The sequence below is a fragment of the Ruegeria sp. CDSC085 genome, from assembly GCF_059610465.1.
In genome coordinates this window covers 54,983-99,698 of sequence record NZ_JBXWNR010000015.1, presented here as the reverse complement: position 1 = coordinate 99,698, position 44,716 = coordinate 54,983, and the positions used below count along the sequence as shown (strand labels likewise).

Sequence of the window (44,716 nt, the reverse complement as noted above, 5' to 3'; positions counted from 1 at the left end):
CGAGCCCTTCCGCCGCGACGCAATGAAAAAACCCGTCGCAGTCGCCGGAATCTCAGCCGACGAAATGAAAGATCAGGAAGCTTGATCAAAGGACGAGGCCAGAGCGTATGACAATGACACCCATTGAGCTGTTGCGTCAGAACGCCCCGGCCTCCCGCCCTGTGATTTCTTTATGCGAAGGCAGTGATCCCCGCGTTGTTGCGGGGGCGCTGGCCGCCCAGCAGACCGGGCTGGCTGATGTCATTCTGGTCGGCCCACAAGCCGAAGTCGAAGCCGCCCTCAAAAACCAGAATGCCGCTCCCTCTGAGAACGTCATGGTTCACGACCCGGCGACCTCGGACCTGACCGAGGAATTTGCCCGAACCTATTTTGAACTGCGCCAACACAAGGGCGTCGATCCAACCAAGGCCCGTGCCGCCGTTGAAACACCGCCTGTCTATGCCGCCATGCTGGTACGCAGCGGGCGGGCCACTGGAACCGTAGGTGGCGCCGTTCACACGACCGGAAACATTGTACGCGCGGCCATTCAGGTGATCGGCATGGCCCCTGATGCAGGAATGGTATCGTCCTTTTTCCTGATGTACCCGCCGGAAAACGCACAGCCCGGAGCGCGGGCAATGCTCTATTCGGACTGCGGTCTGGTCATCGATCCCAGCGCTGACGAGTTGAGCAAAATTGCCGTCGCCTCGGCCAAGTCGGCGCGGGCACTGCTGAGGGTTGACCCCAAAATCGCCATGCTCAGCTTCTCGACCAAGGGCAGCGCAAGCCATCCCGATGTAGACAAGGTGATCGAAGCCACCGAAACACTGCGCCAGATTTCCCCGGATCTCGAGGTCGATGGCGAGCTTCAGTTCGACGCGGCCTTCGTGCCCTCGGTCGGGGATCGCAAATCGCCCGGATCTTCGGTCGCCGGTCAGGCCAACGTGATGGTCTTTCCCAATCTCGACGCCGGCAATATCGGCTACAAGATCACTCAAAGGCTGGGTGGCTACGCCGCGATCGGCCCGGTTCTGCAGGGGCTGGCCCAGCCTGCCAACGACCTGTCCCGCGGATGCAGCGCCGAAGATGTGACCCAGATGATCGCCGTGACCGCACTGCAAGCTATCAGGGAATAATGCCCAGAACTCGCGTCGTTTCCAGAACGATGTTCTCAAACCGGAAGGAAAGTGACACAGTCCTCCCGACACAACCGACAGGACCCGCCAATGACCCATCAGCAGCCGATCCTTGAAACGTCTCCGAAAGTTTCGGACGAGGTCCGCAAAACCACCTGTTATATGTGCGCCTGCCGCTGCGGCATCAACGTTCACATGAAAGACGGCAAGGTTGCCTATATTGAAGGAAACCGAGACCACCCGGTCAACAAGGGTGTGCTGTGTGCCAAGGGCTCTGCCGGGATTATGCAGGTCAACGCCCCCTCTCGCCTACGCAAACCGCTCAAGCGTGTCGGCCCACGCGGCTCGGGTGAATTTCGCGAAATCGAGTGGGACGAGGCGCTCAGCACTGCTGTTGGCTGGCTGAACGAACTGCATGAAACCGCACCGCAAAAGCTGGCCTTCTTCACTGGCCGCGACCAGAGTCAGAGCTTCACCAGTTTCTGGGCCCAGAATTTCGGCACTCCGAACTATGCAGCCCATGGCGGCTTCTGCTCGGTCAACATGGCCGCCGGCGGTATTTACACGATGGGTGGCGCGTTTTGGGAGTTTGGTCAGCCCGACTGGGATCACACCAAACTGTTCATGCTCTTTGGCGTGGCCGAGGATCACGACAGCAACCCGATAAAAATGGGGATTGGCAAGATCAAGGCACGCGGCGCACGGATGATCGGTGTGAATCCTATCCGCTCGGGCTATAACGCTGTTGCCGATGACTGGGTCGGCATCACACCCGGAACAGATGGGCTGTTCATTTTGTCGCTGATCCACGTGCTGATGAAAGCCGGCAAGATCGATCTGGATTACCTGAGCCGCTATACCAATGCGCCGGTTCTGTTGAACGCTAGCGAGGGTGCGGAAAAGGGTCTGTTCCTGCGCGACGAGGACGGCAAGCCGCTGGTTATTGATCGCAAAACGGGCAAGCCAACCGCATTCGACAAGCCCGGCGTGCGCCCGGACCTGTCGGCGACCTATGACAAGGACGGTGTGACGCACCGTCCCGTTTTCCACCTGATGGCCGAGAAATACCTCAGCGACGAACACGCGCCCGAGGCGGTGGCCGATCGCTGTGGCATCCCCGCCCAACGTATCCGGGCTATTGCCGCCGAAATCGCCCGGGTCGCCTTTGACGAAGCGATCGAACTGGATCAGGAATGGGTTGATTTTCGGGGTGAAAAGCACACCAAGATGACTGGTCGTCCCGTCAGCTTCCACGCCATGCGGGGCATTTCGGCCCATGCCAACGGATTCCAGACCTGCCGCGCTCTGCACGTGCTTCAGATCCTGCTGGGAACAGTCGAGGTGCCAGGCGGTTTCCGCTTCAAGCCACCCTACCCCAAACCAGTTGAAGCGCACCCGACCCCCCATGGCGACAGGCGACCAGGGCGCCCGCTGAACGGCCCGCATCTGGGCTTTCCACGGGGTCCCGAAGACCTGCTGCTGGACGACTGCGGTACACCTCAGCGCATCGACAAGGCATTTACCTGGGAAAACCCGATGTCCGTGCACGGGTTGATGCATATGGTGATCTCGAACGCGGCTGCCGGTGATCCCTACAAGATCGACACGCTGTTCATGTATATGGCGAACATGTCGTGGAACTCATCCATGAACACCAAAGGTGTGATGGAGATGCTGACGGCCAAAACCGAAGACGGCAATTACGTCATCCCGCGCATCATTTACTCCGATGCCTATTCTTCGGAAATGGTGGCTTATGCCGACTTGATCCTGCCCGACGCCACCTATCTAGAGCGACACGACTGTATCTCTCTGCTGGACCGCCCGATCTGCGAGGCCGACGCCGCAGCAGATTCCATCCGCTGGCCGGTGGTCGAACCCGACCGCGACGTGCGTGGCTTCCAGTCGGTTCTGATCGAACTGGCCAACCGCATGAGCTTGCCGGGTTTCACGAATGAAGACGGCAGCCCAAAGTGGAAAGACTACGCAGATTACATCGTCAACCACGAACGACGCCCCGGCATCGGCCCGCTGGCCGGCTTCCGGGGTCCGGATGGCGACAAGGAAGGCCGCGGCGAAGTCAATCCGAACCAGCTGAACCAGTATATCGAAAACGGCGGGTTTTATCTGGCGCATATCCCGAAAGGCGCGGATTACTACAAGCCGTGGAACACCGCGTATCAGGACTGGGCCGTCGGGATGGGCATCTATGACAGCCCTCAGCCCTATCTGTTCCAGCTCTATTCCGAACCGATGCGCCGTTTCCAGCTGGCTGCCGAAGGTCACGGAGACCGCCAGCCGCCCGAGCACCTGCGCCAGCGCATCAAGGACACCATGGATCCGCTGCCGATCTGGTACGAAACCGACCAGCAGGGCAATGAAGGCTTCACCGTCAACGCCCTGACCCAACGCCCAATGGCCATGTATCACAGTTGGGGTACACAGAACGCTTGGCTGCGCCAATTGCACGGGCACAACCCGCTTTATGTCCCGACCAAACTAATGCGAGAACACAACCTGCAAGACGGAGACTGGGCAAAAGTCAGTTCCCCCCATGGTGAGATCACCGTGCCTGTGATGGAGATGGCCGCGCTGAACGACAACACGGTCTGGACGTGGAACGCAATCGGCAAACGCAAAGGTGCCTGGGCCTTGCAGAACGACGCGCCGGAGGCGACCAAAGGCTTCCTGCTCAACCACCTGATTCACGAATTGCTGCCGTCCAAAGAAGATGGAATGCGCTGGGCCAACTCGGACCCGATCACAGGTCAGGCGGCATGGTTCGACCTGAAGGTTAAAATCGAAAAAACCGACGCGCCCGCCGATGCGCAAAGCCAGCCGAGTTTCGACCCGATCCAATCTCCGGTCGGAACCGGCCCTAAGAACCTGGTCTGGAAGGTGGGTAAATGACCCGGATCCGCACTTCATCTGGCCAAAAATATCCCGGGGGTGAATTGAGCCGCAGGCTCAAGAGGGGGCTGACCCCCTCACCTGCCCCCCACAGCAGAGGTTCACTGACATGACCCAGCTACCAAACTCCACCGACCGCAAGATGGGTCTGGTCATCGACCTGGACACCTGTGTTGGCTGCCACGCCTGCGTTATTTCCTGTAAAGGCTGGAACACTGAAAACTACGGGGCCCCGCTTTCGGATCAGGACGCCTACGGTGCAAACCCTTCGGGCACCTTCCTCAACCGCGTGCATTCCTACGAAGTGCAACCTGCCGATGGGCACGCCCAGCTGATCCACTTCCCGAAATCCTGCCTGCATTGCGAAGACGCGCCCTGCGTTACCGTTTGCCCCACCGGAGCCAGCTACAAGCGGGTCGAGGATGGCATCGTGTTGGTCAATGAAATCGATTGTATCGGATGCGGCCTGTGCGCCTGGTCCTGCCCCTACGGTGCGCGGGAGCTGGATGTGGCCGAAGGCGTGATGAAGAAATGCACACTTTGTGTTGACCGCATCTACAACGAGAACCTCCCAGAAGTCGACCGTATCCCCTCCTGTGTTCGCACCTGCCCTGCGGGCGCAAGGCACTTTGGCGATCTGGGCGACCCTGACAGCGATGTCAGCCAGCTGGTTGCAGAACGAGGCGGCATAGATTTGATGCCGGAGATGGGCACCAAACCCGTCAACAAATACCTGCCCCCGCGCCCCAAGGACACAGTGGAAGACCAGATCGACATACTGGCCCCCCTGCTGGCACCCATCGCCGACGAGCCCAAAGGGTTCCTCGGCTGGCTCGACAAGACGTTGGAGAAACTCTGATGCATCCCGCACCCTCCGTCATCCTGTTCACCACCCTGTCAGGTCTGGGATTTGGACTGCTGTTCTTCCTTGGCCTGGGGTTTCCGGCTGTCTCGGGTTGGATAGCTTTTGTGTTCTTCGCCATTGCCTATGGTCTGGCCGTCGGCGGGCTTTTGGCCTCGACGTTCCACCTCGGCCATCCGGAACGGGCCTTGAAGGCCTTCACTCAATGGAAAACCAGCTGGCTCAGCCGTGAAGGTTGGTGTGCCGTACTCGCGCTGGTCATCATGGGACTCTATGCGATTGGCGTGGTGTTTCTTGACCAACGCTGGAGTTTTCTGGGTTGGATCGGCGCAGTGCTGTCGCTGGCCACAGTGTTCACGACCTCGATGATCTACACGCAGCTCAAGACCATCCCACGCTGGAATATGAACCTGACACCCGCCATGTTCCTCAGCTTCAGCCTGGCCGGCGGTGCATTGCTGGCTGGTCAGACAAGCGCAGCTCTACCTCTGCTGCTGATCGCGGCGCTGGTGCAGATCCTGTACTGGCGCAAGGGGGATCAGGCGTTTGCATCATCGGGAACGGATCTGGGAACAGCCACCGGGCTTGGCTCACGCGGCTCCGTCCGCGCCTTTGAGCCGCCGCATACCGGAACCAATTATCTACTGCGGGAGTTTGTTCACGTGGTGGGTCGCAAACACGCAGAGAAACTGCGGGTATTCTCGTTTGTTCTGGCCTTTGTACTGCCGGTTTTGCTTCTGCTATTGCCGTTCAATCACGTATTCGCCCTGTTGGCTGTGGCATCCCACCTGGCAGGCGTGGCAACGTCGCGCTGGTTGTTTTTTGCGCAGGCCGAACATGTCGTCGGGCTCTACTACGGGAAACGGTAGAGGGGCTCTGCCCCAAATCGCGGCAAGCCGCGACTTCCCCGGGATATTTTTAGCCAGATGAAGTCTGGATACATCGAAAAGAGGGCGGCGCTCAAGGTTCGAGGCCGCCCTTCGTCGTATTCTGAAATACCAGTCAGATCAGGCCAGCATGGGCCATTGCGGCCTCAATTGCATCCTTGGTGCTGTCTTCCAGTTCAGTCAGGGGGGAGCGGACTTCGGTGCTGCAAAGGCCCAGTTTGCTGAGCGCATATTTGGCACCGACAAGACCCGGCTCGATGAAGATCGCCTCATGCAGCGGCATCAGTTTGTCCTGATACTCCAACGCTTTTGCATAATCTCCAGCCAGCGTGGCCTGCTGGAATTCGGCGCAGAGCTTGGGTGCCACGTTTGCAGTCACCGAGATGCAGCCAACACCACCATGGGCATTGAACCCAAGGGCCGTGGCGTCTTCGCCGGACAGTTGGCAGAAATCTGCGCCACAGGCAGCGCGCTGCTGGCTGACACGGGCCAGGTCGCCCGTTGCATCCTTGACCCCGACGATACGGGGAAGCTTGGCCAGTTCACCCATTGTGGCAGGCGTCATATCAATGACTGAACGGCCCGGAATGTTGTAGATGATGATCGGGATATCCGCGGCCGCATGCAGAGCCTCGAAATGCGCGATCAGACCGCGCTGAGTCGGTTTGTTGTAATACGGTGTAACGACCAGCGCGGCATCCGCCCCGACTTTTTCAGCGAATTGAACGAAGCGGACAGCTTCGACCGTGTTGTTCGACCCGGCACCGGCAATGACCGGAACGCGGCCCGCGGCCGTTTTAACAACCTCTTCGATTACCGTTTCATGCTCTTCGTGGCTGAGCGTCGGGCTTTCGCCGGTGGTTCCGACAGGCACCAGCCCGGTCGAACCTTCGGATATCTGCCAATCCACAAAATGTTTGAGCGTCTTCAGGTCCAACTCGCCGTTGTTGAACGGGGTGACGAGGGCTGGCATCGAGCCTTTGAACATGACACGCTCCTTCAAGGTGCATTTTGCTGTTTTTGCGCCGCGGTCTCTCACGTTTCCAGCTTTGTGAGTTGATCCCGGCGACACACGGTTTATCCTCACAGGCTCTATCCTCGGTTGGTTGGGAAATGCAAGGGATGACACGCTTTCTGGCACTGTTGACTGCTGTGATTCTGTATTTGGTGACAGCACCGCACTCTGCGCAGGCAGACGCTTCGGCTGATTTACGCGCCGGGCTCAACGAGATGCGCAAAGGCGACTGGAACGCCGCATTGCGCGTATCCGGCCAGCGGGGTTCCGTATCGCGCGATATCATCGTCTGGCACTGGCTGCGCGAAGGCTTCGGCAGCTCTGGCGACGTACTGGTGTTTCTTGAACGTCGCCCGGACTGGCCCGGGCTGGCATGGCTGCGCCGCAAGAGCGAGCCTGTTTTCACCGGAGCCGATCCGGACAGGGTTTTGAAATTCTACGCCGACATGCCGCCTCAGACAGCAGAGGGCGCATTGAACTATGCCGTTGCCCTGAAAGCCAAGGGACGCACCGGAGAGGCGGAGGCTGACATTGTGACCGCCTGGCGCACCATGCCAATGGGCTCGGGCTTGCAAAGAAGCTATCTGGAGAACTTTGCCACATTGCTGAAACCGCATCACGCAGCGCGGTTGGACAGAATGTTGTGGGACGGTCATCTTGTGAGCGCCGGGCAGATGTTGCCTTTGGTCAGTTCGGACGAACGTAAACTGGCAGAAGCGCGCATAGCGTTGCAGAAACGCCAACCCGGCGTGGACACCAAGGTGTCGGCAGTTCCGAAGTCTCTGGCAGATGCGCCGGGGCTGGCATTCGACCGTTTTGTCTGGCGCGACAAGAAAGAGCTGGATGACAGCGCCGTCGATCTGATGCTGGCGCGTTCAACCGGGCCTGACGCCTTGGGTGAGCCCGACAAATGGGCCGAAGGACGACGCCGACTTGCCCGGCTGGAGATGCGATCAGGCCGTGCGGCGCGCGCATATGATGTGGCCGCCAATCATCACATGACCCCTGAGATGGGATACGGCTATGCCGATCTTGAGTGGCTGGCCGGGTTTCTGGCTCTTCGAAAGCTGAATGATCCAGCCACGGCCGTTCGCCATTTCCAGAATTTTTTGGACGCGGTCAAATCTCCGATTTCAAAAGGGCGTGGTGGCTATTGGCTTGGGCGCGCCTACGCGGAACTGGGTGACGCGGAAAAGGCGTATGACGCCTACGCGATAGGGGCTGATTACCAGACCTCATTCTACGGCCTGCTGGCTGCGGAACGGATCGGGCGGCCCTTTGATTCGGAACTTGCCAATCCGCGTCGCGCACCGCATTGGCGGCAGGCGGAGTTTGCCGATTCCAGCGTTTTAGAGGCCGGATTGCTACAGCTGAAAGCCGGAGAAGCAACCCTGTCCGAAAGGTTCCTGACCCATCTGGTCGAAGGCCTTGATCCAGTGCAGGCCAGTCAGCTGGGCGATCTGGTGATTGAACTGCAACAACCGCATCTGGCCGTAATGATCGCCAAACGGGCGGCGACCAACGGTACTGTCCTTCCTGCGGCCTATTACCCGGTTCACCCGGTGGCCGATATGCGATTGCCTATGGCAAAGGAAATGACACTGGCCATCGCGCGCCGCGAAAGCGAGTTCGACCCGGTTGTTGTCAGCGGTGCAGGAGCGCGCGGTCTGATGCAGGTAATGCCCGCCACGGCCAAGCTGGTTGCAGGTGAGTTGGGCATTCTCGGCGGCCATCAAACCGGGCGATTGACCACCGACTGGAAATACAACGCAAAGCTTGGGGCCAACTACCTTTCCGGTCTGGCGGCCGATTTCAACGGCAACGTGGTGATGATGGCCGCGGGGTATAACGCCGGGCCAAGACGACCGATCTCGTGGATGGAACGCTATGGTGATCCGCGCGCTGGCGAGGTTGATATCGTCGACTGGATCGAGACGATCCCGTTCAGCGAAACGCGGAACTACGTTATGCGCGTGACCGAAAGCCTGCCTGTCTACCGTGCCCGCCTGGGGCAGGCCGCCCTTCCGATTCCTTTTTCGCAGGAACTGATCGGTTCATCTCTGGCGGCGTTCGCGCCATAAGGTGAACAGGCCTGCGGCCACGACGATGGTTGCGCCCGCCACGACTTCGGGGCGCAACGTTTCACCAAAGATCGAAATTCCCAGGATCGCGCTCCAAACCAGGTGGAAATATGCAAAGGGTTGAACCGCACTGGCTTCGGCCATCTCATAACACTTGATCAGCAACCAGTGCCCGAATACCCCGCTGACGCAAAGCAGCGCCATCCAGAGCCAGTCGCCGCGCGCCATCGGCTCCCAGAACCACATGCCAAACACGGTCATCGCCACGGCACCGGCGACACCGGTCCAGAAAAAGCTGGTCGCCGCGCTGTCCTGACGGGCGACATATCGCGTCAAAAGACCATAGATCGCAAACAGAAACGCAGAGATCAAAGGTATGACAGCCCACGGGTTAAAGACCCCGGCACCCGGTTGCAGAATGATCAGAACTCCGATGCATCCTACGCCGATCGCGACCCACCGCCGCCATCCGACATTTTCACCCAGAACCGGCCCGCTCAGCGCGGCGACAAGCAAAGGATAGCAGATGAAGACAGCCATACTGTCGATCAGGCCAAGGACCGTAAACCCGAACACCGCGATGCATATTTCGGCAGCCAGCAACACGCCCCGCACAATCTGCAAACCCAACTGATTGGTCTTTGTGGCCGCCTTCAACCCACCTGGGGCCCGCGCAGCCAGAGCGATGACGAAAGCCGCAAAGAACCAATAGCGGATCATGACCACCATGTAGGTGTTGTAGGTTCCGGCCAGATGGCGCGAGATACCGTCCTGCAGGGCAAAGACAATCGTCGCGCCCACCATCAAGACGATGCCCGCGCCTACATTGTTCTTCTGGGTCATGCCTTGTGTGCCCGCGTCATGTGCCGCTTGCGGCCATAGCCGGGCGTGCGGGTAACGTTGAAACCGGCACCCTCAAGCGCCCGGCGCACAAAACCAGCGGCCGTATACGTGGCCGCCGTCCCCCCCGTGGCAGTGTGGTTTGCCACTTCCTGCATCAGGTCCGCACCCCACAATTCAGGGTTCTTGGCCGGTGAAAAGCCGTCGAGAAACCAGGCATCTGCCATACCCTCCCAGTTCGGCAATGCCTCGCGCCCGTCGCCGATCACCACCTCAAACTGAAGCGACTCCAATGTACATGTGCGCCCCGTCCAATGCGCCAGAAACCGGCTGCTCCACGGATGCAATTCAGGAAAGGACTCAAGCGCACGTTGCATGTCTTCCGCGGCCATGGGAAAGGCTTCGAAACTGGTAAAACGCAATGGCCCTTTCTGGCCGGATGCCTCCCATTCTGACCAGGCCGACAGCAGGTTCAGGCCGGTGCCAAAACCCAACTCGGCAATGTGAAACCCTGGCGTAAACCGCGCAGGCAAATCATTTCCCGCCAGAAACACATGGCGCGTCTCTTCCAGCCCGTTCTGCAACGAGTAATAAGGGTCGTCGAAGCGATCCGAGACCGGGATCTGATCTTCGGTCCACGTCAATTTGGCGCGCTGGTCTGCCATCGGGGAATCCTGTAGCTAAGCGGCGCGACACTGAACAACGTAAAGGAAATTGGCAATGGTCGATGTGACGGTTCGCGGCGCAGGAATTTTCGGCCTGTCCATCGCCTGGATTTGTGCGCGACGCGGCGCAAACGTGCGGGTTGTCGATCCGTTCGGACCGGGTGCGGGGTCCAGCGGAGGTCTGGTCGGCGCGTTGGCCCCGCATGTGCCGGAAAACTGGAACGCCAAGAAAGCTTTTCAGTTCGACAGCCTGATTATGGCTGAACCGTTCTGGCGACAGGTCGAATACACCGGCGGGGTTTCTCCCGGCTACGGCCGGCTGGGCCGTCTTCAACCAATCCCGGACGCACGTGGTCTGGAATTGGCCCGCCAACGCGCAGGCACCGCAGATGAGCTTTGGCAAGGCCGCGCGGAATGGCGTGTCGTCACCACGGCCCAAGCGGGTTCATGGTGCCCGCCCAGCCCCACAGGTTTTGTCATCCGGGATACGTTGACGGCACGGATACACCCAAGGCGGGCCTGCGCCGCTCTTGTCGCTGCTCTCGAAGTCATGGGCGTCCAGGTTGTCAGTGATGGCGATGACAAGGGACAAATTGTCCACGCTACCGGCATTGCAGGATTACAGGAACTGAACACAGCCTACGGCAAGACCATTGGGAACGGTGTCAAAGGACAAGCCGCCCTGTTGCGCTTCGACGCGGGAGAAGTGCCGCAACTATTCGCCGACACGGTTCACATTGTGCCTCATGCTGACGGAACACTTGCGATAGGATCAACCTCGGAACGGGACTACGATGACCCAACCAGCACGGACGAGTCGCTGGACGATGTGATCGACCGCGCCACTCGTGCACTGCCTCTGTTGCATGGGGCCGAGGTGATCGAACGCTGGGCCGGAGTGCGCCCACGCAGCAAAAGCCGTGCGCCGATGTTGGGGGCACATCCACTGCATCACGGTCAGTTCATCGCCAATGGCGGGTTCAAGATCGGGTTCGGCATGGCCCCCAAAATCGCCGAGGTCATGGCCGATCTTATGCTGGAAGACCGGGATACGATCCCTGATGAGTTCCAGCCCGAAGCCTCACTGTGACTGTACGACGGCCTGCATGCATTGCCGCCCGTCAGGGCCGCGCACCCACATGTTTTCATTTCTCCGGCACAACTGGGCGGTTTCGAAATGCATCAACGGTGAAGTCGCACGGAACGAAAACGATGCAAGCGGACCGCTCAGGTCGACCGCGAACAGCATCAGAAGTTGCGCCAATAGCGGCCCGTGCACGACCAGCCCGCCGTATCCTTCCACATCGCGCGCATAGTCCAGATCATAGTGAATACGGTGGCCATTGAAGGTCAGAGCCGAGTAGCGGAACAACAACGTTGAATCGAACCCGACTTCGCGGACATCAGTTTCATCGGTGCGCGCTCTGGGCGGTTGAGGCATTTCAGCATCCGGCGCAGGATCTTCGCGATAGACGAGATCCTGCCACTCTGTCAGGCGCAACTGACCGTTCTGCCAGATCTCGTGCCGTAAAGTGACAAAGCCCAACGGGCCGGACCGCCCCACCTTGGTGCCTTGACTTTCAAGAACCGATTTCTTTTCGGCGGTGATCCCCGCGACCAATGGTGCGTGAAAGGTCAACCGCCCCCCGGCCCACATTCTGCGCGGCAACCCCATATCCGGGATCAGGCCCCCAACCTTGGGATGCCCATCCCTGCCCAATGCGGCAGCCGGTTGCGCGGTCCAGAAATAAAGCTGATGGAAGAAGGGCGGCAAGTCCGAACCACTGGCGATCGTAGGCACAGCGCCCAGCGCTACCTGAAATGCGGCCGCTCGGGCCGGGTCCAAGAGATCGGTCTGTCGCTCTTGCGTCATTTGTCTGACCCGCGCTCAGAAACCGGCCTCGGCCCGAAGTTTCTGCATCAAATCATGCAAAGGCTTTTCGTATCGATTCGAACGCAGCTTCCCCTGATCGTCGAACTCACTCGAACTGTTCGCCAGATGGATTTCGGGCCCCTGCTGGATGCGCGGCTGAAAGGGAACCATACAGGCCCGCAGGATCATCTGCGCCCGTTCCCCGCCTGCACGACCAGCGGCCGCCGACATTACCGCAACCGGTTTGTCGGCCCATGGATTGCCTTGCGTACGGCTGACCCAATCCAGCGCGTTCTTCAGAACGCCTGATGGACCCTTGTTGTACTCAGGTGTCGAAATGATCACCGCATCGGCTTGCGCGATCTGTTTGGCCAGCGTCTGAACCGTCTCGGGAATCCCTTCTTCGTCTTCCAGATCACCATCGTAGAGGGGCAGGTTCAAATCCGCTTCGACAAAGCTCACCGGATCGAACAACCGTGCCGCCTCGCGCAGAAGCTTACGGTTGGTCGCGTTCTGGCGCAGGGACCCGGACAGGCCAAGAAGGGTCGGTTGGGACATCGGGAAAGCTCCGTTTCTGTGTTTGTCGCAAGTTAGACCGAGTTCACCCTGATCCAAACCCCATTTGACGCACAGTCAATGCGCGAACGGGGACGCCCAAAGGGCGACCCCGCTGTTCACAGTACGCAGTGGTTACGCGTTTCCGCTGGGCACCACGACAATCTCGACACGCCGGTTTTGCGATTTTCCTTCCGGCGTGAGGTTGGAGGCGACAGGGTTGTTTTCGCCCTGCCCGATCGTGCGAATACGGTTGTAGCTGACACCATTGGCCTGAAGAATATCGGCCACGGCATTTGCGCGACGCTCTGACAGGCCCTGATTGTAGGTTGCGTCTCCGTCGCTGTCGGTGTGACCGATGATCTGCACGTTCGAGTTCGGGTAGTTGACCAGGTTCTGGCCCACTTTCACCAGATCAGACCGCAGCGCCGGGCGCACGGTCGAACTGTCGGTGTCAAAGGTGATATCATTCGGGACCGTCACAATCAGGCGATCGCCTGCGTTGACGATTGTAATTCCGTCATTTGCCAGCTGTTGACGCAGCTCCGCGGCCTGCTTGTCCAGTTGATTGCCAATCACACCGCCCCCGGCAGCACCGATTGCAGCACCGGCCAGCGCACCAAGACCCGGGTTCGAGTTATTGGCAATCGCCCCGATACCAGCGCCAACCAGACCACCCAATACGGCGCCCTGTTTGGCGTTCTGGTTCGGATCGTTTTGTACTGTCAGCGTGGCCGGATCGGTACAGGCCGCCAACACAAGGGCTGAACACAAGCCTGTGGCCACGAAAAACTTGGAAATCGTCATGATATCACCTTCTGCTCCAGCACCCGTTATTCGGGCATGCTTCGTTTTCCTCAGTATATCACTGTGCAGGCTTGGTGGCTCAAGCAACAATGCGGTGAAGTAGGCGAATACCCGCCAAACACGTATTCACACCGATTCAACGAGCGTTTCTGCATTCTGCTGTTCCTGCCAGAGATCGCGCAAAGACCTGCTCTGTCCTGAAAAGCTTTCTTCCGTGCATTCGCTGGACCAGATACGGTCGGTGCGGAAATGGCGAAAGCCGTTGCGCAGTTCACACCAGCCTGCCAGCATCGTGCATTCGATGTGGTAGATCAGCGCCAGAGGGCGCACGACCCGGACCGTGCGTTCGCCTTCGCCATCTTCATAGGTGATACGAATTTTCCGTTCTGCCCGAATGGCCTCGCGGTAATGTGCGATCGATACACAACCCTTTTCCGGATCGTCCGCCGGGGCACCCCATGGCGCCACCTGTAGCCAGTCTGCAGGACAATGCAGCGCGTCTATCTTCTGGCATATCCGGTTGGCGGCCCTTTGCAGGTGGCTATCGCCGGTACGTGCAAGAAGGGACAGGCCAACCCACAAAGCCTCAACTTCTTCTGCATCGAAATTGAGCGGCGGCAAATCGTAGCCGCGTCGCATCACGTACCCAATACCGGCCTCTCCTTCGATGGGCGTCCGCTGCGCCTGTAACTCGGCAATGTCCCGATAGACCGTGCGCACGGACACCTCCAACCTTGCGGCCAGTGCCTCTGCCGTGACCGGAGCGCCCGCAGCCCGCAGGATCTGGATGATTTCAAACAATCGGGTCGAACGGCGCATGGCATCCTCCTGTCAACATGCTGACACCCTAGCACACCCCACTGACAAGAGGGTGTCAGGAGTGATGGGTCAGATTGGAATGGCATCGAAAAAAGGAGCACGAAAAATGCCTTACCTCGACACCCACGTCATGATGACACTAAGGCTGGGGCAATGGTCTCAGGACCACACCCTGCGCGCCTTCGAGATCGAGCGCGAAATCGCCATGGCCCGGCAGTGCAAGCAACCTGTTTCAAAGAAACGATCAAGACGTTTTTCGCTGGGAAATCTGAAGATGCTCTGGACCAGCACGGCCTGAAATCAGAACTCGGGCCGGGCCCGAAACTTCATCGAAACCCCACCTTCCGGGTGCTTCAGGCGCAGCTCTTCTGAATGCAGCATCAATCTGGGGAAGTCCAGCGCATCGCCTGTCGCATAGAATGGATCGCCCAGGATCGGGTGGCCCAGCGCCTGCATGTGAACGCGAAGCTGATGAGACCGGCCCGTTTTGGGAAACAGACGCACACGCGTCGTATCGCCTTCGGTCTTCACGACACGCCAGTCCGTCAAGGCAGGTTTGCCCGTCGCATGACAAACCATCTGTCTGGGCCGGTTGGGCCAGTCCACGATCAGAGGCAAGTCAACGGTGCCGGTCTTGGGTTCCAGCTGCCCCCAGACACGGGCGACATAGGTTTTGCGGGTCTGACGCTGCTCGAATTGCATGCTCAGGTTGCGCTGCGCGTGCGGCGTTTGGGCAAAGACCGTGACACCGGACGTATCACGGTCCAACCGGTGCACCAGCAGTGCTTGTGGAAATGCATCCTGCACACGGGTTAACAGACAATCTGACAGATGCGCGCCCCGTCCCGGAACCGAAAGCAAGCCCGAAGGCTTGTTCACCACGATCAGCTGCGCATCTTCATGCAACACATCCAGCGGGGTTTGAGGGGGATCATAGGTGTCGCTCATGCAGGGTGCCTATCCCAGCTCGTGACCTCCCGCAACGTCGTCCTTGCATGCCCGCCCATGTTCGGTGACCTTCACCCCAAAAGCGGAGGAGATGCCATGCACCCGACAATTGAACGCATGCAAGAGGTTGTCGCGAAAGGCGATGAGGCCTTGATCCACGAACTCTTGGCAGAAGATGTGCAGTTCCTGCCACCAACCTACTACAGCACCTGGACAGGGCGCGCTCCGGTCGCTGCCGTTCTGGGGCATGTCGGGCAGGTGTTTTCAGATTTTCGTTATCGGCGCGTCATGGGCGACGGGAAAGACTGGGCGTTGGAGTTCCAATGCAAAGTCGGTGATCTGGATGGTATCGGCGTGGATCTTGTTACGCTGAATGACAGCGGGTTGATTCAGACTTTCGAGGTCGTCATGCGCCCCTACAAAACGGTGGGTGCCTTGCGCGATGCTATGATGGCGCGGGTCATGACCGACGCTCGTTTTCTTGAATTCAAAAACGCGCTGAGCTGACAATGCCGCGTTCCTTAGCTGTCGATCAGATTTTGCGGGTGCCTTTGCTTCCGGTGCTTGCCGCGCAGGGCCTTTCGGTGCGACGGAACGCTCAGCTGCTGCCGGAACCGACCGGCGCGCGCGAGGGCCGCAGAGGTCGCGGGCCGCGTCTGCGGCTTCTGATCATCGGTGATAGCTCGGCAGCCGGAGTGGGCGCAGGCACGCAGGATCAGGCGTTATCCGGACATCTGGTCAACCGTCTGGCCAGGCACTACGCGGTCGAATGGCAGCTGGAAGCGGCAACCGGGCACACCACCCAGGATACGATTGACCGCCTGACGCAAATAGATGGCGAATTCGATGCTGTCGTTACGGCACTCGGAGTCAATGATGTCACCCGAGCCGTGACACGTGGGCAATTTACAAGCCGCCAGACACGTCTCATCCGCTTACTTTCCGAAGGTCTGGGCGTTCGTCGCATCGTCGTAACCGCTGTCCCGCAGATGAACAGGTTTCCGGCCTTGCCTCAGCCGCTGGCCTGGGTGCTTGGATGCCAAGCCGCACGCCTGGACCAGGGGCTGCAAGAGGTTGCGGCTGCTTTTCCGCATGTTCAACACCTGCCACTCGACCTGCCGGACGACCCGGCGCTGGCTGCACCGGATGGCTATCATCCCAGCCCCCGGGCGTATGCGCTTTGGGCAGATGCAGCCGCGCGTCTGTTGCTTCAGGCCTGAGTGCGCACCTGCCGGATCATAGGGATCGAGTAAACAACCAGAGCCGCCCAGATCAGTGGGAACGCAATCATCCGGCCTGTGTCTATCTTCTCACCGAACAAGGTTATTGCTGTAATGAAAATCATGGTCGGCGCAATGTATTGCAGGATGCCCATCGTGGACAGGCGCACCAGTTTGGCGCCATTTGCGTAAACCAGCAACGGCACGGCCGTCACAACCCCGGCGCAGGACAACAATAGAGTGTCCGACATCGCCACGCCGAAATGTCCTGTGCCCTGCACACCCAGAAAGGTGATATAAACCAGTGCCGGAATCAAAAGGATCAGGACCTCAAGCAGAAAACCCTGGTTCGGCCCAATCGGCAGCGAGCGTTTGAAAAACGCGTAGAACCCCCAGCTGACCATCAACCCAAGAGCGGCCCAAGGCAATCGACCGGCTTCTACCACAAGTACCACCACACCCATCACAGCCAACCCGACCGCGAACAGTTGTGTCCTTGTCAGGGGTTCCCTCAACAAGATCGCCCCCAGCGCAATACTGAACAGAGGGTTGATGTAATATCCCAGCGCTGCATCCAACGCGTTGCCCGTAGAAATGGCCCATACGTAAATCGCCCAGTTCACGGAAATTAGCGCAGCTGTCAAAGCGGCCATGCCTAACATCTTCGGATTGCCAAGCGCAGCCTTCAGATCCCGGGTTCGGCCCAGTACCACTAGCAACAACCCCGCCACGGGTACTGACCAGATAACACGATGCGCCACGACTTCGACCGGCCCCATATGATCCAACGCTTTCATATACAGAGGCAGGAACCCCCACAGGACATAAGCCGTGACTGCCAACGCAAGTCCTTTTGGTGTGTCCGTGTTCTGAGAAGGTAAGAGCGGGTCAGCCACATCGGGTCTCCGGTTGCTACCGGTTCGGTTTACGGCAGAACTGAACAGGTTGAAAACTCTGAAAACAGTGAAGTGTCACATAACGATGTTTGATGAGTTATCGGACCACGCTTTTCAGGTGACGTCTGAAATGCGAGGCTCTGCCTCGCGCTCCGGGATATTTGGGGCCAGATGAACAAGGGGAACCAATCTTCATCTGGCCGAAAATATCCCCCGGGGGAGTCGTCGAAGGCGGCGGGGGCAGAGCCCCCACCGAACACCATGGTCACACCTTCACCCGTTCGGATTTGGGATCATACATGGGTTTGAGTGACGCTTCGGCTTTGACCTTCACGCCACACACGTCGATCTCGTAGGTCGACGCCAGAACGTCGGCGGCTTTCTCTCCCTGGCATGGCACGTAGCCCAAACCGATGGCGCCGCCGAGAGTATGGCCATAGTTGCCGGAACTCAGGTAGCCCACGTACTCCCCATCCCGTACGATCGGTTCATTGTGGAACAGCAGTGGTTCGGAGTCTGTCAGGCGGAACTGGACCAGACGGTTCCGGGGACCGCTTTCCTTGCGCGCAATCACGGCCTCACGTCCAATGAAATCGCAGCCCTTGTCCAACTTGACTGCAAAGCCCAATCCCGCATCGACGACGTGATCTTCGCAGGTGATATCGTGCCCGAAATGGCGGAAGCCCTTTTCGATCCGGCAACTATCCATCATGTGCATGCCGCACAGCTTGAGCCCCATGTCCTGCCCCGCCTCGTGCAGCGTTTCAAAGACGTGGCCCGCCATGTCGGAGGATACATAGATCTCCCATCCAAGCTCGCCCACATAGGTGACGCGGTGGGCACGGGCGAGGCCCATGCCGATCTCGATTTCCTGCGCGGTGCCGAAGGGATTTGCCGCGTTCGAGAAGTCGTTGGGCGACACCTTTTCCAGCAAGGCCCGGGAGTTCGGGCCCATCACCGCCAAAACGCCTTCACCCGCCGTGACATCGGTGATGACCACGTTGAAATTGCCCGAATGGCGCATCATCCAGGTCTGATCCGCCAGACGGGTCGCTGCGGGAGTGACCACCAAATAGGAAGTCTCTGTAAGACGTGTCACGGTGACATCCGCCTCGATTCCGCCGGAACGGTTCAGAAACTGCGTGTAGACGATCTTGCCATTGGGCACTGCGTAATCGCCGCCACCGATATAGTTCATGAACTTTTCGGCATCGGGACCCTCTACGCGGATCTTGCCAAACGAAGACATGTCGTACATGCCCACATTTTCACGCACAGCTCTGTGCTCAGCCGCGGAATTCTCGAACCAGTTCTGGCGCTTCCAGCTGTAGTTGTATTCGCGCACTTGCCCTTCGTTGGCGAACCAGTTGGCGCGCTCCCACCCGGCCAGTTCACCCATCACGGCGCCCTGTTCCAGCAGGTGATGGTGGAACGGAGTCCGGCGAACACCGCGCGCGGTGGCTTTCTGGCGGAAGGGGTAGTGGTCGGCATAGAGCAGGCCCAGGGTCTCTTTCGAGCGCTCGAACAGGTACTGCTTGTTCCCTTGAAACGGTTGCATCCGACTGATGTCTACATCGCCCAGATCGAACGGTTTTTCGCCCGTATCCATCCATTCGGCCAACGCCATGCCTGCACCACCGGCCGATTGAATGCCAATCGAATTGAACCCGGCGGCAACCCAGACATTGTCCGTCTCGGGCGCCAGACCCAGATGATAGGCATCATCAGGCGTAAAGCTCTCGGGGCCGTTGAAGAAGGTGTGGATGCCCGCCTCGGCCAGCATCGGCATCCGTTCGCAGGCGGCTTCGAGGATCGGTTCGAAATGGTCGAAATCCTCGGGCAACTGGTCGAATTCGAACGTGTCCGGGATGCCATTCATCGCCCACGGTTTCGCGTTGGGTTCAAACGCACCCAGCAGGATTTTACCTGCATCTTCTTTGTAATAAGCACATTCGTCCGGCACACGCAGCACCGGCAGCTGGGTCAGACCATCGATGTTCTCGGTCACAATGTAGAAGTGTTCGCAGGCATGCAGCGGAACGTTCACACCGGCCATGCGGCCAACTTCGTGGCCCCACATGCCCGCGCAGTTTACCACCATGTCACATTCGATATGGCCCGAGGCGCTGCCGTCATCCGCGACCCAGTCCACACCAGTAACCGACCGGCCCTGCCTGACGATATCGGTGACCTTAACCCTCTCTTTCAACACGCCCCCGCGCTGGCGCGCGCCCTTGGCCAAAGCCAGCGCAATATTGGCCGGATCACCCTGCCCGTCGAGCGGCAGATAGACGGCACCTTTGACGCCCTCGAGATTGATGTGCGGATACAGCTCCTGCACGCGCTCATTCGAGATTTCTTCGACCTCGACACCAAACGCCCGTGCCATCGCAGCCTGACGATAGATTTCCTCTTTGCGTTCTTCGGTCAGGGCCACGGTGATCGACCCGCACCGCTTGAATCCCGTAGCGACGCCAGTTTCCTCTTCCAGCGCGCCATACAGCTCTTGGCTGTACTTCGCCAGCTTGGTCATGTTTGCCGTGGCGCGTAGCTGCGCAATCAGACCTGCCGCATGCCAGGTGGTGCCACTGGTCAGCTGCTTGCGTTCCAGCAGCACGACATCTTTCCAACCCTTCTTGGTCAAATGATATGCGACCGAGCATCCGATGACGCCACCGCCGATGATGACCACACGGGCCTTGCTGGGAAGATCAACCATCCTGAATTCTCCGCTGTGTCAGGTTTGGAATAAGTTGCCATGGAAGATCGTCAACAAATGCACCAAAAACGTCACGAAATCGGCAGTTTTCACCGATGTGTCGCCGCGCGCTTTTCCCGGCGCACGACAAAGGGCGTGACCCCAAAGAAGCTTTTGTAGACGGACGAAAAACCGTTCGGAAAACCACAAGCCAATCCAATTTCGCGAACGCTCATCGTGGTGTTCAGCAATAGGTTATTTGCCTTGGCCAGTCGCATTTCCCGGTAGAAACCGTTGGGAGTGGTTCCAAAAAAGGTTTTGAACTTACGCTCAAGGGACCGGTTCGACAGGTGCAGCGACTCGACAATCTGATTGATCGGCAGGGGGTCTTCGATATTGGCCTGCATGAGCTTTATGCACTGATCCAGCTTCGAATCTCCCGTCGCGGTCAACTTGGCGCCTGAGAATGGCTGCATCGAGGCGAAATCACGGATGTTCTCATGCAACATGATGTCGGCCACGGTCATCTTTGCAGGTCCCGAGATATGACGTCCGATCACTGCCAGGGCGATATCGGTTGTGGCCTCCATCCCGGCACATGTCACCACTGCGCCCTGTTGGGTTGCGATCGACAGTTTGGCTTCGAACCGGGCTCCGCGTTCCCGCAGGAACGATGCGTTCTCCCAATGGGTTGCCAAGTCGTCTGTACCCTGTTCGTCGATATAGCGGCTGGCGGCTTCGGCCAGCAGGAACACCTTGGCGTCCCGGAAGGTATAGTCCGACACCACCCGTCCCAACGACAAATCCGGGTGATCCGGATCTGAGTTGCCGATTACGAACAGGTAGTCCGCCTTAGGCAGTGACGACACCGCTTCTGTTTGAACCACAGCGTCACTGCTGCTGGCAATCGGGCCACCTTTGAGCGAGCGATAGGTGAAGGTGAACGGAGGGCTTGGGCATACACGGTTGGCCAGCCTCAACACCTCAACCAACGACGCCAGCTCCAACAACACGAAGCCCGGCGCAACAAGGATGTCGAAATGCCGGATGGCCTGATTTGGTGCTGCCGTAGTTGGTTTTGCCGCCATTTTCTTGTTCAGACGATGTTATGACCGGCGGCCCGCAACCGGTTCGCCAGTTCTTCGATATGATCCGGTCCGATTTCGCAGCACCCACCAACAATCGTTGCCCCCTTATCGATCCACCGCATCACTTGGTCCGCATAAGCCCTAGGGCCAAGGTCATGACGTTCTTGCAGGGCATCCACGGTCGGCGCATCCTGAAGGAAGCCATCCGATATATGCGTAAAGCCATTGGCGTAGGCCCCATAAGGCCGATTCATGCCGGACAGACTCTTCAGCGCCACCGGAATCGCTTCGGGGCGCGAACAGTTGATCAACACGGCATCGGGCGAAAACTCTTCCACCATCGGAGCAATGTCCGCCAGCGGTTCGCCGGACCTGAGAAGGCTGCCATCGTCATCATTGACCGACAGGGACAGCCAAACCGGTTTTCCACATCCGACCGTGCCCCGCAGTGCGCCCTCGGCTTCCTGTATCGAGGACACGGTCTCGATCAGGAAAAGATCGACCCGCGCGGCCATCATGGCCACAAGCTCGGCGAACTTTTCAGCCGCATCCGCCGGGTCCGGGTTGAGGTCGGGTCGATATGATGCAAGCAATGGCCCCAATGCACCCGCGATCCGCCCTCCGGTTTCCGCGCGGGCACATTCGGCCTGCGTCAGGGCAGTGTCGATCAGGGTGGGCATCTGATCTTCCATCCCTACCCGCACCAGACGAGAGCGATGCACGGCATAAGTATTGGTTGTCGCAACCGTCGCGCCCCGGCGGAAATAGTCGCGGTGCACTTCCGCGACCAAATCGGGGTGATCGATCATCACACGCGTCGACCACAGCGGTGTAGCCCGGTCGCCACTGCGTTTTACCAGTTCCTGCCCGATAGAGCCGTCCAAAAGGGTGATATCTGCCATGTCGCTACTCCTCAGGGCACCAATACCAGTTTTCCCGGAAGAGTCTTTGACTGAAAGTCAGCCTGTGCAATGCCAATATCCTTCAGCGGATAGGTCCGGGAAACCAGCGGCTTGATCCGTCCGGTATTCACCAGTTCCACAAGACGGGCAAAGACTTCGGGTGCCTGATGCGTACACCCATGTATGGTTATGTCGCGCAGGTAGATGTCGCGCAGATCAGCTTCGACAATCGGGCCAGCTATTGCCCCCGAAACGGCGTAGTGCCCGCTGGGTTTAAGGGAAAGGATCAGCGATGGCCATACTGGTCCACCCACAACGTCGATCACCACATCGAACTTATCTTGCGGCAGCGGGTCGTTCCGGTCAAACGTGTTCTCTGCCCCCTGAGACTTCACGATTTCTGCTTTGGCCTCACTTGTCACACCCCAAACCGACGCCCCGCGCAGTGCGGCGAGTTGCACCGCCGCCAGACCTACGCCTCCTGAAGCGCCGGTGATCAAAACCTTTTTTCCTGCGGTAACACCCGCACGGGTCAATAGATTTTCGGCCGTGCCAAAGGCGCAAGGAATGGCTGCGATTTCCACGTGTGTAAGGGGCGAAGCGCTGACATCGTAAAGATCATCCGCTTCAACAAGGCAGTATTGGGCAAAAGCCCCGTCGATCTCGGAACCCAGCGCAATGAAGCCCTGCGGGTTTCCAGGGCGCGGGCGCGGAATGTTTATCGGACATGTAACGCGCTGGCCTTGTTCGAAACCTGCTCCGTCACCAACCGCCTCAACAATGCCGCACAGGTCACCACCCTGAATGCGGGGAAAGTGCAATGCACCGCCCCAACCACCGGCTTCAACGTCCTGATCAACGGCATCCGTTGCACCGGTGACATCCGATGAGTACCAACCGATCCGCGTGTTGATATCCGTGTTGTTCACTCCCGCAGCGGCGACCCGGACAAGAATTTGCCCTGCCCCGGGTTCAGGAACCGGGATATCATCACGCCATTCCAGAACCTCAGGTCCGCCGTGGCCGGTCAGGTAGACGCCCGACATGGTTTTAGGGGTCGTCATCTCAGACCTCATCATCCGACTGATCCGGACAGTGGATCGTGATCTCCTGCCCATATCGACACCATCCACCATCAACCAGGAAATCAACCTCGCCTTCCAGAATACAGAACGTTTCTGCGCGGCTGTCATGACAATGAAGGCCAAGCGCGATGCTGGCCTTCAGATTGATTTCTACAGTCGCAAACGCCACGTCTTTGTTTTGACCCAACACCCTTAAGTAGGTGTGGTCGTTCTCTCGGTCATAGTCGGGACCCTCTCCGGGTCCCGGTTTGGCGCATCGATTGCTCATGGCCGTCTCCGATAGGGGTTAAGCGCGCAACCGCTCGTTCTCGGGATCCCAAAGCGGTTGGTCCTGCTGTACCACAGCACGGCACTTCTGGCCGTAGATTTCCACCTCGAGCTCGGTTCCGGGGTTTGCAAGCTCGGCCTTGATCATGCCCAGCGCGATGGACTTGCCGACGCGGTAACCCCATGCGCCGGACGTGGTTTCGCCGACGATCTCACCGTTCTGCCAGATACAGGACATGTAAGGCGCATCGCAATCACCCGCATCGACAGTCAGGGTGACGAACGACTTTTTAACGCCCTGCTGCTTTTCGTTCAGGATCGCTGCCTTTCCGGGGAAGTCCTGTGGTTTGTCCAGTTTGACAAATCGCTCCAGGCCGCCTTCCAGCAGCGAGTAGTCGGTCGACAAATCGCCTTTCCACGCGCGATAGCCTTTTTCGATGCGCAGCGAGTTCAGCGCGTACATCCCGAACGGCTTGGCACCGGCGTCGATGATCGCATCGTAGATCGCAGGCATATGCTCGTTCAAAGCGTGCACTTCCCATCCCAACTCACCGGCGAAGGAGACGCGGATAAGATGAACAGGCTGGCCTGCAACGGTAGCAGACTGATGGGTTAACCAACCCAAGGTCAGATCAGCATCTGTCATACCCGAGAGGATCTCGCGCGACTTCGGACCAGTGACGATCAGTGTATCCCGTGTCGTGGTAACGTCTTCAATCGAAACACTCGCAGGCATCGCGTTCATCAGGATGTCCCGATCATGCCACTGTGCAGTTGCGGCGGTGATCATGATGAACTCATCCTCACCTATACGGATACAGGACATCTCGGTCAAAATGCGACCACGGTCATCAGAGATATAGATGAGGTTCATCCGGCCGACCTTTGGCAACCCACCGGTTGCGAGGCCGCGCAGCGCCTCAGCGGCGCCCTCTCCCTTGACCATGAAGCGCGAGAAGCCTGGCAGATCTAGTACGCCACAATGGTCTCGCACGGCCTCGCATTCTTCTTGGATCCGCTGCTCCCACGGGCCGGCCCGACCCCAGGTATGGGTTGCATCAAGCGACGTGTCATCACCCGGCTTCGCGAACCAGTTGGCCCGCTCCCATCCGTTATAGGCACCCATCACGCCGCCCAGCGCTTTGACCTTGTCATGCACTGGCGACAGTTTCTTGTCGCGCGCAGCGGGCCATTCGTGATGGGGGAAGTGCATGGCGTATTCGTTGCCGTACACTTCCATACCCTTACGGTTGCAGTAATCCTGATCCGTGTAATCGGTATAGCGACGCGGATCGACCGCCCACATGTCCCACTCGGTCGCACCATCAACGATCCACTCGGCCAGCACCTTGCCTGCCCCGCCGCCTTGCGCGATGCCAAAGGTAAAGGTGTGCGCCTCGAACGCATTCTTGACGCCGGGCATCGGGCCAATCAGCGGCAAGCCGTCCGGCGCGTAGGGAATCGGTCCGTTGATGACACGTCCAACACCCGAGGTTGCCATCAGCGGCACCCGCTCCATCGCGTCAGTGACGATGTCCTCGATGCGGTCCAGATCGTCATTCCACAGCTGGAAACTGAAATCCTCGGGCATAGGGTCATCTTCGGTCATCCAATGGCCCTTACAGTTAGGCTCGTAAGGACCAAGATTGAAGCCGTTCTTCTCCTGCCGCAGGTAGTACGAGACGTCTACATCGCGCAGCAGCGGCAGCTTCTTGCCGCCGTTCGCCTTGGACCATTCTTCAACTTCCGGCACTTCGTCCGTCAGCAGATACTGGTGGCTCATGACCATTGCGGGAACAGTGCGGCCGCCGAAGGGTTTGAACCACTCGCCGACGCGTTGCGCATAGTATCCGGCAGCATTCACCACATAATCACAATCGATATCGCCCTTGTCCGTGTGGACGGTCCAGGTGCCATCGTCGTGCTGAGTTACGCCATTTGCCGGGCAAAACCGGATGATCTTCTGGCCCATGTCCCGGGCCCCCTTGGCCAGCGCCTGTGTCAGCTGCGCCGGATCAATGTCACCATCTGTCGGGTCGTACAGTACGCCTTCAAGATCGTGCGTTTCCAGGAATGGATAGCGCTCTTTAGCTTCTTCCGGTGTCCACATCTCCATCGGGATGCCCTGATAGCGGCCCATTGCCATTGCGTGTTCGAACTCCTGCATCCGCTCTTTGCTGTGCGCCAAACGGATCGAGCCCGAAACATGATAGTTCATCGGGTAATCAACCTCTTCGCCCAAGCGCGAATACAGCTCGGTCGAGTACCGCTGCATATTCATGATTGCCCATGAATTCGAGAAGGTCGGAACGTTGCCCGCCGCATGCCAAGTCGAACCCGCGGTCAGTTCGTTCTTTTCCAGAAGGACACAATCGGTCCAACCCTTCTTGGCCAGATGAAACAGCGAGGACGCCCCCACCACACCGCCACCGATAATGACCACGCGGGCTTTTGTCGGAAAATCACTCATGAGTCTTGGTCCCTGTTACTGTGCCCGTTGGGGCAGATCGTCCGTGATGTCGTAATAATCGCCCTTGTCGGCCACGAAGATGTGCCGGGCGAGTTGTAATCCGGTGGGCGAATCGAAGGCCCCCATGGAAATCGAAATCGTGTCCTCGTCATTGTGCTGCCAGAAGAGAAATGAACCGCATGAACGGCAGAAACCGCGACGGGCGGTGTCCGAAGCGCGAAACCACGCAAGTGTATCGCTGGCGGTGAAGCTGAGGTTATCCTGATGCGTCCAGGTCGAAGACCAAACATGGCCGGACTGTTTGCGGCATTGACCGCAATGGCAGGCCGAGGGCGGCGACAGCTCTCCGTCGATGGTGAAAGCAACTGAACCGCAAAGGCAGGACCCGTTGTGCATATGACTACCCCCTTGCCGCTGGAGCGGTGCTGGTTCCCAACAACACGCCGTAGATTATGAAACAGGCCGCCATCACCCGGCGCACCCAGATATTGAACACCGCGCCCAGCGCCGCCTTGCCCATCAAGGCGCCCAACACGGTGAAACCGGTATAGCTGAGTGTGGTGATGATCAGCGCGGTTGGCATGATCACGACCATCTGCTGCCAGATCGGAACCTCGGGCTGAACGAATTGCGAGAACGCCGCGAGATATCCGGCGACACTTTTGGGGTTGATCGTGGCCACTGCCAGCGCGTGCAAATAAACGTGCCGGGCCGGGCGCTCCGAAACCGGTGCGGGCTTTGTTGCGTTCATCCACCCCCGCACGCCCAGCCAGATCAGAAAGCCCGCGCCGACCAGCTTGGCCATGAAGAAACCGGTCGGAGAAGCGGCAATCAGGGCAGTGACGCCCAGCGCGGACAGGATCAAAAACATGCTGGCCTGTGTCAGGATGGCCAGTACACCCAGCATAGCCTTCGAAAACGGCAGGCTCATCCCGTTCGAGATGCAGTTGACTGCATTCGGCCCCGGTGTGGTGACGAATACCACCCAGAAAAGCGCGAATATGGTCCAGGCCTCAAACGACATCAATACACCGGTGGAGCAATGACCCAGATGGCCACGGCAGGTTCATCATAAGGGTTAGCCCATTGATAAGGTTCATGTTTGATCCGAAAACTGTCACCCGGAGTCACCAGGAATTCACGCGACCCGATCGTCAGGTTCAATCGGCCTGAGATCATGTAGCCCACTTCCTGCGTCGGGCGGTTGGCTGGTGTCTGCATCCGTGAATTTGGCTCAAAAGTGGAATGTACCATTTCGAAATCATCGGTCAGATCAGGCGACAGCAACTCTTCAATCAGCCCTTCTTCGCCCGATCCCATCGGGCGACGCGACCCGGTACGCACAACGTAGCCCTGTTCGTCTGCGGGGGCAGCGGAATGCGCAAACAGCATCGACATGGGCACGCCAAGGCATTCGGCAATCTGGCGCAGATCCGAGATTGAAGGCTCTGACAAGTCACGCTCAACCTGGCTCAACCAACCGACAGAGCGATCCAGCCGGGTTGCAATCTCGGTCAGGGTCAACCCTCGGGCCTTGCGTAAGGCCCGCAGGTCAGCACCTAGTGTCGCGCTTTGGGGGGCTTGGCTGTTCACAGGCCACTCCGAATCTCGTGAAATTTTTTCCTCGTTTTTCACGATGGCGCAAGTTTGTGAAATTTCCAAGTTATTTTTCACGTCCGTTTTGCTTTGGACGTTGACCACTACAGCTTGCCGGCAACGGAGTTAATGGCCAGCTGGCGCGTAAGGCCCTGAAACACCAGACAGTCGCAGGGTAGCAGCAGCCGGATTTCAGCATTCTTCGTGCAGTGATATCATTTCGCAAAGACATCACACGCCGTTCCCCTGTCGCGCTGCGGCGACATCGGCGATCCTTCACGCCGGGGGCACGTCCTGAATCACCCTGGATCTTGGACAGCCCGTCTGGCTTTAGAATTGAAGGCCGGCAAAAACCTTCACTTCATCCAGCACATGTTGAGGCCAACGACGGGTGAAACTGTCAGCAATCGTTTCACGCTTTTCCGGCTCAAGCCCAGCAAGCAAGCTGGGAAAGCGGCGGCGGTTTCTGGGCAGCGTCCACATTTCGATGTCATTTTCAAAACAGTAGCGGGCAAAACGCACATCGACAAACTTCTCGCTTCCCTCCATGTAATCCAGCGTTGGGAACAGCGACCCGGACAACATGACGGTTCCGGTTCCCAGCTGGTGTACTCTGATCGAGTAGGTCAGCCGTTGGTTCATGCGCAACAACGTGCGCTGCCGTATCGACTTGGGTGTGGGATTTGTGAATGTCGTGGCATGATAGCCGAAGACACGCTTTTCCAGTCCGACGCCCCGCGCCCGGCGTATGGTCTGACGGGCATAGTTGTCCGCATATTCGATATCGTCGTCGACAAGAAAAACGGTGTCTTCCGGATCAGGTTGGAAAACGAACTTGCCGACATCCTTGTAGTCCCGCTCGGGGATCACGGCCGTGACATTATCGAACTCGCCCAGAAAATCGGGCACATCCTGATATTCGTTCAGGCAGATGAAAACCCTGTCGACCTGCGGCGCGATGCTTGCCACCGAATGGGGCAATACGCCGACGCGATCAGGGAATGTCGCCATATGGGCGCGTCTGATCCCTTTTTTGGGCGCTTCATCCGCGACCGTCGGATTGATGTCAGACTCTTGCATCCCTGAGAAACACCCCCAAACGAAACTTCGCTATGGATTTTGATAGGAGATCGCTTCGAAGCCTGCAAGGCTAAGTCCGCCGGGCCGTCCAATCGCCCGGAAATCCCCTGTCTTGATGCAAGACCGCAACGACGCCAGAGGTTAGCAGGCCGCAAACACCGCGGTCAGAATGCCTTCCAGATTTTGTGCATCCTGTTGCGTGAAAGCATCCGGCTGGTCGCTGTCAATGTCAAAAACGGCAATCACTGTGCCCGACGAGTCCCGCACCGGCAGAACAAGTTCGGACCGGGTTGAACTGGCGCAAGCGATGTGACCCGGAAACGCGTCGACATCCGGCACCAGTTGCGCTTCGCCCGTTCTTGCGGCTGCACCGCAGACGCCCCGCTCGAACGGGATAACCAAACAACCATGCCCACCCTGATAGGGGCCGATTTTCAGAATGCCCGGCTCGGTGACACGATAAAACCCGGTCCAGTCAAAACGATCGTCGGAATGGTGAACCTCGCAGGCGACAGTGGCCATGAGAGCAACCTGATCCGTTTCGCCTTCGGTCAGGGCCGCGATGGTCTTGGCAAGCGTTTCGTAATCGGCAGTCATTGATTGCAGCCCCTTCGGATGGCCGGGAGCACTGCCCCCGAACATTCGGAGTATTTGGAAAATGAAGCAGGGTCAAACGCGTTCAATGGCAATGGCCGTGCCTTCACCTCCGCCAATGCAGATCGCCGCGACACCCCGCTTGAGGTTTCGTTTTTCCAGCGCATTCAACAAAGTAACGATGATGCGGGCACCAGAGGCACCGATAGGGTGACCCAGGGCACAGGCGCCGCCATTCACATTCACCTTGTCACGCGGAAGGTTCATCTCGTGCATGAAAGCCATTGGGACAACCGCGAAGGCCTCGTTCACTTCCCACAGGTCGACGTCATCCTTGCCCCAACCTATGCGCGACAAGAGCTTCTGCGCCGCCGGGACCGGAGCCGTCGTGAAAAGGCCGGGGGCCTGAGCATGACTCGCATGACCCAAAATCCGGGCCCGAACCGTTATGCCCTGCGCTTCGGCGGCTTCTGCCGACGCAAGAACCAGCGCCGCCGCGCCGTCTGAAATTGAAGACGAGTTGGCAGCTGTCACCGTACCGTCCTTGCGGAACGCAGGCTTCAGCGTCGGGATCTTCTCGGGGCGGGCAGATTTGGGCTGCTCATCTGATTCCAGCAGAATTTCACCCTTGCTCGTCCGGACCGTAACAGGCGCGATTTCCTGATCGAATGCACCACTTTCCTGCGCAGACAGCGCGTTGGACAGAGATTGCAGCGCATATTCATCCTGTGCTTCACGGGTGAACTGGTACGCCTCGGCACAATCTTCGGCGAAAGTCCCCATCAGACGGCCTTTGTCATAGGCGTCTTCAAGGCCGTCAAGGAACATGTGATCAACCACCTGGCCGTGGCCAATGCGGGCACCGCCGCGCATCTTGGGAAGAAGATACGGCGCGTTGGTCATGCTTTCCATGCCGCCCGCGACCATCGTATCTGCATGGCCCAAGGCAATTTGGTCAAAGGACATCATTGCGGCCTTCATCCCCGAACCACACATTTTGTTCAGCGTGGTGGCGGGAACCTCTTCGCCCAGCCCCGCCGCGAATCCGGCCTGCCGGGCAGGTGCCTGGCCTTGTCCCGCAGGCAAAACGCAACCCATCAGCACTTCGTCAACTGACTGCACCCTTGCCTGCTGCAATGCCGCGCGGATTGCTTCGCCCCCGAGGTCAGCCGCAGCAACACCTTCAAACATGCCCTGGAATCCGCCCATCGGTGTGCGGGCGGCCCCTGCTATAACAACGTCTCTCATCCGGGTTTTCCTCCTGCTTTCCGGCTCTTGAATACCGAATGGTAAGAATTGCCGTCTAGCGTATTTCTACGACTCATTTTCAGCTTGGAAGGCGGCGGGATCATGGGGCTGACCAGCAAGACAACCGGCGAAACTCAGATCATCACCGTTCATGCCGACCGGATCGATGCTGCAATGGCCATTCAGTTCAAAGAAGACATGCGCGCCAATACCGAGGACAGCGCTCATCGCATTGTTCTGGATCTGTCCGACGTCGAGTTCATTGACTCCAGCGGCTTGGGTGCAATCGTTGCCTCAATGAAACAGCTGAGGAAAGATCGGAGGCTTGATCTGGCCGGATTGCAGCCAGTGGTCGAAAAAGTCTTCCGCCTGACACGCATGGATACGGTTTTCAGGCTTTTTGAAACACTGGATGACGCGTTGTCAGAGACGGACGCCTGACGGCGGCAAGGGATAGATGGCGTGGAGCCGATTGAAAACAAGACCTGTCTGGAACTGACGTTCCCTGCAACCGAATCCGAAGCCAGTGCGGGCATTGCAAAGCTCAGCGTCGGTCTGGCGGAGCGGGGATTGCCGCCCCACAAAGCCGGTGATGTGAAGATTGCGTTGGCTGAGGCCATCAACAACGTCGTGGAGCACGCGTATAATGGCGTTGCCCCTGCCAAGGTTCAGGTTACCTGTCGACTGGACAGGGATCTTCTGGACATCTTGATCTCGGATACGGGCCGACCGCTGCCTGGATACCGACCTCCGGATGGCACCCCTGCTCCACTTGGATCCGAACTCCAGGAGCTTCCCGAAGGCGGGTTCGGCTGGTTCCTGATACATCGTCTCACCAGCGATATCCGGTACGAGCGGCGCAGTGGATGCAATCGGCTTTCCCTGCGATTTGACTTTGAAACCAATGGATGACCGACCACAATTGGTCACAATAAGGTCATTTTCGAAACATTGTCGCGCCGCAAACAACCGCCATACAGTGACTCGTAGCTCAGATAGCTTCCCTCGGCGCCGCATATCACAGCCCCCACCCAGTGAATGGCGCCGAGGAAATTCTCTCCTGAAATCGCTGGACAATCGCTGATGAGTGAATAGCTTTCCCTTGTTCCAAAGAGAGAGAGAATTCGCCATGCGTGATCTGCACAGTCCCGGCCGATCCGAAGTTTTTGCCACGCAAGGCATGTGCGCGACATCGCATCCGCTGGCGGCCAAGTTGGCCATCGATATCCTGGGCCAAGGCGGCAATGCGATGGATGCCGCGATCGCCGGGGCTGTTCTTCTTGGAATTTGCGAACCACAGATGACCGGATTGGGTGGTGATTGTTTCGTTCTGTTCAATCGCGCAGGCGAAAACAAGATACGCGCACTTAATGGATCGGGCCGCGCACCGGCTGCCGCGCAATCACAGATGTTGCGAGACCGAGGCCTGCCATCCATACCTTTGGACGGTCCGGATGCCGTGACCATTCCCGGCGCCGTGGATGCCTTCTGCCGCCTGGCGGAAAGCGAAGGGCGTTTGGGGCTGGAGGCGATCCTGCGCCCTGCGATTCACTATGCCGAACAGGGCGTTCCGGTTGCACCCAGGGTCGCTTTCGACTGGCAATCCGGGGCGGCAACCCTGCAAGGAGCTGCGCGCGATCATTATTTGATCAATGGGCAGATCCCGACAACCGGGCAGGTCTTTCGCGCGCCGGGACAAGCTGAAGTTCTGCGTCAGATCGTCAGTCATGGGCGTGATGCGTTCTACTCTGGCGATATCGCCAACGACATGATCGCAGCACTTTCAGCTATGGGCGGCGTCCACACCACCGACGATTTTCAGAACACGAAATGCACGGAAACAGAGCCGATGCGCGGAAGCTATAACGGCGTTGATCTGGTGGAACATCCACCGAATGGTCAAGGTGCAACCGCAATTTTGCTTCTGAACATCCTGAAACACTTCGATCTGGCCAGTATGGACCCGGTCGGCGCAGATAGGGTTCATATCGAAGCAGAAGCGACCAAACTGGCATATGACGCGCGCAACCGGTTCATCGCAGACCCGGACCATATGGTCAGAACAGAGCGCTTCCTTGACCCTGACGTAGCCGCCAGACTTGCGGCTCTCATCGATCCCAACAATGCAATGCCCGCAGCGGCGCCTTTGACTGAAGCCATCCACAGGGACACCGTGTACATCACTGTCGTCGACCGCGATCAGATGGCTGTTTCGCTGATCTATTCTATCTTCCACAGCTTTGGATCCGGTATCGCATCAGAAAAGTACGGTATTTTGCTGCAAAACCGCGGGGCCGGATTCACATTGCAACCCGGCCACCCCAACGAGCTGGGAGGCGGTAAGCGCCCAATGCACACGATAATTCCGGGAATGCTGACCGAGAACGGTCGTGTTGCGATGCCTTTTGGCGTCATGGGCGGGGCCTATCAGCCAACCGGACACGCGCGCTTCGTTTCAAACCTCACTGACTTCGGGTTGGGGTTGCAGGAAAGCATCGATGCGCCGCGCGCCTTTTTCGACGGATCGGTTCTGAAACTGGAACGTGGGTATCCCGAGGAGGTCGCGAAACAATTGTCCGATATCGGCCACAATATTGAAGTACCGGAAACGCCACTTGGCGGAGCGCAAGCGATCCGAATCCGAAACGACGGTATTTTTGAAGGTGCAAGCGACCCACGCAAGGATGGCTGTGCCCTTGGATACTGATCAGTGGCGGCCCTGTGGCCACCCGTTCGGTTCACCTAGTTCAGGTGAAAATGCAAAGGATATGAACCGTCTTCGAATGGACCGAACATATTGGGGATATCCGGGTGCTCTACCGGTTCGCCGGAATAGTCGGCAACCAGATTTTGTTCTGAAACATAAGCAACATAGAAGGATTGATCGTTCTCGGCCAGCAGGTGATAGAACGGCTGCTCTTTCCTTGGGCGGCTGTCTTCCGGAATGGCCTGATACCATTCTTCGGTGTTCGAAAACTCGGGATCCACGTCAAAAATCACCCCTCGAAAAGGATGTTTCTTATGACGAACCACCTGGCCCAAGCCGTATTTTGCACGTGTCTTTAGCATTGTTTCAGCCCCCAACGTTTTTTTACCCGTTTCCGGGCCGAAAAGCCAACCATTGATGTGAAAATCAGGGAAACAGTCTGTGAACCTTATACTGACAGTGTTCGAAATCGTGTCGCCGGTTTTTCTCTTGGCGGCTGTTGGTTTTACCTGGGTCAAGCTGGGGTTTGAATACCGCCTGCAATTCGTCACCCGCTTTGCAACGATGCTGGCAATGCCCAGCCTGATTTTTGTTGCCCTCATGCAAACTGAAATCCCGGGCAATGATCTGTCGCGCTTCACAATGGCGACCCTGGTTGCAAATCTGCTGCTGGCAGTGTTGTTCTGGCTGATCGTTCGAGGATTGAAACTGGACCCGCGAACGTATCTGTCGCCTTTGATTTTCGGCAATACCGGCAATCTCGGCCTGCCGCTATGTATCTTTGCCTTTGGCCAGGTCGGCCTGGGGTATGCAGTCATCTTTCTGTCAGTCACCGCATTGTTTTCTTTCACCTATGGGATTTATCTGGTCGCCGGGAAAGGTGCGTGGGGACAGGTCGCGCGCCAACCAATGGCCTGGGCGACGATCCTTGGCGCCGTATTTCTGTCGCAGGGGTGGCAGACGCCGACATTTCTGACCAACACGCTTGAGCTTCTTGGGCAAATGGCCGTCCCGCTGATGCTGGTCACGTTGGGTGTGGCAATCGCCCGCCTGACCTCGCGAAGTCTGGGGCAGGCGCTGTGGCTGTCGGCGCTGAAGCTGGCGGTGTGCTTTGCGCTGGGATGGGGGATCGGAGGATGGTTTGATTTGGATACAATCGCATTTGGCGTTCTGGTTCTTCAGATTTGTACACCGGTTGCCGTGACCTCTTACCTGTTGGCCGAACGGTTTGGCGCCGATTCCGATGCCGTCGCCGGCATGGTCATGGTGTCCACTGTGCTGTCCGTAGCGGCGTTACCGGCTATTCTGGCAATCATTTTATAGCGATTGTGATTTCCTCAGCGCTCAATCTGCGCTAGAATACCAAAAAAAAGGCACGAGGCACATGAGCAGAATTCTTTTCGTACTCCTAGGGGTGCTGCTTCTGGCATCCTGTGGGGGCGGCTCCAAACAGCCGCCCAGCAGATTGAACGACGCGTGCAGTATTGCGCGTGAAAAACCCGACTTTATCAAGGCCTTCAAGAATACCGAGCGCAAATGGGGCGTTCCGGTTCACGTTCAGATGGCGACCATCTATCAGGAAAGCCGGTACAAGCATGACGCGCGCACGCCGCACAGATATGTTCTGGGCGTGATCCCGATGGGCCGTCAAAGCAGCGCTTATGGCTATGGTCAGGCGCTTGATGGTACGTGGGAGCAATACCAGCGCGAAACCGGAAAACGCCGGGCTAAGCGGGATCGCATCCGCGACGCCTCGGACTTTATCGGCTGGTACATGAACAAAAGCTACGAGCGTAATGGCATCCATCCCAGCGACACGCGCAATCAATACCTGGCCTATCATGAAGGCCATACAGGCTACGCGCGTGGCAGCTACAACAACAAGTCCTGGTTATTGAACGTTGCCAATGACGTGGACGCACGCGCGCAGCTATATCAGGCACAGTTGGCAAACTGCCGGTAATGATACATACAAGCGGGTCAGCGATTGCCTGACCCGCTTCTCTTTTTGTCCGAGAACAGCTTCTGATCAAGGCGACCGCCTTCATTCAGGGCGCCCAGCAATACCGTTGTCTGGCTGCCGGCATTGTCGTGGATCACCCATTTACGCAGCTCGACCGGATTGTCCGTGAACATCAGTTCGATCCGGCCCGCTTCGGGGTTTTTGGGGTCCCGCGCGGTGACAACCGTGGCCGTCCCATCAAAGCTGTGACCCATGACCATATTCGCCTGGCTCAGGTTCACGTTGCGCGCCAGCACGATGGACAGGGGCGTGCGTTTAAGCGGGTATTGCTCGGGCGGCTGGTTCGATTTCGGATCAAAGATCTGAACACTCCCCGAACGCGCCAGAACCACTGCACTGTTGGGGGGGTCATATTCAAACCGCATCTTTCCAGGTCGCTGCATCCACAGCTTTCCGGTGCTCAGTGAGCCATCATCATTCACCTGCGTGAATGTCGTCTGAACCGTCTTCAACCCGTTCAGGTAATTGGAAATCTGCGAAAGCGGCAGTTTGTCCGCCGCCCATGCGGCGGGTGCGACCAGTGTCAAAGCAAGGGCAAAAGCAATCTGTTTCATGCCGTACAGATAGGCCTTCTGCCCTTGTTATTAAATATCTTACTGTTCGGGGACGAGGATTTCGCGTTTCCCGACATGATTTGCTGACGAAACAACGCCTTCGTCTTCCATTTGCTCAACAAGCCGCGCAGCTTTGTTGTAGCCGATGGCAAGTTTTCGCTGAATGTACGAGGTCGAGCATTTGCGATCCTTGATCACGATCGCCACCGCCTGATCGTAGAGCGCATCCTCTCCGTTCGTATTGCCACCTGTGTTCAGCCCCAGAACGGCATCGATATTGTCAGCCTTATCTTCGGCCGGGCCATCCAGCACCGTGCTGACGTAATCCGGCGGACCGAACTGCTTCAGGTGGTTGACGATTTCCTCGACCTCTTCGTCAGACACAAACGGACCGTGGCAGCGGGTGATTTTGGCGCCTCCGGCCATGTAAAGCATGTCGCCCTGTCCCAGCAGCTGTTCGGCCCCCATTTCACCCAGAATGGTGCGGCTGTCGACTTTCGACGTCACCTGGAACGAAATCCGCGTTGGGAAGTTTGCCTTGATCGTACCGGTGATCACGTCGACCGATGGACGCTGTGTGGCCATGATCAGGTGAATGCCCGAGGCCCGCGCCATTTGCGCCAGACGCTGGATACAGGCTTCGATCTCTTTACCTGCAACCATCATCAGATCTGCCATCTCATCGACGATGACGACGATATAGGGCATTGCCTCGGGCGCGAACTCTTCGGTTTCGAACGTCGGTTCGCCGGTTTCATCGTCAAAACCGGTCTGCACCGTGCGGCTGAACATTTCACCCTTGGCCAAAGCGTCCTTCACACGGCCATTGTAGCCCGCGATGTTGCGAACGCCCATTTTGGACATCTTGCGATAGCGATCCTCCATTTCGCCCACGACCCATTTCAGGGCGACGACCGCCTTTTTCGGATCGGTCACAACGGGTGAGAGCAGATGCGGGATGCCATCATACACAGACAGTTCCAGCATCTTGGGATCGATCATGATCAGACGGCATTCATCCGGCGTCAACTTGTACAGCAGTGACAGGATCATCGTGTTGATTGCCACCGATTTACCTGACCCGGTGGTGCCCGCTATCAGCAAGTGCGGCATCTTCGCCAGGTTCGCTACAACGGATTCGCCGCCGATATCCTTGCCCAACGCCAGGGGCAGCGCCTGGTTGCCATCGCCAAAGTCACGGCTGGCGAGGATTTCGCGCAGAACCACCATTTCGCGATTCTCGTTCGGCAGTTCGATACCGATCACCGAACGCCCCGGCAGGGTCGAAACCCGCGCCGACAACGCCGACATTGAGCGTGCGATGTCGTCGGCCAGGCCGATCACACGGCTTGCCTTCAGACCCGGAGCAGGCTCCAGCTCGTACATGGTGACAACCGGGCCGGGGCGAACGCTGACGATCTCGCCCTTGACGCCGTAATCATCCAGAACATTTTCCAGCATCCGCGCGTTTTCTTCCAAGGCTTCATCGCTCAGATGGTGGCGCTGAATGCTGGACGGGTTCGACAAGAGGCCCAGAGGTGGCAGTTCGAAGTCGGAGTGCCGCTCTTCAAAGGATAATGCAGGCTGCGCTTCGGCCTGTGCACGGCGTGACGGTTGCGGTGTGCGGCGTACCGGTTGCGCAACCACAGGCTTGCGCGGTTCGACCACCGGGATTTTCATCGCCGGGCGTGGTTGCAAAACAGCTTCTTCTACATCCTCGAATACCGGGTCATCGTCCGCGTCCGGTCCGGGCGCATAGTGGTTCTGCACTGGCTCGGGCGCGTATTCGACCGGCTCGGACTCCTGCCATTCTGAAATGTCATCCGCTGTTACGGGTGGTTCGGGCGGCAGACCCGTGGCTGTCACCGGCGGTTCCATCGGCAGGCCATCCGGCTGGCTTGTGTTCAGGATCAACGGGCCGGGGCGGCGGCCACGTCCTTTGGTCAGTGGAAGGTTCGGATCGGGTTCGGGTGTCACCTCACCGGTGGCCACTTTGCGATTGCGCACAGCTGCCGAGATTTTCGACCGGATGCGATCTTCACCTGGCATCTCTTCAAAACCCATGATGGGCTCCGGATCGACCAGCTCAGGTTCGGGCATAGGGTCAGGGCGGCGGATAAGCGACGGCATTCGCGACAGCAGGCCGCCTTTTACCGCAGGTTCCGGGCTTTCCAGCTCGGGCTCTTCAAAGATTGGATCGGCATAAGCCAGATCGTCTTCAAACAGGGCCTCGGCCGCCGCGCCACGCGCAAGTTTGCGCTCTTCCCACTGCGCCCGGCGATCTCGCGCAGCCTGCGCAGCCGAGGCTGCACCACGCCCCATCAGGGTCATCAGCATGTCGTATGCCATAACGAGACCCAGCAAGAAGGCTCGGAATCCCTTTTTCACATCAGTTTTGGTGAAGCCCAAAACAAATATGCCCAGCGCGATCATCCCGACCGCCATGGCCAGAGACATCAGCTTCACCAGAAAATGTGACGAAATCGGCAACAAGGTCAGCAACGCGCCCATGACGGTATCGCCAAACAATCCGCCCAGACCATAACTGTGAGTGGCACGCCAATCGGCATCCGGGACCAGCGTCGCGGCATACACCGACACAACAGCGATCCAAATCGGCGCAAAGATCAGACGCGCAATGGCACGGTCTTCCCCAAAATGGCCGGCAAACCGAAGACCCCATCCGATCAGAATCAACGCGATGCCCCAGCTTCCCCAGCCGACGATCATAAACAAGGGTGCAGCGATCGAGGCACCAATCCGCCCCATCCAGTTTTGCACCGGCGCGTCGGTCGACACCATCCAGTTGGGATCATCGGGTGTGTAGGACCAGATCATCGCGGCCGCTGCCAAACCCAACAGGATCAGGGCGACGCCTATCAACTCCTTGCTACGTCGCTCCAAGGCTGCCTGCGTTGTGCTGTCCAGCAATGGATCGCGGTTGCGCGCGTTATATGATGCCATTTTGCCCTCGTACCTCACGAATAGATGCAGTCGCGGAGTGTGATCAGACCACGCTGCAACTCTGTTTTTGGGGCCACCAACGCAACCCGGATAAAGCCTGTGCCCGGGTTTTGTCCCGGATCGCCTTGGGAAAGATATGCACCCGGCAGGACCCGAACGCCGGTTTCTTTCCAGACCTTCAATGCAGTGTCTTCGCCATTCTCGACCGGCAGCCACAGAAAGAACCCTGCCTCTGGTGACATGTATCCCTGCACGCCAGCAAACACTTCATCCGCAATGGCGTATTTTTCCTGGTACAGCGCGCGGTTTTGTTCGACATGAGTCTCATCTGCCCACACCCGGGCAGCGACTGCCTGTAACGGCAGTGGCAGCGGCGATCCGGCATATGTGCGCAATTGCTTGACCTGTTTGATCGTCTCAGTGCCGCCCGCGATTAGACCCGAGCGCAACCCCGCCAGGTTCGAGCGTTTGGACAGCGAGTTGAAAAGCGTGATCCGCTCAGGGTCCGCGCCCAGGTCCTGCGCTACAGTCAGAACCCCTGTCGGCGCTTCTTCCCGGTAAATCTCGGAATAACACTCATCCGCAAAAATGCGGAAATCGTACTGCTCGGCCAGACGGATCAGTTCGGTCCAATAATCGCGCGAGGCAACGGCCCCCTGAGGATTGGCCGGTGAACAGATATAGGCCACGGCAGTACGGTTCAGCACGTCCTCAGGCAGGCCAGCATAATCTGGCAGATGGCCCGTCGCGGCGGTGGCTGGCACGAAGTATGGCTGCGCGCCAACTGACAGCGAGGCGACCATGTAGACCTGATAAAACGGATTCGGGCACAGGATGATCGGCTGCTCACCATTCTTCTGTTCCGGGCACAAAGCCATGGCGGCGTTGTATAGGCCCTCGCGTGTACCGTTCAACGCCATCACGTTGGCATCAGGGTCCATCTGAACCCCATATCGCCGCTTGATCCAGCCCGTGATCGCACTGCGCAGGTCATCCGAGCCTTCGTTCGGGGGATATCCTTGGAACCCGGCGGCGTTTTCCATGATGACATCCGTCACCCAAGCCGGAAAGTCATGGGTAGGCGCACCAATGGTCATATGAACGACATCACCGCCCGGCTGGTGACGATCCAACAGAGCGCGCAGACGCGGGAATGCATAAGCCGGTAGGTTCGAAAACCGCTCGGGGAAATCCATAATACTGCCTCAACATCGGGGTCATTGGTGCCCCGTTTTTTTAGCAGATTACAGTCCGTGGGCCTCTTCGTCCAGACAAAGAGGTTCCGAATCAGGGGATTGTGGCATTCAGGCCAGCACCGATTCCGCTGCCGAACCAAGCCGCAACAACGCCTCTTCCGAACCTGGATAGCCCAGCATCATCAACCCGCAACCGGGGGTTCCGGTGGGCAGGCTCAGCGCCGCAAGCCCCATCAGATTTCCAATACGCGTGTTGCGCAGGGCCAGCAGATTCTCGGTCACGTAGTAGTCGTGATCGCTGAGCAAGCGGTCCAGATTGGGTGGCAAAATCGGAGCCGTCGGCGCCAGAACCGCATCAAACGCCGCGGTTGCTGCGTCCCACGCGCTGCGACACGCCTTGAGCTTGGCCCAGGCGGCCACATAATCGGGGCCCGAATATCCCATGCCGATGCGGAATCGTTCGAGAATCTCGGGATACATCGCTTCGGGATTGGCTTCGATGACATCGCGCCACAGCCCATAGGCCTCAGTCGTGTATACGATGCTGGTCAACGTCATGGCTTCGTTCAACTCGGGCACTTCCAACGGCACGATCTCGGCACCCGCGTCCGCAAGTTTGGCAACGGCTTCGTCATACGCTTTGCGCGGCGTGTCGCGCAGGTCGTCCTTGGCGATGTTCTGCAAATCGGCAAAACGGCGTCCTTTCAGCGAAGCTCCACGCAGATCGGCAGGCGTTCCCCCCTCGAGTAAAGCCAGCACATGCGCGGCATCCTCGACCGAACGCGCCACAGGTCCAACCGTGTCAAACCGCAGGCAAAGCGGTACCACACCTTCCAGGCTGAGCCGCCCTGCAGTGGTTTTCAGCCCCACCAGATCATTCCAAGCCGCCGGGATACGCACCGAGCCGCCCGTGTCCGACCCGATGCCACACGCCGCCAACCCCCAGGCGACCGAGGCCGCCGCCCCTGAAGACGACCCCCCGGGCACTGCTGCCTCGTCATGAATGCAAGGCGGGGTTTCGGTGATCGGGTTCAACCCGAGACCGGAAAAGGCAAGCTCGCTCATATGCGTCTTGCCCAGACAAACCGTTCCCATCTGAGTCGCGTTGCCCAGCACCAGCGCATCCGCATCCGGTACGCGATCCTTCAACAGAGCCGAACCTGCCTCGGTCACGGTACCGACGGTGTCGAACAGGTCTTTCCAACTGATCGGGACCCCGTCCAGCAACGACCGTCGCAATCCCAGTTTGGCACGCTGCTGGGCGGCTTCAGCCTCAGCCCGGGCACGGTCATGGGAGACGTGGGCATAGATGCGGTCTCGATGCGGATGAACGTCAATAGCGGACAGGTAGGTTTCCGTCAGTTCGACCGGATCAATCTGGCCCATGCCAATGCCACGGCCCAAATCACACGCGGTCATGGTCAACCAGTCCTGCATCTTACCCCTCCTGATTTTTCGGCTTTGGGTGACGGTAGCGACAGGACTGCACATGGACAATCCCGAAAGGGCGCGCATATTGCAGGGCATGACACAGGCTTCTGACATTCTGATCGTGGGCGGCGGGTTGAACGGCCCTGCTTTGGCGCTGGCACTGGCACAAACCGGTCACTCGGTCACGGTGATCGATGCGCTGGTCGAAAAGGTGCGCAAGAACGCAGCATTCGACGGGCGTGCCTATGCGCTGGCTCTGGCCTCACAGCGGTTGTTGGATGCCATCGGCGTCTGGGGCCGCGTCGCGCAACACGCCCAACCAATGCTGGAAATCAAGGTTACAGATGGTCATGCCGGAACAGGACCATCACCTTTTTTCATGCATTTCGACCATGCCGAGATTGAAGAAGGCCCGATGGGGTATATGGTCGAGGATCGTCACCTGCGCCGTGCTTTTCTGGACACGATGGCCGAAGAGCCGCGCATCACCCAAGTAAGCGGTAAATCCGTCGTTTCGCAACAGGCCGACACTGCCAAAGTGACCGTGACGTTGGACGACGGCACAACCTTGGGCGGCAGCCTGCTGATTGGATGTGATGGTCGCCGCAGCGGAACCGCGTCACGGGCCGGCATCAAACGCACCGGTTGGGATTATGGCCAGACGGCATTGGTCTGCGCCATCGAACATGAGCTGCCACATAATGGCATTGCGCATCAGTTTTTCATGCCACCCGGTCCGCTGGCGATTCTGCCGTTGACTGGCAATCGCAGTTCCATCGTCTGGAGCGAACGCACCGAAACCGCACAGCACATCAACGCCCTGCCCGAGGGTGATTACGTGCAAGTGCTACGCCCGCGATTTGGCGATTTTCTAGGCGAAATCAGTCTGGCGGGTGATCGTTTCACTTACCCGCTGAACCTGACCATCGCCAATTCCTTCATCAGTGATCGCATGGCGTTGGTTGGGGATGCCGCGCACGGAATGCACCCCATTGCCGGTCAGGGCCTGAATGCCGGCCTGCGCGATGTCGGCGCCCTGGCTGAAGTTCTGACTTTGGCGGGACGGCGCGGCGAGGATATCAGCTCGCTTATGGTTCTGGAGCGCTATCAGGAATGGCGCCGTTTCGACACGGCCTCGCTGGCGATGGCGACGGATGTCTTCAACAAGATGTTTTCAAACGACAATCCGTTGCTGCGCCTTGGACGTGACATTGGCATAGGAGTTGTCGGCGCTTTGCCCGGACTGCGTCACGGTTTCGTTCGCGAAGCTGCCGGGCTGACAGGCGATCTGCCCAAGCTGTTGCAGGGGCGCCCGATTTAATCCAGCTTCCGGGCCTCATCGACCAGCATGACCGGAATACCGTTACGGATCGGAAAAGCCAAACCGGCGGCCTTTGAAACAAGCTCTCGCTTTTCGGCGTCATAGTGCAGCGTCGTATGCGTTTGCGGGCAGATCATTGCCTCGAGCATGTGGCGATCAAAGGCGTGTTCAGGGTCTGTCATTGAAGTTTTTCCTCACTCGATCCGCCACGCATGGCGAATTCAATCAGCGTCACCAAAGTCTCGCGCCGGGTGCGAAGGCAGGGGGCCTCCAGCAGGGCCTGCTTGTCCTCGGGGTCGAAATCCAAAAGCATCGACAGAGAATTCACCAAAAGCTCATCCTCGGCGTCCTTGAGCGAGTCCCAATCGGTGGACAATTGGCGGGATGAAAAGAAACGCTCCAGCAAGTTCAGGAACTTTGCGCGGTCGAACTCGTTGTCTTTCTCAACCTTGCCGAGGTCACGGTCGAACCCTTCCCACGAGACTGCGCACCGCCGGTAGGGCGTGAAAGCGTCCAGCTCTGACAGGACCCTGAACCGGGATACACCAGTCAACGTGATCAGGTAGCGGCCATCTTCCGTTTCCGAAAACTGCGTCACCCGCCCTGCGCATCCGATACGGTGCAGCTTGTCTTCATCACTGATCGAGGGGTTGGGTTGAACCATCGCGATCAACCGTTCCTTGGTTTTCAGTGCATCGTCCAGCATTTGAAGATAGCGCGGCTCGAATATGTGCAGCGGCAAGCGCGAGCGGGGCAGCAGCAGTGCCCCGGGCAATGGAAAAACGGATACTGTATCCGGCAGGTCGGCGGGATGCATCATGTTCCCAATTCTAGCTCTGATCGAAGATTAGGCAAATATCATCGAGCTGAGTTTGCGGCGTCCGTTCAGAACAATTGGGTCATTGGCCTTGAGCGCATCGAAGATCGTGAAAAGCTGGGTCTTGGCCGCGCCCTCATTCCATTCACGATCCCGGCGGAACAGTTCCAGCAATTGTGCCACGGCTTCTTCCACATCGCCGTTCGCGTGCAGCGCCTGCGCCAGATCAAAGCGGGCCTGATGGTTGTCCGGATCAGCCTCGACAGCTGCCATCAGCTCGGCGACGGGGCCGGCATCTGCCGCCTGCTTGGCAAGTTCCAGTTGCGCATGTGCGGCCTCCAGCTCGGCCGAAGTAGAAATCTCGGCCGGAGCGCCGTTCAGGATCGCCTCTGCCTGCTCCAGATCACCGGTGGTGATATGCGCCCGCACCAGCCCACCATAAGCCGCGGCGTGGTTTGGATCTTCACCCAGAATTGCGGCAAAAGTCTGAGCCGCGTCCGCAGCCGCGCCTTCGGCAAGCATTTCCTCGGCAGCCTGCACGGCATCATCCAATTGGCCGCCCGGGCTTTCACCACCTGCGGCTTCGATCACACGGTCCACGAAGGCTTTGATCTCGGATCCCGGCAACGCGCCTTGAAACCCGTCCACCGGCTGGCCCTTGAAAAAGGCATAGACGGTCGGAATCGACTGGATGCGCATTTGCGCAGCAATTGTCTGCGCCTCATCCACATTGATCTTGACCATCTTCACCGCGCCTTTCGCGGCTGTCACAGCCTCTTCCAGCATCGGGCCAAGGGTTTTGCACGGGCCACACCAAGGCGCCCAGAAATCGACGATCACAGGTGTTTCCTGCGAGGTTTCGACCACATCGGCCATGAAAGTGGCCTCGGTCCCGTCTTTGATCAGATCGGTTGCTGGGGCGTCTCCGCCGTTCAGAAGGTCCATGGCAATCACTCTTTCGTTCGAATTTGCGCCCTATATGCAGTCGCTGGCCGCGGAAACCAAGGGCTGAGTTGCGGATCAGACGTCGAAACTGGCAAAGACCGGAGCGTGATCGCTGGGTTTTTCCCACCCACGGGCATCCCTCAGGATACGGCTGGAATGACCCGCGTTCGAGATATCGGCCGTAGCCCAGATATGATCCAGCCGACGCCCCTTGTCTGCCGCATCCCAATCCCGGGC

The 44,716-nt window shown here is 58.4% G+C and carries 45 protein-coding genes (1 of these 45 only partly in view); 15 read left to right on the top strand and 30 right to left on the bottom strand.

The window, feature by feature from the left end; all coding sequences use genetic code 11:
- Positions 1 to 107 precede the first annotated feature (107 nt).
- The 4 genes from pta (at position 108) to AC2FJB_RS18195 (ending at position 5,756) form a co-directional block, all read left to right on the top strand.
- A complete protein-coding gene (gene pta / locus AC2FJB_RS18210; protein ID WP_496719723.1) occupies positions 108 to 1,115 on the top strand; it encodes a phosphate acetyltransferase in 1,008 nt (335 codons plus the stop codon).
- A 90-nt stretch (positions 1,116 to 1,205) separates the two neighbouring features.
- Entirely contained in the window at positions 1,206 to 4,025 is a 2,820-nt protein-coding gene (locus tag AC2FJB_RS18205) for a molybdopterin oxidoreductase family protein (RefSeq protein WP_496719725.1), read from the top strand.
- A gap of 109 nt (positions 4,026 to 4,134) precedes the next feature.
- Positions 4,135 to 4,884, top strand: coding sequence for a 4Fe-4S dicluster domain-containing protein (locus tag AC2FJB_RS18200; protein WP_496719727.1), 750 nt, complete (start codon positions 4,135 to 4,137; stop codon positions 4,882 to 4,884).
- Entirely contained in the window at positions 4,884 to 5,756 is an 873-nt protein-coding gene (locus AC2FJB_RS18195) for a dimethyl sulfoxide reductase anchor subunit family protein (protein WP_496719729.1), read from the top strand. Before AC2FJB_RS18200 ends, AC2FJB_RS18195 begins: the two co-directional genes overlap by 1 nt.
- A gap of 133 nt (positions 5,757 to 5,889) precedes the next feature.
- Here the strand turns inward: AC2FJB_RS18195 and dapA are convergent, their stop codons facing one another.
- Positions 5,890 to 6,762, bottom strand: coding sequence for a 4-hydroxy-tetrahydrodipicolinate synthase (dapA, locus tag AC2FJB_RS18190; RefSeq protein ID WP_117872116.1), 873 nt, complete (start codon positions 6,760 to 6,762; stop codon positions 5,890 to 5,892).
- A 134-nt stretch (positions 6,763 to 6,896) separates the two neighbouring features.
- Between dapA and AC2FJB_RS18185 the strand changes: the two genes are divergently transcribed.
- Positions 6,897 to 8,870, top strand: a complete 1,974-nt coding sequence (locus tag AC2FJB_RS18185) for a lytic transglycosylase domain-containing protein (RefSeq protein ID WP_496719731.1) — start codon at positions 6,897 to 6,899, stop codon at positions 8,868 to 8,870.
- Here AC2FJB_RS18185 and AC2FJB_RS18180 read toward each other — a convergent pair.
- Together AC2FJB_RS18180 and mnmC2 are read right to left on the bottom strand one after the other, a co-directional pair.
- The gene (locus AC2FJB_RS18180; RefSeq protein ID WP_299644225.1) at positions 8,844 to 9,713 is read right to left on the bottom strand and encodes a DMT family transporter; all 870 of its coding nucleotides are present in this window, start codon (positions 9,711 to 9,713) and stop codon (positions 8,844 to 8,846) included. The genes AC2FJB_RS18185 and AC2FJB_RS18180 overlap by 27 nt on opposite strands.
- Complete coding sequence (gene mnmC2 / locus AC2FJB_RS18175; RefSeq protein WP_496719734.1) at positions 9,710 to 10,375, bottom strand: tRNA (5-methylaminomethyl-2-thiouridine)(34)-methyltransferase MnmC2; 666 nt, start codon at positions 10,373 to 10,375, stop codon at positions 9,710 to 9,712. The genes AC2FJB_RS18180 and mnmC2 overlap by 4 nt, the downstream gene beginning before the upstream one ends.
- A 55-nt stretch (positions 10,376 to 10,430) precedes the next feature.
- On the opposite strand from mnmC2, the gene AC2FJB_RS18170 reads away from it, so the two are divergent.
- Positions 10,431 to 11,465 (top strand): NAD(P)/FAD-dependent oxidoreductase, encoded by a 1,035-nt coding sequence (locus AC2FJB_RS18170; protein ID WP_496719736.1) that lies wholly within the window; start codon positions 10,431 to 10,433, stop codon positions 11,463 to 11,465.
- On the opposite strand, the gene AC2FJB_RS18165 is transcribed toward AC2FJB_RS18170, so the two are convergent.
- The 4 genes from AC2FJB_RS18165 to AC2FJB_RS18150 all read right to left on the bottom strand — a co-directional run bounded on the left by AC2FJB_RS18165 (position 11,457) and on the right by AC2FJB_RS18150 (position 14,429).
- Positions 11,457 to 12,248, bottom strand: a complete 792-nt coding sequence (locus AC2FJB_RS18165; protein WP_496719738.1) for an HTD2 family dehydratase — start codon at positions 12,246 to 12,248, stop codon at positions 11,457 to 11,459. The two genes, AC2FJB_RS18170 and AC2FJB_RS18165, sit on opposite strands and share 9 nt — an antisense overlap.
- Before the next feature lie 15 nt (positions 12,249 to 12,263).
- Positions 12,264 to 12,806: an NADPH-dependent FMN reductase gene (locus tag AC2FJB_RS18160; protein WP_496719740.1), complete on the bottom strand. Its 543-nt coding sequence runs from the start codon at positions 12,804 to 12,806 to the stop codon at positions 12,264 to 12,266.
- 132 nt (positions 12,807 to 12,938) lie between these two features.
- Complete coding sequence (locus tag AC2FJB_RS18155; protein ID WP_117872101.1) at positions 12,939 to 13,610, bottom strand: YiaD family glycine zipper/OmpA-like lipoprotein; 672 nt, start codon at positions 13,608 to 13,610, stop codon at positions 12,939 to 12,941.
- A 126-nt stretch (positions 13,611 to 13,736) separates the two neighbouring features.
- Positions 13,737 to 14,429: a helix-turn-helix transcriptional regulator gene (locus AC2FJB_RS18150; protein ID WP_496719742.1), complete on the bottom strand. Its 693-nt coding sequence runs from the start codon at positions 14,427 to 14,429 to the stop codon at positions 13,737 to 13,739.
- 106 nt (positions 14,430 to 14,535) lie between these two features.
- On the opposite strand from AC2FJB_RS18150, the gene AC2FJB_RS18145 reads away from it, so the two are divergent.
- Positions 14,536 to 14,727 carry a hypothetical protein gene (locus tag AC2FJB_RS18145; RefSeq protein ID WP_170345624.1) on the top strand — a complete coding sequence of 64 codons (192 nt, stop codon included), beginning with the start codon at positions 14,536 to 14,538 and terminating at the stop codon, positions 14,725 to 14,727.
- A gap of 2 nt (positions 14,728 to 14,729) precedes the next feature.
- Here AC2FJB_RS18145 and AC2FJB_RS18140 read toward each other — a convergent pair whose 3' ends face one another.
- On the bottom strand, positions 14,730 to 15,377 hold the full coding sequence (locus tag AC2FJB_RS18140) for an RluA family pseudouridine synthase (RefSeq protein WP_496719744.1): 648 nt from the start codon (positions 15,375 to 15,377) through the stop codon (positions 14,730 to 14,732).
- 96 nt (positions 15,378 to 15,473) lie between these two features.
- Between AC2FJB_RS18140 and AC2FJB_RS18135 the strand changes: the two genes are divergently transcribed.
- Together AC2FJB_RS18135 and AC2FJB_RS18130 are read left to right on the top strand one after the other, a co-directional pair.
- Positions 15,474 to 15,884, top strand: a complete 411-nt coding sequence (locus AC2FJB_RS18135; RefSeq protein WP_299900879.1) for a nuclear transport factor 2 family protein — start codon at positions 15,474 to 15,476, stop codon at positions 15,882 to 15,884.
- A gap of 2 nt (positions 15,885 to 15,886) precedes the next feature.
- A complete protein-coding gene (locus tag AC2FJB_RS18130; RefSeq protein ID WP_496719746.1) occupies positions 15,887 to 16,597 on the top strand; it encodes an SGNH/GDSL hydrolase family protein in 711 nt (236 codons plus the stop codon).
- Here the strand turns inward: AC2FJB_RS18130 and rarD are convergent.
- The 13 genes from rarD to AC2FJB_RS18065 form a co-directional block, all read right to left on the bottom strand.
- Positions 16,588 to 17,493 (bottom strand): EamA family transporter RarD, encoded by a 906-nt coding sequence (gene rarD, locus AC2FJB_RS18125; protein ID WP_299900885.1) that lies wholly within the window; start codon positions 17,491 to 17,493, stop codon positions 16,588 to 16,590. The two genes, AC2FJB_RS18130 and rarD, sit on opposite strands and share 10 nt — an antisense overlap.
- Before the next feature lie 265 nt (positions 17,494 to 17,758).
- Entirely contained in the window at positions 17,759 to 20,212 is a 2,454-nt protein-coding gene (locus AC2FJB_RS18120) for a GcvT family protein (protein WP_496719749.1), read from the bottom strand.
- 89 nt (positions 20,213 to 20,301) lie between these two features.
- Positions 20,302 to 21,279 (bottom strand): GlxA family transcriptional regulator, encoded by a 978-nt coding sequence (locus tag AC2FJB_RS18115; RefSeq protein ID WP_496719751.1) that lies wholly within the window; start codon positions 21,277 to 21,279, stop codon positions 20,302 to 20,304.
- 8 nt (positions 21,280 to 21,287) lie between these two features.
- Entirely contained in the window at positions 21,288 to 22,181 is an 894-nt protein-coding gene (locus AC2FJB_RS18110) for a homocysteine S-methyltransferase family protein (RefSeq protein ID WP_496719753.1), read from the bottom strand.
- An 11-nt stretch (positions 22,182 to 22,192) separates the two neighbouring features.
- Complete coding sequence (locus tag AC2FJB_RS18105) at positions 22,193 to 23,245, bottom strand: alcohol dehydrogenase family protein (protein WP_496719755.1); 1,053 nt, start codon at positions 23,243 to 23,245, stop codon at positions 22,193 to 22,195.
- Between the two features lies 1 nt (position 23,246).
- On the bottom strand, positions 23,247 to 23,534 hold the full coding sequence (locus tag AC2FJB_RS18100) for a cupin domain-containing protein (protein WP_496719757.1): 288 nt from the start codon (positions 23,532 to 23,534) through the stop codon (positions 23,247 to 23,249).
- A gap of 18 nt (positions 23,535 to 23,552) precedes the next feature.
- On the bottom strand, positions 23,553 to 26,003 hold the full coding sequence (locus tag AC2FJB_RS18095) for a GcvT family protein (protein ID WP_117872080.1): 2,451 nt from the start codon (positions 26,001 to 26,003) through the stop codon (positions 23,553 to 23,555).
- 15 nt (positions 26,004 to 26,018) lie between these two features.
- Entirely contained in the window at positions 26,019 to 26,399 is a 381-nt protein-coding gene (locus tag AC2FJB_RS18090; protein ID WP_496675529.1) for a GFA family protein, read from the bottom strand.
- 4 nt (positions 26,400 to 26,403) lie between these two features.
- Positions 26,404 to 27,027 (bottom strand): LysE family translocator, encoded by a 624-nt coding sequence (locus tag AC2FJB_RS18085; RefSeq protein ID WP_299641966.1) that lies wholly within the window; start codon positions 27,025 to 27,027, stop codon positions 26,404 to 26,406.
- A complete protein-coding gene (locus tag AC2FJB_RS18080) occupies positions 27,027 to 27,596 on the bottom strand; it encodes a helix-turn-helix domain-containing protein (protein WP_496719760.1) in 570 nt (189 codons plus the stop codon). The genes AC2FJB_RS18085 and AC2FJB_RS18080 overlap by 1 nt, the downstream gene beginning before the upstream one ends.
- A gap of 333 nt (positions 27,597 to 27,929) precedes the next feature.
- The gene (locus AC2FJB_RS18075) at positions 27,930 to 28,679 is read right to left on the bottom strand and encodes a hypothetical protein (RefSeq protein WP_496719762.1); all 750 of its coding nucleotides are present in this window, start codon (positions 28,677 to 28,679) and stop codon (positions 27,930 to 27,932) included.
- A 141-nt stretch (positions 28,680 to 28,820) separates the two neighbouring features.
- Positions 28,821 to 29,276, bottom strand: a complete 456-nt coding sequence (locus AC2FJB_RS18070) for a GAF domain-containing protein (RefSeq protein WP_496719764.1) — start codon at positions 29,274 to 29,276, stop codon at positions 28,821 to 28,823.
- Positions 29,277 to 29,348: 72 nt separating this feature from the next.
- Entirely contained in the window at positions 29,349 to 30,521 is a 1,173-nt protein-coding gene (locus AC2FJB_RS18065; RefSeq protein WP_496719766.1) for a thiolase family protein, read from the bottom strand.
- Positions 30,522 to 30,623: 102 nt separating this feature from the next.
- On the opposite strand from AC2FJB_RS18065, the gene AC2FJB_RS18060 reads away from it, so the two are divergent.
- The 3 genes from AC2FJB_RS18060 to ggt all read left to right on the top strand — a co-directional run bounded on the left by AC2FJB_RS18060 (position 30,624) and on the right by ggt (position 33,228).
- Positions 30,624 to 30,962: an STAS domain-containing protein gene (locus AC2FJB_RS18060; RefSeq protein ID WP_496675519.1), complete on the top strand. Its 339-nt coding sequence runs from the start codon at positions 30,624 to 30,626 to the stop codon at positions 30,960 to 30,962.
- A gap of 21 nt (positions 30,963 to 30,983) precedes the next feature.
- Positions 30,984 to 31,433: an ATP-binding protein gene (locus AC2FJB_RS18055; protein WP_496719768.1), complete on the top strand. Its 450-nt coding sequence runs from the start codon at positions 30,984 to 30,986 to the stop codon at positions 31,431 to 31,433.
- Between the two features lie 217 nt (positions 31,434 to 31,650).
- Positions 31,651 to 33,228, top strand: coding sequence for a gamma-glutamyltransferase (ggt, locus tag AC2FJB_RS18050; RefSeq protein ID WP_496719770.1), 1,578 nt, complete (start codon positions 31,651 to 31,653; stop codon positions 33,226 to 33,228).
- Between the two features lie 35 nt (positions 33,229 to 33,263).
- Here the strand turns inward: ggt and hspQ are convergent, their stop codons facing one another.
- A complete protein-coding gene (hspQ, locus tag AC2FJB_RS18045; RefSeq protein WP_117872061.1) occupies positions 33,264 to 33,590 on the bottom strand; it encodes a heat shock protein HspQ in 327 nt (108 codons plus the stop codon).
- A gap of 79 nt (positions 33,591 to 33,669) precedes the next feature.
- Between hspQ and AC2FJB_RS18040 the strand changes: the two genes are divergently transcribed.
- Positions 33,670 to 34,551: an AEC family transporter gene (locus tag AC2FJB_RS18040; protein WP_117872059.1), complete on the top strand. Its 882-nt coding sequence runs from the start codon at positions 33,670 to 33,672 to the stop codon at positions 34,549 to 34,551.
- Positions 34,552 to 34,612: 61 nt separating this feature from the next.
- The gene (locus AC2FJB_RS18035) at positions 34,613 to 35,191 is read left to right on the top strand and encodes a transglycosylase SLT domain-containing protein (RefSeq protein ID WP_117872056.1); all 579 of its coding nucleotides are present in this window, start codon (positions 34,613 to 34,615) and stop codon (positions 35,189 to 35,191) included.
- 17 nt (positions 35,192 to 35,208) lie between these two features.
- On the opposite strand, the gene AC2FJB_RS18030 is transcribed toward AC2FJB_RS18035, so the two are convergent.
- From AC2FJB_RS18030 to AC2FJB_RS18015, 4 genes are all read right to left on the bottom strand, one after another.
- The gene (locus AC2FJB_RS18030; RefSeq protein ID WP_496719772.1) at positions 35,209 to 35,805 is read right to left on the bottom strand and encodes a LolA family protein; all 597 of its coding nucleotides are present in this window, start codon (positions 35,803 to 35,805) and stop codon (positions 35,209 to 35,211) included.
- A 39-nt stretch (positions 35,806 to 35,844) separates the two neighbouring features.
- Positions 35,845 to 38,769 (bottom strand): DNA translocase FtsK, encoded by a 2,925-nt coding sequence (locus tag AC2FJB_RS18025; protein ID WP_496719774.1) that lies wholly within the window; start codon positions 38,767 to 38,769, stop codon positions 35,845 to 35,847.
- Between the two features lie 14 nt (positions 38,770 to 38,783).
- The gene (locus AC2FJB_RS18020; protein ID WP_496719776.1) at positions 38,784 to 39,965 is read right to left on the bottom strand and encodes an aminotransferase class I/II-fold pyridoxal phosphate-dependent enzyme; all 1,182 of its coding nucleotides are present in this window, start codon (positions 39,963 to 39,965) and stop codon (positions 38,784 to 38,786) included.
- Positions 39,966 to 40,073: 108 nt separating this feature from the next.
- The gene (locus tag AC2FJB_RS18015; protein ID WP_496719778.1) at positions 40,074 to 41,402 is read right to left on the bottom strand and encodes an amidase; all 1,329 of its coding nucleotides are present in this window, start codon (positions 41,400 to 41,402) and stop codon (positions 40,074 to 40,076) included.
- A gap of 52 nt (positions 41,403 to 41,454) precedes the next feature.
- Between AC2FJB_RS18015 and AC2FJB_RS18010 the strand changes: the two genes are divergently transcribed.
- Positions 41,455 to 42,717, top strand: a complete 1,263-nt coding sequence (locus tag AC2FJB_RS18010) for an FAD-dependent monooxygenase (protein ID WP_496719780.1) — start codon at positions 41,455 to 41,457, stop codon at positions 42,715 to 42,717.
- Here the strand turns inward: AC2FJB_RS18010 and AC2FJB_RS18005 are convergent.
- The 4 genes from AC2FJB_RS18005 to AC2FJB_RS17990 all read right to left on the bottom strand — a co-directional run.
- Positions 42,714 to 42,899: a Trm112 family protein gene (locus AC2FJB_RS18005; RefSeq protein WP_117872046.1), complete on the bottom strand. Its 186-nt coding sequence runs from the start codon at positions 42,897 to 42,899 to the stop codon at positions 42,714 to 42,716. The two genes, AC2FJB_RS18010 and AC2FJB_RS18005, sit on opposite strands and share 4 nt — an antisense overlap.
- Complete coding sequence (locus AC2FJB_RS18000) at positions 42,896 to 43,537, bottom strand: LON peptidase substrate-binding domain-containing protein (RefSeq protein WP_496719782.1); 642 nt, start codon at positions 43,535 to 43,537, stop codon at positions 42,896 to 42,898. Before AC2FJB_RS18000 ends, AC2FJB_RS18005 begins: the two co-directional genes overlap by 4 nt.
- Before the next feature lie 27 nt (positions 43,538 to 43,564).
- Positions 43,565 to 44,479 carry a thioredoxin gene (trxA, locus tag AC2FJB_RS17995; RefSeq protein ID WP_117872042.1) on the bottom strand — a complete coding sequence of 305 codons (915 nt, stop codon included), beginning with the start codon at positions 44,477 to 44,479 and terminating at the stop codon, positions 43,565 to 43,567.
- Positions 44,480 to 44,554: 75 nt separating this feature from the next.
- On the bottom strand, positions 44,555 to 44,716 hold the 3' portion of the coding sequence (locus AC2FJB_RS17990) for an exodeoxyribonuclease III (RefSeq protein ID WP_299900953.1). It continues 627 nt past the right edge of the window; 162 of the gene's 789 nt are visible here — the last part of the coding sequence; the start codon falls outside the window, past its right edge; it ends in the stop codon at positions 44,555 to 44,557.

What these genes read in the sequence shown, in the direction of transcription:
- pta (WP_496719723.1), top strand. Translation starts at nt 108, where the DNA reads ATGACAATGACACCCATTGAGCTGTTGCGTCAGAACGCCCCGGCCTCC.
- AC2FJB_RS18205 (WP_496719725.1), top strand. Translation starts at nt 1,206, where the DNA reads ATGACCCATCAGCAGCCGATCCTTGAAACGTCTCCGAAAGTTTCGGAC.
- AC2FJB_RS18200 (WP_496719727.1), top strand. Translation starts at nt 4,135, where the DNA reads ATGACCCAGCTACCAAACTCCACCGACCGCAAGATGGGTCTGGTCATC.
- AC2FJB_RS18195 (WP_496719729.1), top strand. Translation starts at nt 4,884, where the DNA reads ATGCATCCCGCACCCTCCGTCATCCTGTTCACCACCCTGTCAGGTCTG.
- dapA (WP_117872116.1), bottom strand. Translation starts at nt 6,762, where the DNA reads ATGTTCAAAGGCTCGATGCCAGCCCTCGTCACCCCGTTCAACAACGGC.
- AC2FJB_RS18185 (WP_496719731.1), top strand. Translation starts at nt 6,897, where the DNA reads ATGACACGCTTTCTGGCACTGTTGACTGCTGTGATTCTGTATTTGGTG.
- AC2FJB_RS18180 (WP_299644225.1), bottom strand. Translation starts at nt 9,713, where the DNA reads ATGACCCAGAAGAACAATGTAGGCGCGGGCATCGTCTTGATGGTGGGC.
- mnmC2 (WP_496719734.1), bottom strand. Translation starts at nt 10,375, where the DNA reads ATGGCAGACCAGCGCGCCAAATTGACGTGGACCGAAGATCAGATCCCG.
- AC2FJB_RS18170 (WP_496719736.1), top strand. Translation starts at nt 10,431, where the DNA reads ATGGTCGATGTGACGGTTCGCGGCGCAGGAATTTTCGGCCTGTCCATC.
- AC2FJB_RS18165 (WP_496719738.1), bottom strand. Translation starts at nt 12,248, where the DNA reads ATGACGCAAGAGCGACAGACCGATCTCTTGGACCCGGCCCGAGCGGCC.
- AC2FJB_RS18160 (WP_496719740.1), bottom strand. Translation starts at nt 12,806, where the DNA reads ATGTCCCAACCGACCCTTCTTGGCCTGTCCGGGTCCCTGCGCCAGAAC.
- AC2FJB_RS18155 (WP_117872101.1), bottom strand. Translation starts at nt 13,610, where the DNA reads ATGACGATTTCCAAGTTTTTCGTGGCCACAGGCTTGTGTTCAGCCCTT.
- AC2FJB_RS18150 (WP_496719742.1), bottom strand. Translation starts at nt 14,429, where the DNA reads ATGCGCCGTTCGACCCGATTGTTTGAAATCATCCAGATCCTGCGGGCT.
- AC2FJB_RS18145 (WP_170345624.1), top strand. Translation starts at nt 14,536, where the DNA reads ATGCCTTACCTCGACACCCACGTCATGATGACACTAAGGCTGGGGCAA.
- AC2FJB_RS18140 (WP_496719744.1), bottom strand. Translation starts at nt 15,377, where the DNA reads ATGAGCGACACCTATGATCCCCCTCAAACCCCGCTGGATGTGTTGCAT.
- AC2FJB_RS18135 (WP_299900879.1), top strand. Translation starts at nt 15,474, where the DNA reads ATGCACCCGACAATTGAACGCATGCAAGAGGTTGTCGCGAAAGGCGAT.
- AC2FJB_RS18130 (WP_496719746.1), top strand. Translation starts at nt 15,887, where the DNA reads ATGCCGCGTTCCTTAGCTGTCGATCAGATTTTGCGGGTGCCTTTGCTT.
- AC2FJB_RS18120 (WP_496719749.1), bottom strand. Translation starts at nt 20,212, where the DNA reads ATGGTTGATCTTCCCAGCAAGGCCCGTGTGGTCATCATCGGCGGTGGC.
- AC2FJB_RS18115 (WP_496719751.1), bottom strand. Translation starts at nt 21,279, where the DNA reads ATGGCGGCAAAACCAACTACGGCAGCACCAAATCAGGCCATCCGGCAT.
- AC2FJB_RS18110 (WP_496719753.1), bottom strand. Translation starts at nt 22,181, where the DNA reads ATGGCAGATATCACCCTTTTGGACGGCTCTATCGGGCAGGAACTGGTA.
- AC2FJB_RS18105 (WP_496719755.1), bottom strand. Translation starts at nt 23,245, where the DNA reads ATGACGACCCCTAAAACCATGTCGGGCGTCTACCTGACCGGCCACGGC.
- AC2FJB_RS18100 (WP_496719757.1), bottom strand. Translation starts at nt 23,534, where the DNA reads ATGAGCAATCGATGCGCCAAACCGGGACCCGGAGAGGGTCCCGACTAT.
- AC2FJB_RS18095 (WP_117872080.1), bottom strand. Translation starts at nt 26,003, where the DNA reads ATGAGTGATTTTCCGACAAAAGCCCGCGTGGTCATTATCGGTGGCGGT.
- AC2FJB_RS18090 (WP_496675529.1), bottom strand. Translation starts at nt 26,399, where the DNA reads ATGCACAACGGGTCCTGCCTTTGCGGTTCAGTTGCTTTCACCATCGAC.
- AC2FJB_RS18085 (WP_299641966.1), bottom strand. Translation starts at nt 27,027, where the DNA reads ATGTCGTTTGAGGCCTGGACCATATTCGCGCTTTTCTGGGTGGTATTC.
- AC2FJB_RS18075 (WP_496719762.1), bottom strand. Translation starts at nt 28,679, where the DNA reads ATGCAAGAGTCTGACATCAATCCGACGGTCGCGGATGAAGCGCCCAAA.
- AC2FJB_RS18070 (WP_496719764.1), bottom strand. Translation starts at nt 29,276, where the DNA reads ATGACTGCCGATTACGAAACGCTTGCCAAGACCATCGCGGCCCTGACC.
- AC2FJB_RS18065 (WP_496719766.1), bottom strand. Translation starts at nt 30,521, where the DNA reads ATGAGAGACGTTGTTATAGCAGGGGCCGCCCGCACACCGATGGGCGGA.
- AC2FJB_RS18060 (WP_496675519.1), top strand. Translation starts at nt 30,624, where the DNA reads ATGGGGCTGACCAGCAAGACAACCGGCGAAACTCAGATCATCACCGTT.
- ggt (WP_496719770.1), top strand. Translation starts at nt 31,651, where the DNA reads ATGCGTGATCTGCACAGTCCCGGCCGATCCGAAGTTTTTGCCACGCAA.
- hspQ (WP_117872061.1), bottom strand. Translation starts at nt 33,590, where the DNA reads ATGCTAAAGACACGTGCAAAATACGGCTTGGGCCAGGTGGTTCGTCAT.
- AC2FJB_RS18035 (WP_117872056.1), top strand. Translation starts at nt 34,613, where the DNA reads ATGAGCAGAATTCTTTTCGTACTCCTAGGGGTGCTGCTTCTGGCATCC.
- AC2FJB_RS18030 (WP_496719772.1), bottom strand. Translation starts at nt 35,805, where the DNA reads ATGAAACAGATTGCTTTTGCCCTTGCTTTGACACTGGTCGCACCCGCC.
- AC2FJB_RS18025 (WP_496719774.1), bottom strand. Translation starts at nt 38,769, where the DNA reads ATGGCATCATATAACGCGCGCAACCGCGATCCATTGCTGGACAGCACA.
- AC2FJB_RS18020 (WP_496719776.1), bottom strand. Translation starts at nt 39,965, where the DNA reads ATGGATTTCCCCGAGCGGTTTTCGAACCTACCGGCTTATGCATTCCCG.
- AC2FJB_RS18015 (WP_496719778.1), bottom strand. Translation starts at nt 41,402, where the DNA reads ATGCAGGACTGGTTGACCATGACCGCGTGTGATTTGGGCCGTGGCATT.
- AC2FJB_RS18010 (WP_496719780.1), top strand. Translation starts at nt 41,455, where the DNA reads ATGGACAATCCCGAAAGGGCGCGCATATTGCAGGGCATGACACAGGCT.
- AC2FJB_RS18005 (WP_117872046.1), bottom strand. Translation starts at nt 42,899, where the DNA reads ATGACAGACCCTGAACACGCCTTTGATCGCCACATGCTCGAGGCAATG.
- AC2FJB_RS18000 (WP_496719782.1), bottom strand. Translation starts at nt 43,537, where the DNA reads ATGATGCATCCCGCCGACCTGCCGGATACAGTATCCGTTTTTCCATTG.
- trxA (WP_117872042.1), bottom strand. Translation starts at nt 44,479, where the DNA reads ATGGACCTTCTGAACGGCGGAGACGCCCCAGCAACCGATCTGATCAAA.